Raw genomic sequence first — 56,975 nt, forward strand, 5'->3', positions numbered from 1 at the left:
ATCCTCGCCGCCGTGCAGGGCTTCATGCCCGAGCTCGGTCTGGCGAAGGAGAACATCGTCTTCGTCTCCGGCATCGGCTGCTCGTCCCGGTTCCCGTACTACATGAACACCTATGGGATGCACTCGATCCACGGCCGGGCGCCCGCGATCGCGACGGGTCTCGCCTCGTCACGGACCGATCTGTCCGTCTGGGTCGTCACCGGTGACGGGGACGCGCTGTCCATCGGCGGCAACCACCTCATCCACGCCCTGCGGCGCAACGTCAACCTGAAGATCCTGCTGTTCAACAACCGGATCTACGGCCTGACCAAGGGGCAGTACTCGCCGACGTCCGAGGTCGGCAAGGTCACCAAGTCGACGCCGATGGGTTCGCTCGACGCGCCGTTCAACCCGGTGTCCCTGGCCATCGGGGCGGAGGCGTCCTTCGTTGCGCGGACCGTCGACTCCGATCGCAAGCACCTCACCGAGGTCCTGCGGCAGGCGGCCGACCACCCCGGCACGGCGCTGGTGGAGATCTACCAGAACTGCAACATCTTCAACGACGGGGCCTTCGACGCGCTGAAGGACAAGGAGAAGGCCGAGGAGGCGGTGATCCGGCTCGAACACGGGCAGCCGGTCCGCTTCGGCCCCGGGGGCGCCAAGGGTGTTGTCCGGGACGCGGCGACCGGCGACCTGAAGGTCGTGGCGGTCACCCCGGAGAACGAGAGCCAGGTCATCGTGCACGACGCGCACGGCGCGAGCCCCACGACGGCGTTCGCCCTCTCGCGGCTCGCGGATCCGGACACGCTGCACCACACGCCCATCGGCGTGTTCCGGGCCGTCCGGCGCCCCGTCTACGACACGCAGATGGCCGACCAGCTCGATGCGGCCGTGGAGCAGAACGGCAAGGGCGATCTCGCGGCACTGCTCGCGGGCAACGACACCTGGACGGTCGTCGGCTGACGCCGACGGTCGACGCACCGGCCGGCATCGCGGCCGGTGTCCGCGCGGACGGCGGTGAGGGCCCGGGACTCCGTCAGGAGACCCGGGCCTCGTCGTAGGCGTCCCGCGCCCGCCGGACGTCGTCCACGTGCCGTTCGGTCCACCGGGCGAGGGCCCACACCTGTTCGGCCGCCTCGCGTCCGAGGGGCGTGAGCGTGTAGTCGACACGCGGCGGGATGACGGGCTTGGCGTCGCGGTGGACGAACCCGTCGCGCTCCAGGGTCTGGAGCGTCTGGGCGAGCATCTTCTCGCTCACGCCCCCGATGAAGCGGCGCAGCTCGCTGAACCGGTAGGAGCGGTCCAGGAGGGCGGCGAGCACCAGGACGCCCCAGCGGCTGGTGACGTGCTCCAGGATCATCCGGGAGGGGCACATGGCGTCCATGACGTTCGGCGGGAAGTTGGGCGGGGAGCCCTCCGCCACCTGATCACTTACGCTCATGCCAGTACCTTACTTCAAAGTGGGTACTTTCCTATAGTTAGTGCCCTCCGTACGTTGGTGATCCGGATCGTCCGACCGAACGGAGCACCACCCCATGAGCATCGTCATCACCGGAGCCACCGGCCACCTCGGCCGCCTCGTCATCGACGCCCTGCTGGCCGACGGCGTCCCGCCGGCCGGTGTCGCCGCCGTCGTGCGCGACAAGGACCGCGCCGCCGACCTTGCGGAGCGCGGCGTCGAGCTGCGCGTCGCGGACTACGACCGGCCGGAGACCCTGGCCGACGCCTTCGGGCCGGGCGACCGCGTGCTGCTGATCTCCGGCAACGCGGTGGGGCGGCGCGTACCGCAGCACGCCGCGGTGATCAGCGCGGCCAGGGCCGCGGGCGTCGGGCACCTCGCGTACACCAGCATCCTCGGCGGGCCGGACGCCGACTTCGACCTGGCAGCGGAGCACCAGGCCACCGAGCGGCTGATCCTCGACTCGGGCCTGCCGTACACGCTGCTGCGCAACGGCTGGTACACCGAGAACTACACCGACCAGCTGGCCCCGGTCCTGGCGCACGGCACGGTCGTCGCCAACGCGGGCGAGGGCCGCGTCGCCTCCGCCGCCCGCGCCGACTACGCCGCGGCGGCAGCCGCCGTACTGACCGGGGAGGGTCACCTGGGGAAGGCGTACGAGCTGAGCGGTGACACCGCCTGGTCGCTGGCCGAGTACGCGGCGGAGGTCTCCCGCCAGTCCGGCACGGCCGTCGCGTACGAGAACGTGCCCGCCGAGGCGCACCTGGCCGTCCTCACCGGCGCCGGGGTCCCCGAGCCGTTCGCCGCGACCCTGGTCGACGTCGACCGGGCGATCGAGCGCGGCCTGCTGGCCGGCACGAACGGCGAGCTGTCCCGCCTGATCGGCCGCCCGACGACCCCGCTCGCCGAGACGGTGGCCAGGGCGCTCGGCACGCTGTGATCCAGGCGTCATGACCGTATCGCGGTACGGACATGACAGGCCGCCTCGCGCGGCGTTACCTTCGTCCGCAGGGCCCGTACGGAGTACGGGGCAGGACAGGGGCGTGGAAGGGCGGCGGCCGGTGGCGGCGAAGAGCGGCGGCGAGCAGCGGGCGGGATTCCTCTACGGCGTGAGCGCCTACGGCATGTGGGGCCTCGTGCCCCTCTTCTGGCCGCTGCTGAAGCCGGCCGGGGCGATCGAGATCCTGGCCCACCGCATGGTCTGGTCCCTGGCCGTCGTCGGACTCGCGCTCCTCGCGCTGCGCCGCTGGGGCTGGATACGCGAGCTGCTCGGGCAGCCCCGCAAGCTCGGGCTGATCGCGCTCGCCGCGGCCGTGATCACCGTCAACTGGGGCCTGTACATATGGGCCGTGAACGCCGGCCAGGTGGTGGAGGCCTCCCTGGGGTACTTCATCAACCCGCTGGTCACCATCGCCATGGGCGTCCTGCTGCTGAAGGAGCGGCTGCGGCCGGCGCAGTGGGCGGCGGTCGGCACCGGCCTGGCCGCGGTGGTGGTCCTGGCGGTGGGGTACGGCCGGCCGCCGTGGATCTCACTGACGCTCGCCTTCTCCTTCGCCGTCTACGGCCTGGTGAAGAAGAAGGTCAACATCGGGGGCCTGGAGTCGCTGGCGGCGGAGACCGCCGTCCAGTTCCTGCCGGCGCTGGCGTACCTGATGTGGCTCGGTGCGCAGGGCTCGGCGCACTTCGGTGCGCACGGGGCGGGCCACGCCGCGCTGCTGGCCGCGACCGGCGTGGTGACCGCGGTGCCGCTGGTCTGCTTCGGCGCGGCGGCGATCCGGGTGCCGCTGTCGACGCTGGGACTGCTGCAGTACCTGGCGCCGGTGTTCCAGTTCCTGCTGGGCGTCGTCTACTTCCACGAGGCGATGCCGCCGGAGCGGTGGGCGGGCTTCTCGCTCGTCTGGCTGGCGCTGTCCGTCCTGACGTGGGACGCGCTGCGGACCTCGCGGCGTACGAGGGCGGAGGCGGCGGCGCTCCGCCGGGCGGCCGCCCGGGCCGCGGCCGCCGGCGCGGCCGCCGAGGCACCTGGCGCGGGCGGGACCGTCGAGGCCCCGGGCGGGGACGCGGTGACGACGGCCGCGCCCCCGGCCGGCCGGGGGCGCACGGAGGCTCCGCAGGTGTAGGGAGCGCCGGCAAAGTACCGGCACCCGCCCGGAGCGCGGCGCCGCGGGTCTGGCGGAACTCTGCCGACATGACCGAGGGCGTGTCCGGGAGCCGGCGCGTGTGCCGTGGGCCGGGCGGGTTCACCCGGCCGGCGGCCGCTCCGCCAGTTCCCGGACCACCCGGCGCATGACCTCCTGCCAGTGCGTCCGGCGCCGCTCGCGCTCCTCCGCGCTCCCGAGGCGCTCCTGATGGAAACGGAGCACCGCCTTCCCGGGGCCGGCCGCCGAGACGGCGACCTGCAGCGTCGTCCCGCCATGGGTGAGGCGCACCCGGTCGCCGGGCCGGTAGCCGCGGACCTCGCCGGTGACGCCGTCGGCCGTCTCGTACGCCGCGCCCCTCTCGGTGGGCAGACCGCCCGGCACGGCGCCGAGCCACAGCGCGATCCCTTCCGGCCCCGCGATGAAGTCCCAGACGGCGGCGGCCGGCAGCGGCAGGGTCTTCGACACGCCGATCTCCCAGCCCGCGTCGCGGGTCAGTCCTGTGGGCATTCCTCTTCTCCTTCGCTGCGGGTACGGACGCGGTGGGCCCGGACCTTGTGGCGGTTGCCGCACCGTTCCATGGCGCACCAGCGGCGCCGGCCGGGGCGGGAGGTGTCGACGAAGAGCAGGTAGCAGTCGGGGCCGCCGCACTCCCGGATGCGGCCCGCCGCCGCGTGCGGGCCCGTGAACAGCTCGACCGCGTCACGGGCGACCGTCGACAGCAGCCCGGCCACGCTCGCGCCGGGCGCCCACTCCCGTCCCGCGCTCTCCGTCATGCGCACGACCAGCGGTGGTACGGCCGCGGCGGCGTTCACCACCGCGAGGTCGGCGGCCGCGAGGGGGCGACCGTGCGCCCGGGCGGCGGCGAGCCCCAGCACGGCGTCACGCAGCCGGCGGGCCGCCGCGAGGTCGTCCTCGCCGACGGGCGGCAGCCGGAGACCGGGCGGGTCGAGGCGGCAGGCCGCCACCCAGTCCAGGAGGCCGGCGGGGGTGTCCAGCACCTCGTACCGGGCGAGCGGGCCGGGACCGCCGGTGAGCAGCAGCTCCAGGCACAGGGCCCCCGGGTCGAACCGGAAGATGCCGCCATCCGACGGACGCAGGGTGATTCCCGTTGCACGCGCACTCACATAACCACTATAAGTGGTTACATGACTGCGCTCCACTGGAAGCTCGTGATCGACGCGGCCGACCCGCACGCCCAGGCCGACTTCTGGGCCGAGGCGCTGGGGTATCTGGTCGAGGACAACAGCGCCCAGATCGACCGGCTGCTCTCCGCCGGGTACGTGACGGAGGACCTGACCGTCGAGGCACACGGTCGCCGGGCATGGCGGGATCTGGTCGCCGTCCGGCATCCGGACGACCCGTACCAGGAGGACAACGGCATCGGGCTCGGCAGGCGACTGCTCTTCCAGCGCGTACCGGAGCCCAAGTCCGGGAAGAACCGCCTCCACCTCGACCTGCACGCCCCGTCCGGCCGGCGCGACGCGGAGGTGGCCCGCCTGGAGGCGTGCGGCGCGTCGGTGCTGCGCCACGTCAAGGAGCCGGGCGGCGAGTGGACCGTGATGGCGGACCCGGAGGGCAACGAGTTCTGCGTGCAGTGACGTCGGCGTCCGGCTCCGCCGACGTCAGCAGGGACGCCCGCGCGCGGTGACGCGGCCCGCGCGCGGTGACGTCCGCCCATGCGCGTGACGCCCGCGCGGCGACGCCCGCCCATGGAGCCGGCGGCGGGCACCGCCTGCGCGCCCCGGCCCCCGAGCCCCGCGCCCGGCCCGAGCCCCGCCCCCACCTCGCCCGTACACCGCGCGGATCAGCGGCGCGCTCGGGCGCAGCGTCCGCGGCGACGCGGCGGACGCCCGCCAGCCGCAGACGCCCGCCAGCCGCAGACGCCCGCCAGCCCCGGACGCCCGCCAGCCGGGGGCCGCGCAGGCCCACCCGGGCTTCCTCCGGCACGGGCGTCCAGGCCGCAAGGCCCCCGTGCCACGGCTCGTGCAGCGCCGGTCCGGGCCGAACGGCCCCGTACCCGTGCCCGATTGGCGATCACTTCGCGCCGCGATGCTTCCGATATGCGAACACTCGTGACCGGTTTCCGCCCTTGACGCTGAGTCAAACTCTCGCTGAACATTCAGCACGCACGTCGCAGCAGTTGCTCCACCCGCTCGATCAGCTCCAACGCCCCACGCCCCGACGCCGCGGGGCGTCTCGCACGTTCCGTCCCATCCCCGTACGGAATCCGGAGCCCCCACATGAACCTCTCCGCCCACCACCGCATACCCAGACGCACCGCCGCCACCGCCGCGCTCGTCCTGGCCGGCCTCCTGGCCACCGCCGCACCGGGAGCCACGGCCGCCACCGCCGCACCGGCCGGTCCCGGCGCCGCCGCCCGCACCACGGCGGCCGCGCTCGCCGCGCCCGACATCCCGCTCGCCAACGTCAAGGCGCACCTGACCCAGTTCGCGTCCATAGCCTCCGCCAACGGCGGCAACCGCGCCCACGGGCGCCCCGGTTACAAGGCGTCGATCGACTACGTGAAGGCCAAGCTGGACGCGGCCGGGTTCACCACCACCGTGCAGCAGTTCACGTACAACGGCACCACCGGCTACAACCTGATCGCCGACTGGCCCGGCGGCGACACCAACCAGGTGGTCATGGCCGGCGCCCACCTCGACTCCGTCTCCTCCGGCGCGGGCATCAACGACAACGGCTCCGGCTCCGCCGCCGTGCTGGAGACCGCGCTCGCCGTCTCCCGCGCCCAGCTCAAGCCCACCAAGCACCTGCGCTTCGGGTGGTGGGGCGCCGAGGAGCTGGGTCTGGTCGGCTCCAAGTACTACGTCAACAACCTCCCGTCGACCGAGCGCGCCAAGCTCTCCGGGTACCTCAACTTCGACATGATCGGTTCGCCGAACCCCGGTTACTTCGTCTACGACGACGACCCGGCCATCGAGAAGACCTTCAAGGACTACTTCGCGGGCCTCGGCGTACCGACCGAGATCGAGACGGAGGGCGACGGCCGCTCCGACCACGCCTCGTTCAAGAACGTCGGCATCCCGGTCGGCGGCCTGTTCACCGGCGCGAGCCGTACGAAGACCAGCGCCCAGGCACAGAAGTGGGGCGGAACGGCCGGCCAGGCCTTCGACCGCTGCTACCACTCCTCCTGCGACGGCACGTCCAACATCAACGACACGGCGCTCGACCGGAACAGCGACGCGGTCGCGCACGCCATCTGGACGCTGTCGGCCGGTACGACCGAGCCGCCCACCGGTGACACGTACGAGAACACCGCCGACGTGGCCGTACCGGACAACGGCACGGCCGTGACGTCCACGGTCACCGTCTCCGGCCGCACCGGCAACGCGCCGGCCGCGCTGAAGGTGGGTGTCGACATCGTCCACACCTGGCGCGGCGACCTGGTCGTGGACCTGCTCGCGCCCGACGGCACGGCGTACCGCCTGAAGAACTCCAGCAGCAGCGACTCGGCCGACAACGTGCAGACCACCTACACGGTCGACGCGTCGAGCGAGGCGGCGAACGGCGCGTGGAAGCTGCGCGTCCAGGACGTGGCGGCCCAGGACACGGGCTACATCAACGCGTTCCGCCTCACGTTCTAGCGGCCGGCGCCCCCGGCCCCGGCCCGCCCCCGGGCCGCGGCCCCGCGCCACCACCCCCGACGCCGCGGCAGCGGCAGCGGGCACGGCCGTCGCCGCGGCGCCGGCGCACAGACGGACGCCCCGCCCGGAGACCGGTACAGCCTCTCCGGGCGGGGCGCCCCCCAACGTCCTGCCGCGCGCGGCTACTTGTCGCCGTTCGCCGCGGCGATCAGCGCCTCGGGAGTGACGGCGCCCACGTAGACCTTGCCGTCGTCGGTCATCAGGGCGTTGACCAGCCGGGTCTTGAAGACGGTGCCGGAACCGAACGCGCCGGTCGCCTTGTCGCCGAGCGCGTCGAGGAGCTGCTGTGCCTCCGCCGGGGCGTCCTCGGGCAGCTCGGACGGGACGCCGCCGGCCGGGCCGGCGATCCGGGCGATCGAGGTCCAGCCCTCGCCGATGACGTTCAGGTCCTCCCCGCCCGCGAACGCCTCCGCGTCGCCCTTGCCGGGCTTCATCGGGAGGGCGTGCTCCGGGAGGGCGTCCTTCGGCACGGCGTGCTCCGCACCGGCGGCCGGCTCCTCGATCACCTTGGCGCCCTTGGGCGGGACGAAGTCGAACGTCGACGCGGCCGGGCGGGCGAAGTCCACCTTCGTGAAGCCCGCGTCGATCGCGGCCTTGCCGCCGCCGCTCGGGGTGAGCGTGAACTTCAGCGGCACGCCGTTGCCCGCGTCCACCGCGACCTTGATCGAGCCGATCGTCGAACCGCTCTGCTTCGGCTTGATCACCAGCTGGTACGCGTCGCGCCCGGCGATCCTCGCCGTCCCGTCGACCGTCACCGACGTGGTGGCGTCGACGGCCTTCAGCGCCTCGTCCACGAGCGCCTTGGGGGTGGCCGGGCCGCTCGGCAGCCCGGGCGTGGTGTCGGAGCGGGCGCCGTCGTCCTCGGCCGGTGCCTCCTCGGTGGAGTGCACCGCTTCCTTGGACCCGCCGTCGTACGCCCAGACGTCCTTGCCGTTGCGCACCAGGCTGTACTCGGCGGAGGCGTCGTCCACGACGGTGAGCCGCTGCTTGTCCGGCCCGTCCGCCGCCACCCGCAGGGTGTGCGTGCCGGTGGCGAACTCCATCAGCTTGCCGAGGCCCGCCTCGCCGCCCGCGCCGCCGCCCCCGAGGTCGCCGCCGAGCCCGGCCAGCGACGGGAGCCCCAGGTCCGTCGTCACCTTCACCGTGCCGGACAGCTGCTGCACGTCCGACGCGGCGATCTTCTCGATCAGTTGCTGTGCCGTGATCTCCGGCAGTTCGGGGTCACCGGATGCCGCGAGCGCCGGGACGAGCCCGATCGTCGCCGCCGCCACCCCCGCCACCGCGACCGGGACCGCGTACCGAGCCGTCCTGCGGCGTCCGGCGCTGTCGTTCGGTGCCATGTGTGCCTACCTCCGTGGTCAGCGATCCATCGGTATCCATCTGACCAAGGCGGCACCCCCCGGGGCGTCAGCCCGGGGGCTCGACTTCCGTACTGCTCAGGGATGACCCGACCCCGAGACCGCTACCCCGCGCGGTGCACCACCAGGTCGCACAGCTCCTCCAGCGCGGCCTTGGCGTAGCAGTCGGGCAGCGGTCCGAGCGTGGCGCGCGCCTCCTGGGCGTAGCGGACGGTGTCCCGGCGCGCCTGCTCCAGCGCCGGGTGGACGCGCAGCCGCCGCAGGGCCTCCGCGTGCCGGGCGTCGTCCGTCAGGTCGCCGTCCAGCAGCGCGACCAGCTCCAGGTCCTCCGCCCGGCCGCCCGAGGCCGCCCGTGCCCGCAGGTGCAGCACCGGCAGCGTGGGGATGCCCTCCCGCAGGTCGGTGCCGGGGGTCTTGCCGGACTCGTGGGAGTCGGAGGCGATGTCCAGGACGTCGTCGGCGAGCTGGAAGGCGACGCCGAGCCGCTCGCCGTACTGCGTGAGGATGTCCACGACCCGCTCGTCGGCGCCCGACATCATCGCGCCGAAGCGCCCGGAGACGGCGATCAGGGAGCCGGTCTTGCCGGCGATGACGTCCAGGTAGTGCTCGACCGGGTCGCGCCCGTCGCGCGGGCCGGCGGTTTCGAGGATCTGCCCGGTGACCAGGCGTTCGAAGGCCTCGGCCTGGATGCGGACCGCCTCGGGGCCGAGGTCCGCCAGGATGTGTGAGGCGCGTGCGAAGAGAAAGTCACCCGTCAGGACGGCCACCGAGTTGCCCCAGCGGGCGTTGGCGCTGTCCACCCCGCGGCGCACGTCGGCCTCGTCCATGACGTCGTCGTGGTAGAGCGTCGCGAGGTGCGTCAGCTCGACGACCACGGCGGAGGGCACGACGCCCGGGGCGTGCGGGTCGCCGAACTGGGCGGCGAGCATCACCAGCAGCGGACGGAAGCGCTTCCCCCCGGCCCGTACCAGGTGCTGCGCGGCCTCGGTGATGAACGGCACGTCACTCTTGGTGGCATCGAGGAGCCCTGCCTCGACGGCCGCCAATCCGGTCTGGACATCGGCCTCAAGAGCCTGGTCCCGCACGCTCAGCCCGAACGGCCCGACTGCGGTCACGAGGGGATCTCCTGTCTGCTGACGATCACACGGATTGTCGATGTGTCGCTGGATTCACTCAAGTCAGCGTATCCGGTCCCCTTTCGATCACCGTGGGCGCCTTCCGCCCTCCCCCGGTATGTTCAAGAACAGCTGGTATGACCGGGAGCGCTCCCTTTACCCCATGCTGCCAAGGAAACCCACGGAACACCGACGAGACGGGTCCCGAGGCCCCCTATGAAGATCCGCACCGCCTTCCCGTACGAGACGGTCCACGAGGACGTCCGCATCCCCCTGCCGGACGGCACGCGGCTCTACGCCCGCGTCTGGCGCCCGCTCACCGTCGGGCCGGGCGCGCCCGTCCCGGCCCTCCTCGAGTACGACCCGTGCCGGCTGACCGACTGGACCGCGCCCCGCGACCGGCAGCGCCACCCCTGGTACGCGGGCCACGGCTACGCCTCGGTACGGGTGGACGCGCGCGGGCACGGCAACAGCGGGGGCCTGCCCGGCGACGAGCACTCGGGGACGGACGCCGCCGACGCCGCCGAGGTGGTCGCCTGGCTCGCCGCCCGGCCGTGGTGCGACGGCCGGGTCGGCATGTTCGGCATCGGGCGGGGCGGCGCCACGGCGCTGGGGGTCGCCGCGCTCAGCCCCGAGCCGCTGGGGGCGGTCGTCGCCGTCTGCTGTCCCGACGGGCGGTACGGCGGCGGGGACCCGGGGCCGGACCGGCCGGACTGGCCTTCCGGACCGGACTGGCCTTCCGGACCGGACGGACCGGACGGGCCGTGCTCCGCGGCCGGGCCGCCCGCCCGGGCGGCCGCGCTGCTCGCCCTCGCCGCCCGGCCGCCCGACCCCCTGTACGTCGGTGACGCGTGGCGCGAGATGTGGCTGGCCCGGCTGGAGGCGCTGGTGCCGCCGGTGCACGCCCGGCTCGCGCGCTCCTCCGGCGACGCCGCCGGGCCGCCCGGAGCCCCCGGCTCCGTGCGGGCGGCCGTCCTCGCGGTGGGCGGGTGGCACGACCCGTACCGCGACACCGTCCTGCGGCTGGTCGAGCAGCTGCCGGGCGACCGGGTGCGGGGCATCATCGGGCCGTGGACGCACCAGTACCCGGACCGGGAGCGGCCGCCCGGCCCGGCGATCGGCTTCCTCCAGGAGACGCTGCGCTGGTGGGACCACCACCTGAGGGACGAGCCCACCGGGGTGATGGCCGAGCCGCTGCTCCGGTCCTGGATCGGCGGCCCGGCCCTCCGCACCGGCGCCCACCCGCCGCCCGCGGCCCCCGCGGAGCCCGGCGCCCCCGCCGAACCGGCCGGCACCGTGCCCGAACCGCCCACCCCGGCCACCGCCGAACCGGTCACCTCCGGCCGCTGGGTCGGCGACCCGGGCTGGCCGTCCCCGCACATCACCCCGGTGACGTACGCCCTCCAGGGCGCGCCCGTCCTCGTCCGCTCCCCCCAGCACACCGGCCTGGACGCCGGGCCCCTCGTCCCGCCCGGAGAGCCCACCGGCGGCCCCGCCGGCGACCCCGCCCCCGGCACCGGGGACGGCGCCCGCGACGACCCGGACGACCCGTACGGCGGCACCGCCGACCTGCCGCCCGACCAGCGCGCCGAGGACGCCCACGCGGCCTGCTTCGACTTCCCCGTGCCCCCGGACGGCGCGCCCGTCGAGATCCTCGGGCGGCCCCTGGTCTCCCTCACCCTGCGCGGCGGGGGGCCCGGCGGGCAGGTCGTGGCACGGCTCTGCGACATCGCGCCGGACGGCTCGTCCACCCTCGTGACGCGGGGCGCGCTGCGCCTGCCCGCCGGGCCGGAGGGCCGCCGGGAACACGTCGTCGAACTGCACGGCGCCGGGCACGCCTTCCCGCCCGGCCACCGCGTCCGGCTCGCGGTCTCCTCCGCGTACTGGCCCTGGATCTGGCCCGGCCCTTGGGACACCGGGTTCACCCTCGACCCCGCCGCCTGCTCCCTGCGGCTCCCGGTCCGCCGGCCGGCTCCCGGCACCGTCGTCCTCGGGGAGCCGGAGCAGGCCGAGCCCCTCGGGGTCACCGTCCCGGCCGCGCTGGACGACAGCGAGACCCGGCGCCCCGCGCGGCTCGTCGTCCGGGACGTCGCCAGGGGCGAGTGGCGCCTGGAGGAAAGCCCCCGCCAGGACGGCGCCCGCGCCTACCCCGACGGCCTGGAGATCGACGAGGACACCCTGGACACCGCCGTCATCACCGAGCGCGATCCGCTCTCCGCCCGCACCCGCTCGCGGTGGCGGATCCGGCTGCACCGCCCGGACCTGCCCTGGAGCGTCACCGTCGACACCCGCTCCGAGATCAGCTGCGACGCCACCCACTTCCTCGCCACCGACGAGGTGATCTGCGCGGAAGGCACCGAGGTCCTCTTCCACCACACCTGGGAGAAGCGCGTCGCCCGCGCGCCGGGCTGATCTAACGTGTCCCCCACACACGTGGAAAGCGAGGCAAGCACCGATGCCCGAGCAGAGCCCGCTCGACCTGGCCGAAGGCGATCCCTTCGGTCCGCACAACCTGCCGTACGGCGTCTTCACCACCGCGGACGAACCGGGCCGCCGCCGGCTCGGCGTCCGCATCGGCGACCACGTCCTGGACGCGGGGGCCGCGGCGCACGCGCTGGGTTCGCCGTACGCGGCGCTGCTGGCCCGGCCCAGCCTGAACCCGCTGCTCGCCGCCGGCCGCACCGCCTGGCGCGACGTCCGCCGCGCCCTCACCGCCTGGGTGACCGTCCCGGCGCACCGCCCGGACATAGAGCCGCTGCTGCACCCGCTCGGCGAGGTCACCCTGCACCTGCCGTACGAGGTCGCGGACTACGTCGACTTCTACGCCTCCGAGCACCACGCCACCAACGTCGGCCGGATCTTCCGCCCGGACGGTGAGCCGCTCACCCCCAACTGGAAGCACCTGCCGATCGGCTACCACGGCCGCTCCGGCACGGTCGTCGTGTCCGGTACCGACATCACGCGCCCCGCCGGGCAGCGCAAGGCGCCCGCGGACCCCGCGCCCGTCTTCGGGCCGTCCGTCAAGCTGGACATCGAGGCGGAGGTCGGCTTCCTCGTCGGCACCCCCTCGGAGCTCGGCCGGTCCGTGCCGCTGGCCTCCTTCCGCGACCACGTCTTCGGCCTGACGCTGCTCAACGACTGGTCGGCGCGCGACGTCCAGGCGTGGGAGTACGTCCCCCTCGGCCCGTTCCTGGGCAAGTCCTTCGCGACCTCCGTGTCCGCCTGGGTGACCCCGCTGGAGGCCCTGGACGCCGCCCGGGTGGCGCCGCCCGCCCGTGACTTCCCCCTCCTGCCGTACCTGGACGACAGCTCCGACGAGGAGCCGGGCGGGTTCGACCTGCGCATCACGGTGCGCATCAACGGCGAGACGGTCTCCGAGCCGCCGTTCTCCTCCATGTACTGGACGGCCGCCCAGCAGCTGGCGCACATGACGGTCAACGGCGCCTCCCTGCGGACCGGCGACCTCTTCGGCTCCGGCACGGTCAGCGGCCCCGAGGTGCACCAGCGCGGTTCGCTGCTGGAGCTGACCTGGAACGGGCAGGAGCCGCTGGAGCTGTCCACCGGCAAGCGGACGTTCCTGGAAGACGGGGACGAGGTCACCCTCACGGCGTGGGCGCCCGGCCCGGACGGCACGAAGGTCGGCCTCGGCGAGGTCACCGGCCGGATCGTTCCGGCGCACTGATCCGGCACGGCCCGCCGCGCCCGGCCCCGACCGCCCGGCCCCGACCGCCGCCCGGAGCCGGGGCGGCGGGAGCCGGGGCGGCGGGAGCCGGGGCGGCGGGAGCCCCCGGAGTACCACGGGCCGGAGCACCCGGGTGCTCCGGCCCCGGCCGGCGAAGGCGCGTCAGCCGGCCCGCCACAGGGCCGGTGCGCGCGGCGGCTCCCAGCCCGGCTGCGCGGTGTGGCCCTGGAGGCAGGTGTACGCCGCTCCCCCGTACGTGACGCGGTCGCCCGGCCGGTACGCGGTGCCCACCGCCCACGTGGATCCGCCGGGCGGCGGGGTGGTGGGCCCGGGGCCCGGTGTCTGCGGCACGTCCAGCACGAAGTCGAACGCCGCCTCCCGCCCTCCGCCCGCGTCCCGCACGGTCATCAGCAGCCGCGGGTCGAACAGCGCGTCGGTGTTGTTGCGCGGCTCACCCGGGAAGTACAGCTGCGTCGTCAGCACCGGCCGGCCGGGCGCCTGGAGCTTGACGTGCAGGTGCCGGGTGCGGCCCGGGTACAGCCCCGGCACGATGGTGGTGAGCGTGAACGCCCCGCCCTCGCCGGTGAACTGGTGCCCCCGGAAGCGGAAGCCCACGTTGTCGTAGGCCCCGTTGACGTCGGCCTGCCAGAAGTCCAGCAGTACGCCGCTGAGCGGCCGGCAGGCGAGCCCGAAGACGTAGCCCGTGACGGTGAGCCGCACACCGGGGGTGTTGGACTCCAGCAGGGAGGTGCGGCGGGGCGAGTTCGGCTTGAAGTAGGGCCCTTCCATCTGCGGCGGTGTCGGATCGTCACCGTCGTCGCAGGAAGGGGTGAGCGGGGGTGCCGCGCCGTTCGTGGTGCCGTCCGCCGTGACCGTACGGGCGAGCGCCGGTACGCCCATCAGCGCGGCGGGCGTGGCGACGCCGGCGGCGAGCGCGGCGCGCAGCACGGTCTTTCGGCTCGGGTGTCCGTCCATGCCTGCTCCTTGGAAGGGGGCGTCGGGGATGGCTCCGAACCTACGCAGCCGGTTCCGGGCGGGCGATGGACGCGATCCGGTGGTCGTGGTGAATACCGCCGCCGTCCGCCTCGCCGCCGCGCCGGAACGCGCCGGGGCTCAGCCCGGTCTCCCGCCGGAAGAAGCGGCAGAAGTACGCCGGGTCGGCGAACCCGACGCGAGCCGCGACCTGGCGCACCGTCAGCCCGGTGTGCGTCAGCAGCCGCTTGGCCTCGTGGGTGCGGGCCTCCCGGACCAGTTGGCCCGGGGTCCGGCCGGTGGCGGTCTTGACGGCCTCGGTGAGGTAGCCGGCCGTGACGCCGATGCGGTCGGCGCACGCGCGGACCGACCACAGCCCGGGGTCGCTGCGGGCGAGGAGCCGGGCGAAGGCGTCCGCGACCGCTGCGGGACGGGTGGCGCCGGGGGCGGCGGGAGCGACGGCGGGGACGGGCAGCCGGGCGGCCCGGACGACGAGGACGTGCAGCAGGGCCCTCAGGACGCTCTGGAACCCCTCGGCCCCGCGCCGGTACTCGTCGTGGAGGTCGGCCGTCAGACGGGCGATCCGGTCGTGCTCGTGGTCGTCGAGCGTCAGCCAGGGGCGTTCGGCGAAGCCCCGCAGCACCTCCCGGTCGCCGGGGTGGTCGAGGAGGAAGTCCTCGGTGAAGAGGACCACCGTTCCGTCGAGCCCCACCGCGTCCTCCCAGTGGTGGACCTGCCCCGGTGCGATCACGCACAGGTGGGGCGGGGCGAGTTCCCAGCGGGCGAGGTCCAGCACGTGCGTGCCGGTTCCGGCGGTGACGTGGACGATCTCGTAGAAGGTGTGCCGGTGCGGGAAGTCGGCCCTCGACATGGGCCCGATGGTGTCGAAGCTGCCGATCGCGAACGGCAGGGCGTTGGGCATGGGCACTTCGAGGCGGTGCATGGGCAGGACGCCCTCCTCGGGTGCGGTGCAGGGCGTTCCGGGTAATACGGTGGTGCCGCGCATCGTTCGCTCCCCTTCATTTGGTCCAGACCAATTCGACGGTGCCACGATGGCACGCGTACGCAGGGCCCGGCACCCCCACTGGGGTACCGGGCCCTGCGCGACGGCCTGCCGGCCGGTTCTCAGCGGACGAAGACGCTCGCCTGTCCGGCGAGGTCCAGGAAGTACTGGGGCGCCACGCCCAGTGCCAGGGTGACGGCGACGCCCACGGCGATCGTCGTCATCGTCAGCGGCGACGGCACGGCGACCGTCGGCCCCTCCGGCTTCGGTTCGCTGAAGAACATCAGCACGATGACCCTGATGTAGAAGAACGCGGCGATCGCCGAGGAGATCACACCGATGACCACCAGAGCACCCGCGCCGCCCTCCGCCGCCGCCTTGAAGACGGCGAACTTGCCGGAGAACCCGGAGGTGAGCGGAATGCCGGCGAAGGCGAGCAGGAACACCGCGAAGACGGCCGCGACGAGCGGTGAACGCCTGCCGAGTCCGGCCCACTTGGACAGGTGGGTCGCCTCCCCGCCCGCGTCGCGCACCAGGGTGACGACGGCGAAGGCCCCCACCGTCACGAACGAGTACGCGCCGAGGTAGAACAGCACGGACGACACCCCGTCGGGAGTCGCGGCGATGACACCGGCGAGGATGAACCCGGCGTGGGCGATCGACGAGTAGGCCAGCAGCCGCTTGATGTCGGTCTGGGTGATGGCGACGATCGCGCCGGCCAGCATGGTGACGATGGCGACGCCCCACATGACGGGCCGCCAGTCCCAGCGCAGTCCGGGCAGCACCACGTACAGCAGCCGCAGCATCGCGCCGAACGCCGCGACCTTGGTGGCGGCCGCCATGAAGCCGGTGACCGGCGTGGGGGCGCCCTGGTAGACGTCCGGGGTCCACATGTGGAACGGCACCGCGCCGACCTTGAACAGCAGGCCCATCAGCACCATGGCGAACCCGATGAGCAGCAGCACGTCGTTGCCCATGGTCTGTGCGAGCGCCGGGGTGATGTCGGACACCGACCCGTCCACCACGTCGGCGATCCGGGCGTACGACACGGAGCCCGCGTACCCGTACATCAGCGCGACGCCGAACAGCAGGAACGCCGACGAGAAGGCGCCCAGCAGGAAGTACTTCACGGCGGCTTCCTGCGACATCAGCCGCTTGCGGCGGGCCACCGCGCACAGCAGGTACAGCGGCAGGGAGAAGACCTCCAGCGCGATGAAGAGCGTCAGCAGGTCGTTGGCGGCCGGGAAGACGAGCATGCCGCCGACGGCGAACAGCACCAGGGGGAAGACCTCGGTGGTGGTGAACCCGGCCTTGACGGCGGCCTTCTCCTGCTCGCTGCCCGGTACGGCGGCGGCCTCGGCGGCGAAGGAGTCGACCCGGTGCCCGTGGTGGGCGGGGTCGAGCCGCCGTTCGGCGAAGGTGAACACGGCGACCAGGGAGGTCAGCAGGATGGTGCCCTGGAGGAACAGGGCCGGACCGTCGACCGCGATCGCGCCCATCGCGACGATGCCGGCCTTGGTGGTGGCGTGGCCGCCGGCCGCCAGGGCGACGACGGCCGCGAAGGCGGCGGCCAGCGCCACGACGGTCAGGAACACCTGGGCGTGGTAGCGGGCCCGGCGCGGCACGAAGGCCTCCAGCAGCACGCCCACCACGGCGGCGCCCACCACGATCAGCGTGGGTGCCAGCTGGGCGTACTCGATGGCCGGTGCCCCGATCCTGTCGGCGGCGGCCGGTTCCGCCGCCGTCGTCCACAGGCTGTGGACAGCCACTGCGGCTGATGCGCTCACTTGGCCGCCTCCACTTCCGGTCGCGGGTCCTTCTGCTGTACGTCGGACATGGTGTGCCGCACGGCCGGGTCGACGATCTCGGTCAGCGGCTTGGGGTAGACGCCCAGGACGAGCAGCAGGGCGATCAGCGGGGCGACCACCACCAGCTCGCGCGCCTTGAGGTCGGGCATCGCCCGCACCTCCTCCTTCACCGGCCCGGTCATCGTCCGCTGGTAGAGCACCAGCGTGTAGAGCGCGGCCAGCACGATGCCGGAGGTCGCGACGATGCCGGCCACCGGGTACCGGGCGAACGTGCCCACCAGGACCAGGAATTCGGAGACGAACGGCGCGAGGCCGGGCAGCGACAGCGTGGCCAGACCGCCCACCAGGAACGTCCCGGCGAGCACGGGCGCCACCTTCTGCACACCGCCGTAGTCGGCGATGAGGCGCGACCCGCGGCGCGTGATCAGGAAGCCGGCCACCAGCATCAGCGCGGCCGTCGAGATCCCGTGGTTGACCATGTACAGGGTGGCGCCGGACTGGCCCTGGCTGGTCATCGCGAAGATGCCCATGATGATGAAGCCGAAGTGGGAGATCGACGCGTAGGCGACCAGCCGCTTGATGTCGCGCTGGCCCACCGCGAGGAGCGCCCCGTACACGATGCTGATCAGCGCCAGCACGATGATCGCGGGCGTGGCCCACTTCGACGCCTCCGGGAAGAGCTGGAGGCAGAAGCGGAGCATCGCGAAGGTGCCGACCTTGTCGACCACGGCCGTGATGAGCACCGCCACCGGCGCGGTGGCCTCGCCCATGGCGTTGGGCAGCCAGGTGTGCAGCGGCCACAGCGGGGCCTTCACCGCGAAGGCGAAGAAGAACCCGAGGAACAGCAGCCGCTCGGTGTCGGTCGCCATCTCCAGCTCGCCGCTCGCCCGCGCCGCGGCGATCTCGGTGAGGGAGAAGTTGCCGGCGACGACGTACAGCCCGATGACGGCGGCCAGCATGATGAGCCCGCCGACCAGGTTGTAGAGGAGGAACTTGACCGCGGCGTAGGACCGCTGGGCCGCCGCGTTCTCGTCGGTGCCCGTGTGCGCCCGGTCCCCGAAGCCGCCGATGAGGAAGTACATCGGGATGAGCATGGCTTCGAAGAGGATGTAGAAGAGGAAGACGTCGGTGGCGGCGAAGGAGAGGATCACCATCGCCTCGACCATCAGGATCAGGGCGAAGAAGCCCTGGGTCGGCCGCCACCGCTTGGTCTGGGTCTCATAGGGGTCGGCGTCGTGCCAGCCGGCCAGGACGATGAACGGGATCAGCAGCGCGGTGAGCGCGATGAGCGCCACCCCGATGCCGTCCACGCCCAGTTCGTACCGGACGCCGAAGTCGGCGATCCAGGCGTGGGACTCGGTGAGCTGGTAGCGCTCGCCGCCCGGTTCGAAGCGGACGGCCACGAGCGCGGCCAGGACGAGCGTGCCCAGGGAGACCAGCAGCGCGAGCCACTTGGCGGTCGTGCGGCGCGCGGCCGGGACGGCGGCGGTGAGGATCGCGCCGGCGGCCGGCAGGGCCGCCGTCACCGTCAGGAGGGGGAACGACATGGTGGTCACACCCCCCTCATCAGCAGGGTCGCGGCGATCAGCACCGCCGTACCTCCGAACATCGAGACCGCGTAGGAGCGGGCGAAGCCGTTCTGCAGCCTGCGCAGCCGGCCGGACAGTCCGCCGACCGAGGCGGCGGTGCCGTTGACCACCCCGTCGACCAGGGTGTGGTCCATGTACACCAGGGAGCGGGTGAGGTGCTCGCCGCCGCGGACCAGGACGATGTGGTTGAAGTCGTCCTGGAGCAGGTCGCGCCGGGCGGCGCGGGTGAGCAGCGAGCCGCGCGGGGCGACCACCGGGACGGGCCGGCGGCCGTACTGCGCGTACGCGATGCCGACGCCGATCAGCAGGACGACGACCGTGGACGCGGTCACCGCGCCCGCGCTGATGGGCGGGTGGCCGTGCTCGAACTCGGTCACCGGCTTCAGCCAGTTGACGAAGGCACTGTTGAGGGAGAAGAGCCCGCCCGCGAAGACCGAGCCGAAGGCCAGAAGGATCATCGGGATCGTCATGGACCTCGGCGACTCGTGGGGATGCGGCATCTCGCCGGGGTGGACCTCGACGCCGGGCTCCGCACTGGGCGCCTTGTCCGGGTCCGGGGCGGGCTGCCAGCGCTTCTCGCCGAAGAACGTCATGATCATCACGCGGGTCATGTAGTACGCGGTGATGCCCGCGCCCAGCAGGGTGACCGCGCCGAGGATCCAGCCCTCGGTGCCGCCCTTGGCGAAGGCCGCCTCGATGATCTTGTCCTTGGACCAGAAGCCGGACAGCCCCGGGAAGCCGATGATCGCCAGGTAGCCGAGCCCGAAGGTCACGAAGGTCACCGGCATGTACTTCCTGAGGCCGCCGTACTTCCTCATGTCGACCTCGTCGTTCATGCCGTGCATGACCGAACCGGCCCCGAGGAACAGCCCGGCCTTGAAGAAGCCGTGGGTCACCAGGTGCATGATCGCGAACGCGTACCCGATCGGGCCGAGGCCGGCCGCCAGGATCATGTAGCCGATCTGCGACATCGTCGAACCGGCCAGCGCCTTCTTGATGTCGTCCTTGGCGCAACCGACGATCGCACCGAACAGGAGCGTGACCGCGCCGACCACCACGACCGCCAGCTGGGCGTCCGGGGCGGCGTTGAAGATCGCACCCGACCTGGTGATCAGGTAGACGCCGGCGGTCACCATCGTGGCCGCGTGGATCAGGGCCGAGACCGGGGTCGGGCCCTCCATCGCGTCCCCGAGCCAGGACTGCAGGGGCACCTGCGCGGACTTGCCGCACGCGGCGAGCAGCAGCATCAGGCCGATGGCCGTCAGCATCCCCTCGGAGGTCTCCCCCGTGGCCGCGAGGACCGGGCCGAAGGTGAACGTCCCGAACGTGGTGAACATCAGCATGATGGCGATCGACAGGCCCATGTCGCCGACCCGGTTCACCAGGAAGGCCTTCTTCGCGGCGGTGGCCGCGCTGGGCTTGTGCTGCCAGAAGCCGATCAGGAGGTACGAGGCGAGACCGACGCCCTCCCAGCCGAAGTACAGCAGGAGGTAGTTGTCGGCGAGCACCAGCAGCAGCATCGCCGAGAGGAACAGGTTCAGGTAACCGAAGAAGCGGCGCCTGCGCTCGTCGTGCTCCATGTACCCGATCGAGTACACGTGGATGAGCGTGCCGACACCGGTGATGAGCAGGACGAACGTCATCGACAGCTGGTCGAGCTGGAAGGCGATGTCCGCCTGGAAGCCCTCCACCGGCACCCAGCTGAACAGGTGCTGGTGCAGCTCCCGCTCCTCGGCGCCCCGGCCCAGCATGTCGAAGAAGAGCACCGCCCCGATGACGAAGGAGGCGGCGGCGAGCAGGGTGCCGAGCCAGTGCCCGGCCCTGTCCAGCCGCCTCCCGCCGCAGAGCAGGACGGCCGCCCCCAGCAGCGGCGCCGCGACGAGCAGCGCGATCAGATTCTCCACGTTTCAGCCCCTCACAGCTTCATCAGGCTGGCGTCGTCGACCGAGGCCGAGTGGCGGGAACGGAACAGCGACACGATGATCGCGAGCCCGACCACGACCTCCGCGGCGGCGACGACCATCGTGAAGAAGGCGATGATCTGGCCGTCGAGATTGCCGTGCATCCGGGAGAAGGCGACGAGCGCCAGGTTGCAGGCGTTGAGCATCAGCTCCACGCACATGAAGACGACGATCGCGTTCCGCCGGATCAGCACCCCGGCCGCGCCGATGGTGAACAACAGGGCGGCCAGGTACAGGTAGTTGACCGGATTCACTGGGCGTTCTCCTCCTTACGGCCCTGGGGCCGGGACGCCTGCGGCTCCGACGGGCCGCGCCCCAGGCGCTCCTGCGCGCGCTGCTCCAGCGCCGCGAGGTCCGCCAGCGCCTGCCGCGACACGTCGCGGATCTGGCCGCGCGCCCGGAGCGTCCGGTTGACGGTGAGCTCCGACGGGGTGCCGTCGGGGAGCAGGCCGGCGATGTCCACGGCGTTGTGCCGGGCGTAGACGCCGGGCGCCGGCAGGGGCGGCAGGTGCTTCCCCTCCCGTACGCGCCGCTCGGACAGCTCGCGCTGGGTGAGAGCCCGCTCGGTGCGCTCCCGGTGCGTCAGCACCATCGCGCCGACGGCGGCGGTGATCAGCAGCGCGCCGGTGATCTCGAAGGCGAAGACGTACGTGGTGAAGATCAGGGCGGCGAGGCCCTCCACGTTCCCCCCGGCGTTCGCCGTGCCGAGGCCCTCGAAGGTGTCCAGCGACGCCCTGCCGAGTCCGGCGACCAGGAGGATGCCGAAGCCGAGGCCGCAGGCGAGGGCCAGCCAGCGCTGGCCCTTGATGGTCTCCTTCAGCGAGTCGGCGGCGGTGACGCCGACGAGCATCACGACGAAGAGGAAGAGCATCATGATCGCGCCGGTGTAGACGATGATCTGCACGACACCCAGGAAGTACGCCCCGTTGGCGAGGTAGAACACCGCAAGGATGATCATGGTGGCGGCGAGGCTCAGCGCACTGTGCACCGCCTTCTTCATCAGGATCGTGCCCAGCGCGCCGACGACGGCGATGGTGCCGAGCACCCAGAACTGCACGGCCTCACCCGTGGAGGCGGCGTTGGCGGCGGCGAGCGCGCTCATGCGCCGATCACCTTCCCCGACGCGGGCTCGTCCTGTCCGGAGTCCGACGCGCCCCGCTGCGGCTCCCCGCCGTCGGCCGCGGCCTGCGGGACCGTGCCGGGCGCGGCTTCCGTCACCAGCCCCCGGTAGTAGTCCTGTTCCGTCATGCCCGGGAAGATGGCGTGCGGCGAGGCGACCATGCCGTCCTCCAGGCCCGCGAGGAGCTGCTCCTTGGTGTAGATCAGGTTCTCGCGGGAGCTGTCGGCCAGCTCGAACTCGTTCGTCATCGTCAGCGCCCGGGTCGGGCAGGCCTCGATGCACAGCCCGCACAGGATGCAGCGGGCGTAGTTGATCTGGTAGACGCGGCCGTACCGCTCACCGGGCGAGTACCGCTCCTCGTCGGTGTTGTCCGCGCCCTCGACGTAGATGGCGTCGGCCGGGCAGGCCCAGGCGCACAGCTCGCAGCCGACGCACTTCTCCAGGCCGTCCGGATGGCGGTTGAGCTGGTGCCGGCCGTGGAAGCGCGGCGCCGTCGTCTTCTGCTGCTCCGGGTACTGCTCGGTGAGCCGCTTCTTGAACATGGCCTTGAAGGTCACGCCGAAGCCGGCGACCGGATTCTGGAAGTTGCCCTCAGACACCGTCAGCCTCCTTTCCGTCACTGTCAGTATTGACGCCACCACTGACAATCAACTCGCCGTCACGGCGCGGCCGTCGCCGGGGCACCGGCGGCAGGGTCTGACCGGGCAGCGGCGGCACGGGGAACCCGCCGGCCATCGGGTCGAACCCGGCGGGCGGCTCGGCGGCCTCCGCACCCTGCCGGCCCTTCCTGTCGCGGAAGATGTCGACCACGAAGGAGAGGAGGAGGACGGCGATGACCGCGCCCGCCACGTACAGCACGATCTCCTGGAAGTCGTAGTTCTCGTTGCGCAGCGCCCGCACGGTCGCCACCAGCATCAGCCAGACGACCGAGACGGGGATGAGGACCTTCCAGCCGAGCTTCATCAGCTGGTCGTAGCGGACGCGGGGGAGGGTGCCGCGCAGCCAGATGAAGAAGAACAGCAGCAGCTGCACCTTGACGACGAACCAGAGCATCGGCCACCAGCCGTGGTTCGCGCCCTCCCAGAAGGTGGAGACCGGGTACGGGGCACGCCAGCCGCCGAGGAACAGCGTCACCGACACCGCCGAGACCGTCACCATGTTCACGTACTCGGCGAGCATGAACATCGCGAACTTGATCGAGCTGTACTCGGTGTTGAACCCGCCGACCAGGTCGCCCTCGGACTCCGGCATGTCGAACGGGGCGCGGTTGGTCTCACCGACCATCGTGACGATGTAGATGATGAAGGAGACCGGCAGCAGGATGATGTACCAGCGGTCCGCCTGGGCCTCCACGATCGCCGAGGTCGACATCGACCCGGAGTAGAGGAAGACCGAGGCGAAGGCGGCGCCCATCGCGATCTCGTACGAGATCATCTGCGCGCACGAGCGCAGGCCGCCGAGGAGCGGATAGGTGGAGCCGGACGACCAGCCGGCGAGCACGATGCCGTAGATGCCGACGGAGGCGACCGCGAGGATGTAGAGCATCGCGATCGGCAGGTCGGTGAGCTGCATCGTGGTGCGCTGCCCGAAGATCGAGACCTCGTTGCCGGCCGGGCCGAAGGGGATCACCGCGATCGCCATGAACGCCGGGATGGCGGCGATGATCGGGGCGAGGATGTAGACGACCTTGTCGGCCCGCTTGACGACCACGTCCTCCTTCAGCATCAGCTTGACGCCGTCCGCGAGGGACTGGAGGAGGCCCCAGGGGCCGTGCCGGTTGGGGCCGATGCGCAGCTGCATCCAGGCGACGACCTTGCGCTCCCACACGATGGAGAAGAGCACGGTGATCATCAGGAAGGCGAAGCAGAAGACCGCCTTGATCGCCACGAGCCACCAGGGGTCGCGGCCGAACATGGACAGGTCCTCCGCTGCCAGGGTGTACGGGATCATGCCTCCACCTCCGTGGCGGCCGCGGAGTTCGGGGTCGTCGGGGCGAGGCGGACCAGGTGCCCGGGGGTGGTGCCCAGGGCGTGCGGGACGCCGCCGGGGGTCGAGTTGAGCGGCAGCCAGACCACCCGGTCCGGCATGTCGGTCACCCTCAGGGGCAGTTCCACCGAGCCCGCCGGGCCGGTCACCGACACCGGGTCGCCGTCCTTCACGCCCGTCTCCGCCGCCGTCGCCGCCGACAGGCGGGCCACCGCCGCGTGCCGGGTGCCCGCCAGGGCCTCGTCGCCCTCCTGGAGCACGCCCAGGTCGAGCAGCAGCCGGTGACCGGCCAGCACCGCCTCGCCGTCGCCCGCCCGGGGCAGCGGCACGGCGGACTCCGCGGGGTCGCCCGCCCGCGTCCCGTCCCAGGCACCGAGCCGGTCCAGCTCGCGCCGCACGGCCGCGACGTCCGGCAGCGCGAAGTGCGCGTCCATGGTGTCGGCCAGCATGTGCAGCACCCGCGTGTCCGTCGGGGCGAGCGCGCGGGTCATGTGCTCCGGCTTCAGCGCGGCCTCGAACATCCGCACCCGGCCCTCCCAGTTGAGGAAGGTGCCGGACTTCTCCGCCACCGCGGCGACCGGGAGGACCACGTCCGCCCGCTCGGTGACCTCGCCGGGCCGCAGCTCCAGCGACACGACGAACGCCGCGTCCAGGGCCGCACGCGCGCGTGCCGGGTCCGGCAGGTCCGCCACCTCGACGCCCGCCACCAGCAGGGCACCCAGCTCGCCGGTCGCCGCGGCCTCCACGATCTGACCCGTGTCCCGGCCGTAGCGGTGCGGCAGCTCCCGTACGCCCCAGGCGGCGGCGACCTCGTCACGCGCGCGTGGATCGGTCGCGGGCCGCCCGCCCGGCAGCAGCGAGGGGATCGCGCCGGCCCACAGCGCGCCGCGCTCACCGGCCCGGCGCGGGATCCACACCAGCTCCGCCCCGGTCGCCGCCGCGGCGCGCACGGCCGCGGTCAGCGCGCCCGGCACTCCCGCCAGCCGCTCACCGACCACGAGGACCGCGCCGGGCTGCCGCAGCGCCTCCGAGGCGGCGGCGCCGTCCGCGTCGAGCCCCGTCCCGGAGGCGAGCGCGTCCAGCCACTCCGGCTCGGTCCCGGGCGCGGCCGGCAGCAGCGTGCCGCCGGCCTTCTCCAGCCCCCGGGTGGCGTGGGAGGCGAGGGCGAAGGTCCGCTGCCCCTTCTTGCGCCACGCCTTGCGCAGCCGCAGGAAGACGCCCGGCGCCTCCTCCTCCGCCTCCAGCCCGGCGAGCAGCACCGCCGGGGCCTGCTCCAGGGAGGTGTACGTGATCCCCCGTCCGTCCAGGTCCCGGCCGCGCCCGGCGACCCGGGCGGCCAGGAAGTCGGCCTCCTCGCCGCTGTGCACGCGCGCGCGGAAGTCGATGTCGTTGGTGTCGAGGGCGACACGGGCGAACTTGGCGTACGCGTACGCGTCCTCGACGGTCAGCCGGCCGCCGGTCAGGACGCCCGTGCGGCCGCGGACCAGGCCGCGGGCCGCCGCCTCCAGCGCCTCCGGCCAGGAGGCCGGCTCCAGCGCGCCCGTCGAGGCGCTGCGCACCAGTGGCGTGGTGAGCCGGTCACGCGCTTGCGCGTACCGGAACGCGAAGCGCCCCTTGTCGCACACCCACTCCTCGTTGACCTCCGGGTCGTTGGCCGCGAGGCGCCGCATGACCTTGCCGCGCCGGTGGTCGGTGCGGGTGGCGCAGCCGCCGGCGCAGTGCTCGCAGACGCTCGGCGAGGAGACCAGGTCGAAGGGGCGGGAGCGGAACCGGTACGCCGCCGAAGTCAGCGCGCCGACGGGGCAGATCTGGATGGTGTTGCCGGAGAAGTACGACTCGAACGGGTCGCCCTCGCCGGTGCCGACCTGCTGGAGCGCGCCGCGCTCGAGCAGCTCGATCATCGGGTCGCCCGCGACCTGGTTCGAGAACCGGGTGCAGCGGGCGCACAGCACGCACCGCTCGCGGTCGAGGAGGACCTGGGTGGAGATCGGGACGGGCTTCTCGTAGGTCCGCTTGCGCCCCTCGAAGCGGGAGTCGGCCTGTCCGTGCGACATGGCCTGGTTCTGCAGCGGGCACTCGCCGCCCTTGTCGCAGACCGGGCAGTCCAGCGGGTGGTTGATGAGCAGCAGCTCCATCACCCCCACCTGGGCCTTCTCGGCGACGGGCGAGGTGAGCTGCGACTTGACGACCATGCCGTCGGTGCAGGTGATGGTGCAGGACGCCATCGGCTTGCGCTGGCCCTCCACCTCGACGATGCACTGGCGGCAGGCGCCGGCCGGGTCGAGGAGGGGGTGGTCGCAGAACCGGGGGATCTCGATGCCGAGCTGTTCGGCGGCACGGATGACGAGCGTCCCCTTGGGGACGGAGATCTCGATGCCGTCGATGGTCAGGGTGATCAGGTCCTCGGGCGGGACGGCCGCGCTGCCGCCCTGCGCGGGGCCGGATGCCATGACGGTCACGCCGTCACCTCCACGTGGTTGTCCGCCCAGGCGGTCGACTTGGCCGGGTCGAAGGGGCAGCCCTTGCCCGTGATGTGCTGCTCGTACTCACCGCGGAAGTACTTCAGCGAGGAGAAGATCGGCGAGGCGGCGCCGTCGCCGAGGGCGCAGAACGACTTGCCGTTGATGTTGTCGGCGATGTCGTTCAGCTTGTCGAGGTCGTCCAGGGAGCCCTTGCCGGCCTCGATGTCGCGCAGCAGCTGGACGAGCCAGTAGGTGCCCTCGCGGCACGGGGTGCACTTGCCGCAGGACTCGTGGGCGTAGAACTCGGTCCACCGGGTCACGGCCCGCACCACGCACGTCGTCTCGTCGAAGCACTGGAGCGCCTTGGTGCCGAGCATCGAGCCGGCCGCGCCGACGCCCTCGTAGTCGAGGGGGACGTCGAGGTGCTCGTCGGTGAACATCGGGGTGGACGAGCCGCCGGGGGTCCAGAACTTCAGCCGGTGGCCGGGCCGCATGCCGCCGCTCATGTCGAGCAGCTGGCGCAGGGTGATGCCGAGCGGGGCCTCGTACTGGCCGGGCGAGGCGACGTGGCCGCTGAGCGAGTAGAGCGTGAAGCCGGGGGACTTCTCGCTGCCCATCGACCGGAACCAGTCCTTGCCCCGGTTCAGGATCGCGGGAACCGAGGCGATCGACTCGACGTTGTTCACCACGGTGGGGCACGCGTACAGGCCGGCGACCGCGGGGAAGGGGGGACGCAGCCGGGGCTGGCCGCGGCGGCCTTCGAGCGAGTCGAGCAGCGCGGTCTCCTCGCCGCAGATGTACGCGCCGGCGCCCGCGTGCACGGTGAGTTCGAGGTCGAGTCCGCTGCCGAGGATGTCCCGGCCGAGGTAGCCCGCCTCGTACGCCTCGCGCACGGCCTCGTGCAGCCTGCGCAGTACGGGCACCACCTCGCCGCGCAGGTAGATGAAGGCGTGGCTGGACCGGATCGCGTAGCAGGCGATCACGATGCCCTCGATGAGGGAGTGCGGGTTGGCGAAGAGGAGCGGGATGTCCTTGCAGGTCCCGGGCTCCGACTCGTCGGCGTTGACGACGAGGTAGTGCGGCTTGCCGTCGCCCTGGGGGATGAACTGCCACTTCATCCCGGTGGGGAAGCCGGCGCCGCCGCGGCCGCGCAGGCCGGAGTCCTTGACGTAGGCGATGAGGTCGTCGGGCGTCATGGCGAGGGCCTTCTTGAGCCCCTCGTAGCCCTCGTGCCGCTTGTAGGTCTCCAGCGTCCAGGACCTGGGCTGGTCCCAGAACGCGGACAGGACCGGTGCGAGCAGCTTGTCGGGGCTGGTGGTCTCGGGTGCCAACGTCATCACTCCCCCTCCTCGGTGACCGGGCCGTCGTGGCGGGCCGGACCGACCGGTCCGGACGGGTGCTCGGGGTCGGAGGCCGAGGTCCGCTGCGGGGCGTCGTGCGAGCTCAGGTGCCCCGATCCGGGGGCGGGCTCGTCCCGGGGGGCCTCGCCGCGCGGGTGGACCACGCGCGCGCCGGGGGCGGCCTCGCCCTTGGCGAGCTTCAGCCCGATCAGCGAGGCGGGTCCCGCGCCGCCGGTCGCCTCCACCGCGCCGGGGCGCTCGTCGGGGAAGCCGGCCAGGATGCGGGCGGTCTCCTTGTACGTGCACAGGGGCGCGCCGCGGGTCGGTTCGACGGGGCGGCCTGCGCGCAGGTCGTCGACGAGCCGCTTGGCGGAGTCGGGCGTCTGGTTGTCGAAGAACTCCCAGTTGACCATCACCACGGGCGCGAAGTCGCAGGCCGCGTTGCACTCGATGTGTTCGAGGGTGACCTTGCCGTCGGGCGTCGTGCCGTTGTTGCCGACGCCGAGGTGCTGCTGGAGCTCCTCGAAGATCGCGTCGCCGCCCATGACGGCGCACAGGGTGTTGGTGCACACCCCGACCTGGTAGTCGCCGGAGGGCCGGCGCCGGTACATGGTGTAGAAGGTCGCGACGGCGGTGACCTCGGCGGTGGTGAGGTCCAGCATGTCCGCGCAGAACCGCATGCCGGTGCGGGTGACGTACCCCTCCTCCGACTGCACCAGGTGCAGCAGGGGCAGGAGCGCGGAGCGGCTGTCGGGGTAGCGGGCGATGACCTCCCGGGCGTCCGCTTCGAGCCGGGCGCGCACATCGGCCGGGTAATCGGGGGCGGGGAGCTGCGGCATCCCCAAGCTGACGTCTGTCATTACCGGTCGACGCCTCCCATCACGGGGTCGATGGACGCGACGGCGACGATGACGTCGGCGACCTGGCCGCCCTCGCACATCGCCGCCATGGCCTGAAGGTTGGTGAACGACGGGTCGCGGAAGTGGACCCGGTAGGGGCGGGTGCCGCCGTCGCTGACGACGTGGACGCCCAGCTCGCCCTTGGGCGACTCGACCGCCGTGTAGGTCTGTCCGGGCGGGACCCGGAAGCCCTCGGTGACCAGCTTGAAGTGGTGGATCAGGGCCTCCATGGAGGTGCCCATGATCTTCTTGATGTGGTCGAGGGAGTTGCCGAGTCCGTCGGGGCCCAGGGCCAGCTGGGCGGGCCAGGCGATCTTCTTGTCGTCCACCATCACCGGGCCGGGCTCCAGGCGGTCCAGGCACTGTTCGACGATCCGCAGCGACTGGCGCATCTCCTCCAGGCGGATGAGGAAGCGGCCGTAGGCGTCGCAGGTGTCGGCGGTCGGGACGTCGAAGTCGTACGTCTCGTAGCCGCAGTACGGGTCGGTCTTGCGCAGGTCGTGCGGGAGCCCGGCGGAGCGCAGGATCGGTCCGGTGGCGCCGAGGGCCATGCAGCCGGCCAGGTCGAGGTAGCCGATGTCCTGCATGCGGGCCTTGAAGATGGGGTTGCCGGTGGCGAGCTTGTCGTACTCCGGCATGTTCTTCTTCATCGTCTTCACGAACTCGCGGAGCTGGTCCATGGCCCCGGGGGGCAGGTCCTGGGCGAGGCCGCCGGGGCGGATGAACGCGTGGTTCATGCGCAGGCCGGTGATCAGTTCGTAGAGGTCCAGGATCATCTCGCGGTCCCGGAAGCCGTAGATCATGATCGTGGTGGCGCCCAGCTCCATGCCGCCGGTGGCGATGCACACCAGGTGCGAGGAGAGCCGGTTCAGCTCCATCAGCAGGACGCGGATGATCGTCGCCCGGTCGGGGATCCGGTCCTCGATGCCGAGCAGCTTCTCCACGCCCAGGCAGTACGCCGCCTCGTTGAAGAACGGCGTCAGGTAATCCATGCGCGTGACGAAGGTGGTGCCCTGCGTCCAGGTCCGGTACTCGAGGTTCTTCTCGATGCCGGTGTGGAGGTAGCCGATGCCGCAGCGGGCCTCGGTGACGGTCTCGCCGTCGATCTCCAGGATCAGCCGGAGCACGCCGTGCGTGGACGGGTGCTGCGGGCCCATGTTGACGACGATCCGCTCGTCGTCGGCCTTGGCCGCGGACTGGACGACCTCGTCCCAGTCGCCGCCGGTGACCGTGTAGACGGTGCCCTCGGTGGTCTCGCGGGCGCTGGCAGGTGGAGTGGTCACGAGTACGACCTCCGCTGGTCCGGAGCCGGGATCTGGGCGCCCTTGTACTCGACGGGGATGCCGCCGAGGGGGTAGTCCTTGCGCTGCGGGAAGCCCTGCCAGTCGTCCGGCATCATGATCCGGGTGAGGGCGGGGTGGCCGTCGAAGACCAGGCCGAAGAAGTCGTACGTCTCGCGCTCGTGCCAGTCGTTGGTGGGGTAGACCGCGACGAGCGAGGGGACGTGCGGATCGGTGTCCGGGGCGGAGACCTCCAGCCGGATCAGCCGGCCGTGGGTGAGCGAGCGCAGGTGGTACACCGCGTGCAGTTCGCGGCCCTTGTCCCCGAGGTAGTGGACGCCGCTCACGCCCGTGCAGAGCTCGAAGCGCAGGGCGGGGTCGTCGCGCAGGGTGCGGGCGACGCGCACCAGGTGCTCGCGGGCGATGTGGAAGGTCAGCTCGTCGCGGTCGACGACCGTCTTCTCGATGGCGCTCGAAGGCAGGAGGCCCTGTTCCTCCAGGGCGCCCTCCAGTTCGTCCGCCACCTCGTCGAACCAGCCGCCGTAGGGGCGGGCGGCCGGGCCGGGCAGGCGCACGGAGCGGACGAGGCCGCCGTAGCCGGAGGTGTCGCCGCCGTTGTTCGCGCCGAACATGCCGCGCTGGACGCGGATCTCCTCGCCGTGCGAGCCGCGCTGTCCGGGCAGGTTCTGCGCGCCGAGGTCCTTGTCGGGGTTGGGCTGGTCGGTCATCGCAGCAGCCCCTTCATCTCGATCGTGGGCAGCGCCTTGAGCGCGGCCTCCTCCGCCTCGCGGGCCGCCTCCCGGGCGTTGACGCCGAGCTTGGAGCCCTGGATCTTCTGGTGGAGCTTGAGGATCGCGTCCATCAGCATCTCCGGACGCGGCGGGCAGCCCGGCAGATAGATGTCGACCGGGACGATGTGGTCGACACCCTGAACAATCGCGTAATTGTTGAACATGCCGCCCGAGGAGGCGCAAACCCCCATGGAGATGACCCACTTGGGGTTCGGCATCTGGTCGTAGACCTGGCGCAGGACGGGCGCCATCTTCTGGCTCACCCGGCCGGCCACGATCATCAGGTCGGCCTGGCGCGGCGAGCCGCGGAAGACCTCCATGCCGAAGCGCGCCAGGTCGTACCGCCCGGCGCCGGTCGTCATCATCTCGATGGCGCAGCAGGCGAGGCCGAAGGTCGCGGGGAAGACGGACGCCTTGCGCACCCAGCCCGCGGCCTGTTCGACGGTCGTCAGCAGAAAACCGCTCGGCAGCTTCTCTTCGAGTCCCATTGGTGCCCCTCAGCCCCTCAGTCCCATTCCAGGCCGCCGCGCCGCCACACGTACGCGTAGGCGACGAAGACGGTGAGCACGAAGAGCAGCATCTCCACGAGCCCGAAAAGCCCCAGGGCGTCGAAGCTGACGGCCCAGGGGTAGAGGAAGACGATCTCGATGTCGAAGACGATGAAGAGCATCGCCGTCAGGTAGTACTTGATGGGGAAGCGGCCCCCTCCGGCCGGAGTGGGCGTCGGCTCGATGCCGCACTCGTATGCCTGAAGCTTCGCCCGGTTGTACCTCTTTGGGCCGATAAGCGTGGCCATGACCACGGAGAAGATCGCAAACCCTGCCCCGAGGGCGCCGAGCACGAGGATGGGCGCGTAGGCATTCACGCTCCTCGCTCCTTCCAGTCGTCCTTGACCGATGGACCGCACCGGGCACCGTCTCGCCGCCTCGCGAAGATCGCGCATATGTGAGGCAGTTCACAAGCCCGACTGCTTCGCATCCTATGCCCGTCGATCTGTGATCTGCGACACGGGGTACGGCAACGCCTTTGTGATCTCCACCACCCGACGAAGGATCATGAATCACCGGCAGAGGTGATCTTCGTACCGCGCGTGTCCAGACACTCACAAGACGTGACATTTTCGGGGTGAGCGGCAGGTCAGAGGCGCCTCGCCCTATCAAGGGTTGGCCCGTACAGGCAAATTCGCCCTGGACCCTCACGGGTGATAAAGAGCCTCGCTTCACTCACGCGAGGGGCCGGCGGGGACCGAAGTGGACACGTGCGCGCTTTCACGATCTTCCGGGCATCCGCGACGGTGACCTCATTGTGACCTGTGTCACGCCGGGAAGAGGGTAAGGAAAGCGGGCTTGGCCACCGGCGTGAAGGAGTGGTAAGCGGACGGCAATTCGGACGTTTCGCGGAAAACCCATGATCACGGCCCTGATCACCACAGTCCGCAATGTCCGTTACGGCGTCAATAAGGGGCACACGGAAGCGGATTCACCGAATCCACGCGCAACTGTGGCGCAACACACGTTTCTTGATGGGAACCGTGAAGCCCTGATAGCGGTTGTACTCATGTCCCACACCGCTCACATACCCAGCCACCGGAAGCCCCGCCGGAGCGCTTCGAAGCTCGCGCTGCGGGCCGGAGTTGCCGGTGGCGTCCTCAGCACCATCGCGGTGGCCGGTGCTGCCGGGCCGGCGAACGCCGAGCCGGTGACCGAGACCATCGAGATGCCCACCCTCAACGCGGACCTGTCCGCGGACCTGTCGAGCGCCGTGGCCGCCTCCGCCGAGGCGACCCAGCAGATCGCGCTCGACCAGGAGCTGCAGGCCCAGGAGGACGCCGCGGCCGCCAAGGCCGCGAAGGAGGCCAAGAAGGCCAAGGCCGAGGCCGAGCGCAAGGCGGAGGCCGCCGAGGCCGAGCGCAAGGCCGAGGCGAAGGCCCAGGCCGAGGCCGCCGAGCGCGCCTCCCGCTCCGCCGAGCGCACCACGCTCTCCGCGTCCGCCGACTCCTCCTCCGACGAGGACGGCGGCAGCTCCTCCTACGACGCGGGCCAGGCCACCGGCTCCGCCGCGGCGATCGTGGCCTTCGCGCGCGCCCAGGTCGGCGACGCCTACGTCATGGGCAGCACCGGCCCCAACTCGTGGGACTGCTCCGGGCTGGTCCAGGCCGCCTACCGCCAGGCCGGCATCGAGCTTCCGCGCGTCTCCGGCGACCAGTCGAGCCGCGGCACCTCGGTGTCGCTGGACAACCTGCAGCCGGGCGACATCCTGTACTGGGGCAGCAGGAGCAACTCGTACCACGTCGCCATCTACGTGGGCGGTGGCATGTTCGTCGGCGCGCAGAACCCCGGCACCGGCGTCGTCGAGCGGTCGCTCGACTACGACCCGCCGTCCGGCGCGGTCCGCGTGCTCTGAGGCGTACGCACAGGGCTTGAAGGGCCGTCGCTCCCCCGCTCGGGGAGGGAGCGACGGCCCTTCGGTGTGCCCGCGCGCAGCACGCAGTGGGCGGCGACCCCGGCGATCAGCCCCCAGAACGGCGAGCCGATCCCGGCGATCGTGACACCCGACGCGGTGGCCAGGAACGTGATGACGGAGGCCTCCCGGTCGCGTTCGTCGGCGACCGTACGGGCCAGGCTGCCCGCGATCGAGCCGAGCAGCGCCACCCCGGCGAGCGTGGCGACCAGGGCGTCCGGCAGCCCGGTGAACAGCGCCACCAGCGTGGAGCCGAAGCAGCCGACCACCAGGTACCCGGCCCCGCACGTCACCCCGGCGATCCAGCGCCTGGCCGGGTCCGGGTGCGCGTCCGGCCCGGTGCAGATCGCCGCCGTGATGGCGGCCGGGTTCACCGCGTGCGACCCGAACGGCGCGAGGAGCACCGACACCACGCCCGTCGTCCCGCACACCACCCGGCTGTCCGGCCGGTACCCGGCCGCCTCCAGCACGGCGATGCCCGGTGCGTACTGCCCCGCCAGCGTGGCCACCAGCAGCGGCACGCCGATCCCCACGAGCGCCCCGGCCGAGAACTGCGGCACCGTCAGGTGCGGCACCGCGAGGCCCAGCCCCGGCAGGTCCACCCGCAGGTCCCCGCCCGCGGCCGCCACCGCCAGCCCGGCCACCAGCGCGCACACCACCGCGTACGTCGGTGCCAGGCGCCGGGCCGCCAGGTACGCCGCCAGCATCGCGCCCGCGAGCAGCGGGGCCGCGCGCACCGAGGTGAAGACGGCCGTGCCGAAGGAGAACAGCGTCCCGGCGAGCATCGCCGCCACCACACCGGCCGGGATGCGGGCCATCACCCGGGCGAAGACCCCCGTCACCGTGAGCGCGGTCGCGGCCACCCCCGCCGCCAGGAACGCGCCGACCGCCTCGGCGTAGCCGTGCTGCGGCAGGGCGGTCACCAGGATCGCGGCGCCCGGCGTGGAGAACGCGGTGATGACCGGGGCGCGGCTCCACCAGCTCAGGCCCACGCACGTGACGCCCGCGCCGACGGAGACGGCCCACACCCACGACGAGGTCTCGGCCCGCGAGAGCCCCGCCGCCGACGCGGCCGCCAGGACGAGCGCCAGCGGTCCCGCGTAGGAGACCACCATGGCGACCGTCCCGGCGGTCACCGCCGACAGGGGCAGTGCCCCACCGGTGCGTATCGGCCCGCGCGGTCCACTGATCATGGGCTCATCGTGCCGTACCCCGGTCAGGGCCGGCGGAACGCGTCCACCAGACGGGCATAGCTGTCGCCGCCGTTGCCCTCCGCGACGGCCTTCGCCATCAGCTCCCGGTGGAACTCCGGCAGCCGCCCGTCGACGCCGCGCTCCCGGCCCGCGTGCAGCAGGTGCTCGACGGCGGCGAGCTGGACGTCGATGGTGGCGTCGTCGCCCGGGTAGTGACCGGCGTCGATCTGACCGGCGTACCGGTCCAGGAAGCCGCCCACGGTCGTCAGCCAGCGGAGCGCGACCGGGGTGAACGTGCCCGCCGCCACCCCGTCGGCGCCGACCAGGGCAGTGGCGTGCAGCCAGCCGCCGAACACCGACCACATCAGACCCAGCAGCCCCGCGTCGTACAGCGAGGCGAGACCGGCGTCGGCCCCCAGGTCGATCGGGTCGCCCAGGACCGCCAGGGTCCCGCGGTGCGCGGCCAGCGCCTCCGGCGAGCCGCTGTAGAGGATCATGCTCGTCGGCAGCCCCACGCCCTCCGGCGTCGTCATGATGCCGCCGTCCAGGTAGGCGATGCCGTGCCCGGCCGCCCAGGCGGCCGTCTCGCGGGCCTGCTCCGGGGACCCGGACGTCAGATTGACCAGGGTGCGGCCGGCGAGCTGCCCGGCGACCGGTTCGAGCAGCGCCGTCACGGCCGCGTGGTCCAGGACGCAGACCACCAGCAGGTCGCTCGCGGTGACCGCGTCGGCGACCGTGTCCGCGCGCAGCGCCCCCCGGGCGACCAGGGCGTCGGCCTTGCCGGGGGTGCGGTTCCAGACGGTGGTGGGGTGGCCCGCGGCGAGGAGGGCACCGGCAAGTGCCGAGCCCATCCGGCCCAGGCCGAGGACGGTGACGGGTGTTTCGGTGTGTTCCATCTTCATGATCGTCAGACTCGCAGCGGGCCGCCCGCGCCGACAGTGGCAGGACTGCCCACCTCCGCAAAATTCCTGCCGCCGCCCGTCGTAGGGTCGGATCCATGAGCCAGGGCCCCGGAACGGTCGCCGTCGCCGTCCTCCAGAACGACGGCATCTCCCCCTGGGAGATGTACGAACTCACCATCGCCTGCACCGTGTTCGGCATCCCCCAGCCCGACCTCACCGACCCCTGGTACGAGCTGCGCCTGTGCGGCACCGGCACCCCAGCGACCGGACCGGGGTTCTCGCTGCGCACCGAACACGGCCTGGACGCGCTCGTGGGCGCCGGCACCGTGATCGTGCCGTCGGTGCCCGACGCGGTCGTGGAGGAGGGCGAGGAGGTGCCGGCCGAGCTGGTCGAGGCGCTGCGCGCGGCCGCCGCCTCCGGAGCCCGGATGGTCTCCCTGTGCACCGGCGCCTTCGCGCTCGCCGCCGCCGGGCTCCTCGACGGCCGCCGCGCCACCGCCCACTGGCAGCACACCGCCGAACTGGCCGCCCGGCACCCGGCCGTGACCGTCGACGACTCGGTCCTCTACACCGACGAGGGCACGGTCCTCACCAGCGCCGGCGCCACCGCCGCGCTCGACCTGTGCCTGCACCTGGTACGCCGCGACCTGGGCGCCCGGATCGCGGGCCAGGTCGCCCGGCGCCTCGTCGTGCCCGCCCACCGCACCGGCGGCCAGGCCCAGTTCATCGACGCGCCGCTGCCGCCCGGCGACGACGACAGCCTGGGCCCCGTGCTCCAGTGGGCCACGGAGCACCTCGCCGAGCCGCTGACCGTGGAGGACCTGGCCCGCCGGGCCCGGATGAGTCCGCGCACCTTCCACCGCCGGCTGCACGAGTGCACCGGCACCACCCCGCTCCAGTGGCTGCTCCAGCAGCGCATCGCCCGCGCCCAGACGCTGCTGGAGTCCACCGACCTGCCCGTCGAGCGGATCGGCGCCGGCAGCGGCCTGGGCACGGCGGCGAACCTGCGCCGCCACTTCACGCGGACGGTCGGGGTCTCCCCCACCGACTACCGCAGGGCGTTCCGGGCCGTCAGGCCTTCGGGGCGACCTTCGACAGACCGTTGATGATGCGGTCCATCGCGTCACCGCCGGTCGGGTCGGTGAGGTTCGCCAGCATCTTCAGCGTGAACTTCATCAGCAGCGGGTGGGTCAGACCGCGCTGGGTGGCGATCTTCATGACCTTCGGGTTGCCGATCAGCTTCACGAAGGCGCGGCCCAGCGTGTAGTAGCCGCCGTAGGTGTCCTTGAGGATCTTCGGGTAGTTGTGCAGGGCCAGTTCGCGCTGCGCCGGGGTCGCGCGGGCGTGCGCCTGGACGATGACGTCCGCGGCGATCTGCCCGGATTCCATGGCGTAGGCGATGCCCTCGCCGTTGAACGGGTTGACCAGGCCGCCCGCGTCGCCGACCAGCAGCAGGCCGCGCGTGTAGTGCGGCTGCCGGTTGAACGCCATGGGCAGCGCGGCGCCACGGATCGGGCCGGTCATGTTCTCGGGGACGTACCCCCAGTCCTCCGGCATCGAGGCGCACCAGGCCTTCAGCACCTCGCGCCAGTCCAGCTCCTTGAACGAGTCGGAGGTGTTGAGGACGCCGAGACCGACGTTGGACGTGCCGTCGCCCATGCCGAAGATCCAGCCGTAGCCGGGCAGCAGCCGGTCCTCGCCGGGACCGCGCCGGTCCCACAGCTCCAGCCAGGACTCCAGGTAGTCGTCGTCGTGGCGGGGGCTGGTGAAGTACGTCCGGACGGCGACGCCCATCGGCCGGTCCTCGCGCCGGTGCAGGCCCATGGCGAGCGACAGGCGCGTGGAGTTGCCGTCGGCGGCGACGACGAGCGGCGCGTGGAAGGTCACCTCGCGCTTCTCCTCGCCCAGCCGGGCCTGCACACCGGTGATCCGGCCGGTGCGGTCGTCGACGATCGGCGCGCCCACGTTGCACCGCTCGTACAGCCGCGCGCCGGCCTTCTGGGCCTGGCGGGCCAGCTGCTCGTCGAAGTCGTCGCGCTTGCGGACCAGGCCGTAGTCCGGGTAGCTGGCCAGGTCCGGCCAGTCGAGCTGGAGCCGGACGCCGCCGCCGATGATGCGCAGCCCCTTGTTGCGGAGCCAGCCCGCCTCCTCGGAGATGTCGATGCCCATGGCGACCAGCTGCTTGGTGGCGCGGGGCGTCAGACCGTCGCCGCAGACCTTCTCGCGCGGGAACGCGGTCTTCTCCAGGAGCAGGACGTCCAGGCCGGCCTTGGCGAGGTAGTACGCGGTCGTCGAGCCGGCCGGACCGGCCCCGACGACGATCACATCCGCGGTGTGTTCGGAGAGGGGCTGCTGCTCGGTCACGGCGGGGTCTCCCGAATACTCGAAATTGCGTACCGGACGGCACAGGACGTGTGCAGTCTATGGGGACGTACCGATCACCGAGCCGAAGGGCCACCCCGATGACCGAGCTGCTGCCCGCCGCCGTCGAGCCCGTCGTCCGGCTGCGCGTACCGACGGACGAGGACGCGTACGCCTGGCACCGGGTCTTCGACGATCCGGAGGTCATGGCGTTCTTCCAGGGCGGTCCTGCCGAGCTGTCCGTCTACCACGAGTTCACCGCCCGTCAGCGCCGGCACGACGCCGAGTTGGGCTTCTGCCTGTGGACCCTGCTGGACGGGGACGGTGAGGTCATCGGCTTCACGGGCGCGCAGCCGTGGCCGCACGCCTGGGGCCCGGCCGGCGAGATCGAGATCGGCTGGCGGCTGGCGCGGTCCGCGTGGGGCAAGGGGTACGCGACGGCCGCCGCCCGCGTCACCCTGGAGCGGCTGCGGGCGGCGGGGGTGGAGCGGGTGGTCGCCATGGTGAACACCCGCAACGAGCGGTCGGTGGCGGTGACGCGGCGGCTCGGCATGACGCGGGCGGAGACGTACGCCATCCCCGGCAGCGGCGGCCAGGAGGGCCACTGCTTCCGCCTGGACCTCTCCGCCGGGCCGCTCACGCTCCCGGCCGGCCGGCCGGGAGCGGTCTAGGAGGTCGGCACGACCGGGGGCGTGCCTCAGTCGACGTCGTTGAGGGTCCAGGTCGAGAGGGCCACGTCGAACGTCTCGCGGGCGACGTCCCAGCTGTCGTCCTGCACGGTGAAGTAGATCGCGTACTCCGTGCCGTCCTCCGCGATGTACGACTGGTCGATGGCGTGGATCCTCCTGCCGGCCGGGTCCGTGTACGTGTACTCCCAGAGGGCCCCCGGCCGGCCCTGGAAGGTGTTGGCCTCCAGCCGGAGGCGCTGGTAGCCGGGGTTCTTCTTGCGGGAGTTGGCCTCCAGGGCGGTGAGGTTCTCCAGGGAGGTGTACGGGGCGTCGTGGACGACGCCCACGAGGATGTGGGACATCCCGGTGGAACCGGCGTAGGTCACCTGTCCCGCGGGCTCCTCCTTGACGCGGTCCCACACGGAGGGGACGGCGAAGGCGAACCCGGCCGTGTCGGCCACCATCTCGTACCCGTCCGGCACCTCGGGCACCGCCGGGGCGGGCGCGCCGGTGCCGCCGTCGGGCGCGGGGGTGTCCGAGGGCGAGGCCGTTCCGCCCGTGGAGGGGTCCTGGCCCGGCTCGGCGGTCGGCCGCGGGGCGGCTCCGGCGGGCGTCCGCGACGCCTCCGGAACGGCGACGGCCGGCCTGCCGTCCGTGGCGGGCGCGGGCTCGCCGCGGTCCTTCAGCAGCAGTACGCCGGCGGTGCCGCCGCCCCCGACGGCGGCCGCGGCCACCAGGACGACCCCCCAGAGCAGGACGCGCCGCTTCCCCGACGCGGGGGCGGACGGTCCGGCGTGCGGCACGGGGGCGGTCATGTCCACCGTGTCCGGCGCCGGGTGGGCGGGGTGCGCCGTCGCGGGGCCGGGATCGTGGGCCGGCGGGGCGGGGGGCGCGGCGGGGGCGGGGACGGGCTTCTCGGGGGAGCTTGCGGCGGGCGCCGCGCCGGGCTGCTGGGCGGGCCGGGCGGGGGCGGCCGGGGGGTACGACGGGGTGCCGGGGCCCGGCGGGGTCCCGTCCTGCCGGTGGCCGAGGGCGCGCAGCAGGTACGGGGCCGCGAAGGTCGCCGCACCCGTCCACAGCAGCCCGAACAGCAGGGCGTCCGGCACGCTCGGGGCCAGCTCGGCCCGCCCGTCGCCGCCGAAGTCCTCGAACGCGCCGGTCACTTGAGCCGACACGCCGCTCACCCCGGTCAGCAGCAGGTACAGCACCAGGAAGGCCCCGGCCGCCGCCACCCGGCCGGCCGTGTCGCCCGCCCGCCGGGCGGCCCACACGCCGGCCGTGAGGGCCGCGGCCACGCCCAGCGCGACCAGCCCGGTCACGGTCCAGCCGCCCAGTTCGTCACCGATCTCGGGCAGGCCGACGCTCCCGCGCTCCACGCCCGACCCGAAGAACCCGAGCCTGCCCTGCACCTGGTACTCCAGCGGCACGCCCCAGGCCAGCCCCAGCACCGCGACACCGATGTTCGGCAGCACGGGCAGGACCAGCAGCAGGGAGGTGCCGTCCACTTCCTCCTTGGCCGCGTACCAGACGAAGCCGATCACCGTGCACACCGCGATCAGCACGCCCAGCGCCCGCACCGCCGTGCCCAGGGCCCGCGCCGACCGGAGCGCCAGGGGCCACCGCGCCAGGTCGGCGCGTCCGAGCACCGCGGCCGTGACCGCGAGCGCCGCCACCAGCGCGCCGAGCGCGGCGAGCAGCGGGGACGACGACACCTCGACGCCGGCGACGTCCGGCTGGGCGAACAGGCCGAGGACCAGCACCGCCCCGGCCACCAGGATCGCGACCCGCACCGCCGCGTCCGCACCGGCGCCGCGGGCGCGCAGCATCCGGGCGCCGAGGTACAGCGCGCCGGCGAACAGGGCGGTGACCGTCAGCGGTACGAGGGACAGCTCGCCGCCGCCCTGCGCGTAGGCGTCGCCCGGCCCGAAGGAGCCCCAGCCCCGCGGCCCGTTCCCGCCTCCGCCCGCGTCCTCGCCGAAGGACGGCCCCGAGGCCGCCATCTCGAAGCCGCCCCCGATGCCCTGGAGCAGCAGTGCCAGCGCGATCCGCAGCCGGTCGCTCCAGCCGACGACGACCTCGTCCTCCTGGCCGTACGACGGGACGGCGAGGACCGCGGCGAGGACGAGGAGCAGCCCGGCCGGCCAGGCGGCCGCCCTGGCCGCCTGCGCCCAGTCGCCCCGGAAGGCCCGTCCGAGGAACTCCCCGGCCGCCGAGGGCCGCGCCGGCCCCGGCGCGTACGGCGGAGGCGGCGGGGACGACGGCGGGCCCGCGGGGGGCGGCGGCGTGGGCGGCACGGCGGGCGCCGCGACGGGCGGGGCCGCGGGTGCCGCGGCGGGCGGGGCCACGGGCGGCGCGGCGGGTGCCGGTCCGGCCGGCGGTGCCGCCGGGGGCGGCGGGCCGTCGGGAGGCGGCGGCGCCGCGCTCCTCTCCCGCCCGCAGGTCATGCAGAAGCGCGCCTCGTCGGGTGAGGGGGTTCCGCAGTGCGGGCAGTTCGACGCCATGGATGCTCCGGGTGACGGGACGTGAGGGACGGTCACATCCTGCCGTCTGGCCGTCGGCCGTCAACCCGCTTGGCGTTATGCCGCTTTGGTACCCCGGTGCAGTGCCACGATGCCCCCGGTCAGGTTCCGCCACGCCACCTTCGACCAGCCGGCGTCCTGCAACAGCCGGGCCAGCGACGGCTGGTCGGGCCAGCTCTGGATGGACTCGGCGAGGTACACGTACGCGTCCGGATTGGACGACACGGCGCGCGCGACCGGCGGCAGGGCGCGCATCAGGTACTCCTCGTACACGGTCCGGAACGGCGCCCAGGTGGGGTGCGAGAACTCGCAGATCACCACGCGCCCGCCGGGCCTGGTCACCCGGTACAGCTCGCGCAGCGCGGCCCCGGTGTCCTGGACGTTGCGCAGCCCGAAGGAGATGGTCACCGCGTCGAAGACCCCGTCCCGGAAGGGCAGCCGGGTGGCGTCGCCCGCCGTCAGCGGCAGCCAGGCGTGGCGCTTCTTGCCCTCGCGCAGCATGCCGAGGGAGAAGTCGCACGGCACGACGTACGCCCCGGCGCGCGCGAAGGGCAGCGAGGACGTGCCGGTGCCGGCCGCCAGGTCGAGGACCTTCTGGCCGGGGCGCGCGTCGACCGCCTTGGCGACCTCCTTGCGCCACCGCCGGTCCTGGCCGAGCGAGAGCACGTCGTTGGTGAGGTCGTAGTTCGCGGCGACGTCGTCGAACATCGAGGCGACTTCGTGCGGCTGCTTGTCCAGGGTTGCTCGCGTCACCCGCCCATTGTGGCAGGCGGCCCCGTTCCGGCTACGCCCGCCTGTGGACGAGGCGGCCGGCCACCACGGTGGCCACGCACGTGGAGGCGCCCAGGCGCACCAGCGCGGCCGGGTCGGGCACGTCGAACACGGCGAACCGCGCCGGTCCGCCGACGGTGAGCCCCGGCAGCAGCACGAGGGGCCGCGGCGAGAACGACGCCGGTCCCGGCAGGTTCGGCGGGCGCCCGCCGACGGCCAGTCCCGCCCGCCGCACGGCGTCCAGGGCGGCGCGGGAGCGCAGCTCGCCGGCGACGGCGACCGTGCCGTGGGCCAGCATGCGCTGGACCCCGCGCCGGGCGCTGGCGCCCTGCCGCGAGGGTTCGGCGCGGAAGAGGGCCCGCGCCCGCTCGCCGGTGACCGGCCGGGTGCCGAACTCGTCGGCCTCGCGCGGGTCGGGGTGGTAGGCCTGCTCCAGCAGTTCGGGCCCGTACGGGTTGAGCAGCCCGGGGGTGAGGATGCCCGGCCACCGCCGCACCCGCGCCCGCGGATGGGCCGCGGCCAGGTCCTCGTACGGGCCGAGGGCGGCGATGTGCGCGCCCTCGACCAGGACGGCGGTCCCGGGCGTGGCGTCGGCGACGTGGAGCGTCAGCACGGCGGGCTCAGGTGGTGGGGAGCAGCTTGAGCTCGGGGTGGGCGGTGCCGCCCGCGATGGCGGTGGAGGAGATGTGGGAGGCGACCCGCTCGTCGACCGGGTCGTTCGCCGGGTCGTCGTGGACGACGATGTGCTCGTACGTCGTGGTGCGCTGCGCCGGGACGCGGTCGGCGGTGCGGATCATGTCGATCATCTCGCGGAGGTTGGAGCGGTGCTTGGCGCCGGCCGACGAGACGACGTTCTCCTCCAGCATGATCGACCCGAGGTCGTCGGCACCGTAGTGCAGGGTCAGCTGCCCGATCTCCTTGCCCGTGGTGAGCCAGGAGCCCTGGATGTGGGCGACGTTGTCGAAGAACAGCCGCGCGATGGCGATCATCCGCAGGTACTCGAAGATCGTGGCCTGGGTGCGGCCCTTCAGGTGGTTGTTCTCCGGCTGGTACGTGTACGGGATGAAGGCGCGGAAGCCGCCCGTGCGGTCCTGGACGTCGCGGATCATGCGCATGTGCTCGATGCGCTCGGCGTTGGTCTCGCCGGTGCCCATGAGCATGGTGGAGGTCGACTCGACGCCCATCCGGTGCGCGGTCTCCATGATCTCCAGCCAGCGCTCGCCGGACTCCTTCAGCGGTGCGATGGCCTTGCGGGGCCGCTCGGGGAGCAGTTCCGCGCCGGCGCCGGCGAACGAGTCGAGACCGGCGGCGTGGATGCGGGAGATCGCCTCCTCGACGGAGACGCCGGAGATGCGGGCCATGTGCTCGACCTCGGAGGCGCCGAGGGAGTGGATGACCAGCTGGGGGAATTCCTTCTTGATGGCGGCGAAGTGCTTCTCGTAGTACTCCACGCCGTAGTCCGGGTGGTGCCCGCCCTGGAACATGATCTGCGTGCCGCCCAGTTCGACGGTCTCCGCGCAGCGGCGCAGGATGTCGTCGAGATCCCGGGTCCAGCCCTTGGCGGTGTCCTTGGGCGGCGCGTAGAAGGCGCAGAACTTGCACGCGGTGACGCACACGTTCGTGTAGTTGATGTTGCGCTCGATGATGTACGTCGCGATGTGCTCGGTACCGGCGTAGCGCCGCCGGCGCACCGCGTCCGCCGCCGCGCCCAGCGCGTGGAGGGGGGCCGACCGGTACAGGTCGAGCGCCTCCTCCGGCGTGATCCGTCCACCCTCGGCGGCACGGTCGAGCACGGACTGGAGGTCGGCCTTCTCGGTCACCGGGTGACACCTTTCGGCGGTTTGCAGGGCTTCTGCGCGGACCGAACCAGCCTACGCCAGCGGTCCGGCCGCCCTCGGCCGCGGGTCAGCCGGTCCTGCGGAGCGTGGCGCGCGGGTTGCCCGCCGCCGCCTCGCCGGACGCGTAGCGGAGGGTGCCGTCGGCGCCGAGGGTGTACGTGACGGCGGCCGTGCCCTTGGTGCAGAGCAGTTCGGTGGACGGGCGGGCGGGGTCGGTGCGCTCGGTGACGCGCAGTTCCCTCGCGGTCGCGGAGACCAGCCGGCTCACGCCGTTGCACCGGAACGAGCCGAGGGCGGTGGAGGTGCGCACCACGTCCTCGCCCCGGCGGCCCGCGGTGACGACCACGGTGATCCGCCCGCCCGTCAGGCCGCTGTCCTGGGTCAGCTCGCCCTCCCAGGTGCCGACGAACCCCTGCGGTACGGAGACGGCGGCCGACTCACCGGAGCCCGGGGCGCCGCCGTCCGTGGCGCTGCCGCTCGGGGCCGCGCCCGCCGGCGGCCCGTGCCCGGCCGTGTCGTCGTGCCCGCCGCGGTCGAAGAGACCGAGGAGGGAGCCCCCGCCCACCGTCACCGCGGCCAGCGCGCCCGCCACCGCGAGGGCGACCGTGCAGCTGAGGCGGCGGCCGGTGCCCGACGGCGTGGGCTCGGAGGCGGTCGACACCGAGAGGGACAGGGGCGTACGGGGCCGGGGCGCGGCGTCCGCGGCCGGTGCGGGGCCGGGGGGCGGGCCGAAGACCCCGGGGGACGGCGGGGGCCCGGGCGGGGGCGGCGGGGGCCCGGGCGGCGCCCCGACCGCCGGGCTGCTGAAGGGCACCGGCCCGGAACCGGACGGGTCCGCCGCCGCCGGCTCCAGGTCCAGCAGCCGCACCGCCTCGTGCCCGAGCCGCTGCACCAGGGGTCCCGGCAGCCACCCGCCCGCCACCAGCCCGGCCGCCCCGCCCGGCGCGAGCCGTCCGGCCACCTCACCGGGGGCGGGCCGGGCGGCGGGGTCCTTGGCCAGGCACCCGGCGACCAGGTCCCGCAGGTCACCGGTGAGGGTGCCGCCCAGCTCCGGCTCCTCGTGGACCACCTTGTAGAGGAGGGCCGCCGACGAGTCGCCGGGGAACGGCGCCGTGCCGGTCGCCGCGTACGCCAGGACCGCGCCCAGCGAGAAGACGTCGGCGGCGCCGGTCACGCCCTTGCCGAGGATCTGCTCGGGCGCCATGTAACCGGGCGAGCCGACCGAGACGCCGGTGGACGTCAGCGACGCGGTGCCGTCCGTCGCCCGGGCGATGCCGAAGTCGATGAGCCGGGGCCCGTCCAGGGCCAGCAGCACGTTCGAGGGCTTGACGTCCCGGTGGACGAGCCCGAGCCCGTGCACGGCCGCCAGCGCCTCCGCCAGTCCGGCGCCCAGCGCCCGGACCGTGTGGTGCGGCAGCGGCCCGTGGTCGGCGACGGCCCGGGCGAGGGGCGGTCCGGTGACGTACCCGGTGGCCACCCAGGGGACCGGCGCGTCCGGGTCGGCGTCGAGCACGGGGGCCGTCCAGCACCCCCCGACCCGCCGCGCCGCCCCGACCTCGCGACGGAACCGCGCCCGGAACTCCTCGTCCAGCGCGAAGTGCGGGTGCACCACCTTGACCGCCACGGTGCGGCCGCCCTCGCTGCGCGCCAGGTAGACCCGGCCCATGCCGCCCGCCCCGAGTCTGCCGAGGAGCCGGTACGGACCGATGGCGGCCGGATCGCCGACTTCCAGCGGCTGCATGCGCCTTCCCCCCGTACGTCGTCGCGCACAGCAGCGTAGAGGGACGGAACCGGTCCGCGCGTCCGGTCATCTAGTACGCCGTACCGGCCGTGAATGCCCGAAAGACCCGGAGTGCTCCATGAAACGTCCGACCAGGGCGCTCGTCGCCGCCGTCGCCCTCGGCTCCCTCACCGCGGTCACGGGCTGCTCCGGCGAGGGGGAGCCGATGACGTTCGACGGCCCGGGCGCGACGGCCGCCGCGCCCGGCGGGTCCGCCGCGCCCGTCCCTTCGAAGGGTCCTTCGAAGGGCACCGGGGGGACGGTTCCGAAGACGCTGATGCCGACCGGGCCGAAGGCGGAGTTCACCACCGCCAACACGCTTCCCGACGGCACCAGGATCGGCGTGACCACGCTGCACGGCGCCAAGTCCGGCTTCACCGGCAAGGTCTGGGTGTGGGCGCCGCAGCAGTACTTCGACCCGAAGTACGCGAAGAGCGGCTTCCCGGTGCTCATCGCCCTGCCCGGCGGGAACGGTTATCCGAACAATTACTGGATGGGCACCGACCTCAAGTTGCAGAGCAGCATCAGCGAGTGGTCGAAGGAGGGCAAGAGCCTGCCCTTCGTGGTGGTGATGCCCGTTCTCAACCCGGACGACAAGTACTACTACGACGGCAGCGATATACCCGGGCAGCCGAGAATGGGCACCTGGATGACGGAAGACGTTCCCGATTTCGTCAGGGCGAATTTCCGTACGTTCACCTCGCGGGACGGCTGGGCGTTCATGGGCTCCTCGTCCGGCGGGTTCGTCGGCCTGAAGTCCGTGCTGAAACACCCCGACAGGTTCAAGGCCGTCATCGCGTCCGGCCCGGACACGGTTCCGGACTCGCCGCTGTGGGCCGGACACGAGAAGGAGAGGCGGGCGAACGACCCGGAGAGGCTGGCCGCGCTCCTCGGTTCCCGGCCGGACTCGGAGGACCGCCGGGTGTACCTGGCGTTCCAGGTCGGCAGCCGGGAATCGGGCGTGCCCGCCCTCAGGACCTTCGTCCGGAAGTACACCAAGGGGCCGGTCAAGAGCCGCCTGCAGGTGATACCGGACGGCGGGCACAACGCCAGGACCTATGTGCGGGGGATGGGGGACGGCTCGATCCAGTGGATCAGCGAGCACCTCCAGGCCCCCGTCCCCGGCCCCTGAGCCGTACCCCTAGGGAGTGCGCCGGTCCGCGGGGACGTCCCGGCCCAGCAGCTCGACCGTCACGTCCGCCGGGAACCCGGTCGTGGGGCCGGTCCGGCGGGCGAACTCCCGTACGCCCGCGAGCTGGTCGGGCCCGAAGCGGAAGTCCAGGGTCGTGAAGTACTTCTCCAGCAGCACCGCGTCGAACGCCTCCCAGCGCGCGGCCTGCTCGGCGACCTTGGCGACCTCCTCCAGCGACACGTCGCGGGAGGCCAGGAACGCCTCGTGGACCTGGCGCACGACCCTCGGTTCGCGTGCCAGGTACTCCTTGCGGACGGCCCACACCGCGAAGACGAACGGCAGGCCCGTCCACTCCTTCCACATCTGCCCCAGGTCGTGGACCTGGAGGCCCAGCCGCGGGGCGTCGTGCAGGGAGGCGCGCAGCGCGGCGTCCCCGATCAGGACGGCCGCCTCGGCCTCCTGCATCATCACGCCGAGGTCGGGCGGGCAGGTGTAGTAGTCCGGGGCGACCCCGTACCGCTCGGCGAGCAGCAGCTGCGCCAGGCGTACGGAGGTGCGGGAGGTGGAGCCCAGCGCGACGCGCGCCCCGTCCAGGTCCTCCAGCGGGCGCTGGGAGACGATCACGCACGACATGACCGGGCCGTCGCAGCCGACCGCCAGGTCGGGGAAGGCGACGAGGTCGTCGGACGCGCGCAGGAACTCGACGAGGGTGACCGGCGCGATGTCGAGGTCGCCCCGGACGAGCCGGTCGCTGAGCTTCTCGGGGGTGTCCTTGGTGAGCTCGAGGTCGAGGAGCGTTCCGGTGCGGGCGAGGCCCCAGTAGAGCGGGAGGCAGTTCAGGAACTGGATGTGTCCGACGCGGGGCCGGCTCCGCAGCTGGTGGGGATCGTCGGTTGAATTGTCCACAACGCGAGGCTAGCCCCGTCTCGTACGACCGGCCTCGCCGGGTCCGGCGTCAGAGCCGGGGAACTCCGTCAAACATCCGAGTGACGTGATCTTTCCCTCTACCCATGCGCACACCGTGCGTGCTAGGCTCAACGCAAGTTGCAGTTTGGTTTCCCTTGCAGTACAGAGCCTGCGGAGCATGTGACCCGCAGGCTTTTGTAGTTTTCAGACTTGTTTGGCAGGTTCTGGAGCAGGGCAACCCTTTGGCCCATAGGAGGGCTTATGGCTACCGGAACCGTCAAGTGGTTCAACGCTGAAAAGGGCTTCGGCTTCATCGCCCAGGACGGCGGCGGCCCGGATGTCTTCGTCCACTACTCCGCGATCAACGCGTCTGGTTTCCGCTCCCTCGAGGAGAACCAGGTCGTGAACTTCGACGTCACCCAGGGCCCCAAGGGCCCGCAGGCGGAGAACGTCACCCCGGCCTAGTTGCCCGGGTCGGCGATCGCGCACGACTTTCAGTACCAGCTAGTGCAGTACCCAAGGAGCCCTTTCCGTCCGGCCGCACGGTCGCACGGAAGGGGCTCCTGCCTTGTTCCGCCGGGCCTCGTTCCGCCGGTCCTCGTTCCGCCGGGCCCGGGCGGGCGGCGGGCCGTTCCCCCGGGAAGCCCCCCGTCCGGCCGTCCGCGCGTCGTACGCTCGAAGGCATGACCGAGCGCAAGCCGCCAGGTGTCGACTTCGAGTCGTTCGTGGACAAGCAGATCCGCGAGGCGACCGAGCGCGGCGACTTCCGGAACCTCTCCGGCTTCGGCAAGCCCCTGCCGGACGACAGCGCCCCCTACGACGAGCTGTGGTGGGTCAGGGGCAAGATGCACCGCGAGGGCATCGCCCCGGTCCTGCCGCCCGCGCTCGCCCTGCGCAAGGAGGCGGAGGACGCGCTGGAGGCGGTGGAGCGGGCGGCGAGCGAGGCGGAGGTGCGCCGGATCGCCGCCGCGATCAACGAGAAGATCGCCGAAGCAGTGCGCCGCCCGCCGGCCGGCCCGCCGCTGCGGCTGACCCCGTTCGACGTCGAGGACCTGGTCCGCCGGTGGCGCGCCCGCCGCGCCTGACCCCCTCACCCTGATCCCGCCGGATGCCGCCGGGCCCATGACGCCCCGGTGCGTCGGGGGTGAACCGCCGGCGGCGGGAAAACTCATCGCGACGGGCGTAGCGTGAGTCGTGTCGGTCGTGCTCTCGGGGTGAACGTCGTCCGCCAGGGAGGCACACCATGGTCACCACCGCACCGGCCTCCGCCCTCGACATCCCCCGTACGCACCCGCTGCGCGCGCGGGCGGTGAACGCGGCGGAGGTCAAGGCCATGATCACCACGCTGGAGGGGCTGGGCTTCGACGACTGGTCGCTCGGCACCGCGTGCGAGGGCTGGACCGTCCGGGACGTCGCCACCCATGTGGTGGGTCAGTACGAGGAGCTCTCCCGGCCCTGGCTGCTGGTCGGCCGGGCGCTGCTGGGCCGACGGCGCCACCCGGGGCTTACCCCGCTGCACGCGCACAACCTGTGCCAGGTGGAGGCCCGGCGGTCGGTGCCGCCGCAGGCGGTGCCGGGGCTGCTGGCCCGGTTCGGCCCGCGGGGCCTGCGGGCGGTGGAGCGGCTGCCGGGCGCGGCCCGCCGGCGGATCCCGCTCAGCCCGCTGTTCCCGGAGTCCAAGGAGCTGCCCGAGGACTCCATGGACTACCTGGCCAGGGTGCTGGTCACCCGCGACACCTGGATGCACCGGGTGGACGTCTGCGACGCCACCGGACGCGAGCCGGTGCTGCACGAGCACGACAAGGAGGTCGTCGGCCAGGTGCTGCTGGACCTCGCCCTCGCCTGGAGCGGCCCCCCGGTGTTCCTCGACCTGTCCGGTCCGGCCGGCGGCCGCTGGACCCTGGGCCGCGGCACCCCCGCCGTGGTGGTCCAGGCGGACGCCCTGACGCTGATGCGCCACCTCTCCGGCCGGCCCTCGCGGGGCGTCGTCGAGTACGACGGCGACCCCGCGGCCACGGCGGCCGTGGAGGCGGCGCGGGTGATCTTCTAGACCGCCACGGCGCCGGTCGTGGGCGCACGGGTGCGGCGGGGGCGGTGGAGGCGGGCTCAGGACGAGCGGGGCCGGGCCTCCAGCAGGACGACGTCGAACTCCTCCACCGACCGGACGGTCGCCCGGGCCCGGCTCGTGGCCGCGCCGCGCAGTGCGGCGACGGGGCCGCGGGAGGCGGCCAGGCTGTCGCGGTCGGCGTAGACGGCGCCGACCATGCCGCGGCCGGCGGCGCGGTCGAGGAGCAGTGAGCCGCCCAGGAAGCCGTGCATCGCCCGGAGCGCGGGCAGTACGCCGCTCTCGTAGGCGTCGACCAGGGCGTCCGCGTCGGCGGGCGCGAACTCCACGCGGGTGAGGCGGAACCGCGCGTCCTCGCCGGCCGCCTCCGGACGGGTGGCGACCGCCGCCTCCCAGGTGTCGACCGTGGTGGTGGCCGCGAACCCGGACAGCATCCGGGCCCGTACCTCGCTCATCCGGTCGGCGCTCGCCCGCAGGGCCTCCTCGTCGTCCCACCACGTGCCGGTCATCAGCTTCCCGACCGCGCGGTCGACGAACATGCCCGCGCCGCGGAAGCCCGGTTCGGCCACGAGCTGTGCCCGGCCGTCCGTGGTCAGGGCGCGCACGGCCCCGTCGAGCGCGGCGGGGTCACCCGTCGCATAGGTGGTTCGGACGAACATGGCAGCCCCTCGCGCCGGTCCAGTGGTCCCTGTCCATGCGACGGCCCCGGCCGCCGGGCGGCAAGGCGGCCGGGGCGTTCGGGTGAGGGGGCCCGGTGGGCGCGGGTGGCGCGGATCCGCGCCCGGAACCGCGCCCGCCCGCCGGGTCAGCGCCCGGTCAGCGCCCCGCGCCGCCGTACAGCTCCTCGATCTCCGCCGCGAAGTCCCGTGCTATCGCCGCCCTCTTGAGCTTCAGCGACGGTGTCAGGTGGCCGTTCTCCTCCGTGAAGTCGGCCGTCAGGACGCGGAAGCGGCGGATGGACTCGGCGCGCGAGACCAGGCGGTTGGCCTCGTCGACGGCCCGCTGGAGGGCGGCCGTGAGGTCCTCGTCCGTGACGAGGTCGCGCAGCGGCACGCCCTCCTTCTTCCTCATCCGGCGCCAGTGCGCCAGGCCGTCGGGTTCGAGGGTGATCAGGGCGGTGACATAGGGGCGGTCGTCGCCGACCACCATGCACTGGGACACCAGGGGGTGGGCGCGCAGCCAGTCCTCCAGCGGGGCGGGCGTGACGTTCTTGCCGCCGGAGGTGATGATGACGTCCTTCTTGCGCCCCGTGATGGTGAGGTAGCCGTCCCCGTCCAGCGCGCCCAGGTCGCCCGTGGCGAACCACCCGTCGGTGACCGCCGGCACCGCCCTGCCCTGTTCGGCGTCCCAGTAGCCGGCGAAGACGTGGCCTCCGCGCAGCAGGACCTCGCCGTCCCCGGCGATCCGCACCGCCGTGCCCGGCAGCGGCCGGCCCACGGTGCCCGGCCTGGGCCTCAGCGGCGGGGTCACGGTGGACGCGCCGGTGGTCTCCGTCAGGCCGTACCCCTCGAACACGTCGATGCCGGCGCCCGCGTAGAACGAGGCCAGGCGCCGGCCCAGCGGGGAGCCGCCGCAGATGGCGTACCGCACCCGGCCGCCGAGGGCCGCCCGGATGCGGCGGTAGACCAGCGGGTCGTACAGGGCGCGGGCGGCCCGCAGGGCGAGGGACGGCCCGGGGCCGGTGCCGTGCCGCGCCGCCGCCACCGCCTCGCCGTACCGCCGGGCGACCGTCGCGGCCCGGTCGAAGGAGGCGGCGCGGCCCATCTTCTCGGCGGTGGCGCGGCCGGTGTTGTAGACCTTCTCCAGGACGTACGGGATCGCCAGCAGGAAGGTGGGGCGGAAGCCCGCCAGGTCCGCGAGGAGGTCCTCGGTCCGGATGGACGGCGCGTGGCCGAGGCGCACCCGGGCGCGCAGGCAGCCGATGGCGACCATCCGGCCGAACACGTGGGACAGCGGCAGGAAGAGCAGTGTGGAGGCCGGGTCCTTGCTGACGGACGTGAACACCGGGTGGAGCAGTTCGACCGCATTGTCCACCTCCGCGAAGAAGTTGGCGTGGGTCACGACGCAGCCCTTGGGGCGGCCGGTGGTGCCGGAGGTGTAGATCAGGGTGGCGATCGTGTCCGGGGACAGGCCGGCCCGCCGTGCCGTGATCACCTCGTCGGGTACGCGGTGGCCCGCCTGCCGCAGTGTGCCGATCGCGCCGTTGTCGAACACCCACAGGTGCTTCAGCCCCGGCATGCGCTGCCGTTCGGCGCTGATGAGCCGGGCCTGGTCCATGTTCTCGACGGCGCACGCCACCGCGCCGGAGTCCTGGAGTATCCAGCGGGCCTGGAAGGCGGAGGAGGTCGGGTAGACGGGGACGGTGATCAGGCCGGCCGCCCAGGCGGCGAAGTCGAGGAGCGTCCATTCGTACGTCGTACGGGCCATGACGGCCAGTCGGTCGCCCGGCCGCAGTCCCTCGGCGACCAGTCCCTTGGCCACCGCGAGGACTTCGGCGGCGAACCCGGCCGCGGAGACGTCGGACCACGCGCCCTCGGGGTCCTTGCGGCTGAGCACCGGATCGGCGGGCGCCTCACGGGCGTTGTCGAAGGGGATGTCGGCGAGGGATCCGCTCGTCACGGGCGGGACGAGGGGCGGGACGGAGACTTCGTGCGGCGGCTGGGCGGGGGCGACTGTCACGTGCGGCTCCTTCGTGGGGCCGGGGCCGGGAGTCGCTGCCGGGGGCACCGTCTCTCGACCGCGTCCTGACCTCTGAGTAACCTTACTCGGGAGTAAATCTAGGGCGAGCAGGGAGTCAGGACAATGGCCGACCGTCGTACGCGCCCCACCGCCGGATCCCCCGCGCGCCCGGCCCCGCCCGGTGCCCCGCCCGGCACGCCGTGCCGCGGTCCGGCGGCGGTGGCGAGGTCCGCGCGGGCCGGCACCCGGGCGCCGCTGGGGGCGTGGGGGTCGTGAACCTTCCGCTCGCCCTGGCCGCCGGAGCCCTCCGCTCACCGTTCAAGCGCCCCGCACCCGGCGCCGCTCCGGCCGGTGCCACCGCGCCCGGCCGGCGGCTCACCGAGGCCGGCGTACGGATCGACCCGGCCCGCCTCGCCGCGTACGCGCGCGCGTGCGGGTTCCCCGGGCGGGGGCCGGTGCCGCTGCCGTACCCGCACGTCCTGGCGTTCCCGGCGGCCCTGCGGCTGATGGCCGCGCGGGACTTCCCGCTGCCGCTGCTCGGGCTGGTCCACACCTGGATCGAGGTCACCCAGCACCGGCCGCTGCACCCCTGGGAGCCGCTGGGCCTCACCGTCCAGGTGGCCGGTTGCGCCCCGCACCGGCGGGGCACCGAGGCCACCGTCACCACCGAGGCGCACGTGGCGGGCGAGCCGGTCTGGGAGTCCCGCAGCGGCTACCTCGCCCGCCACCGGACGCCCGGCCCCGCCCCCCACCCCTCGGCATCACGCACCGCCGCCCCGGCGACGGCGCCCCCGCTCCCCGCCCGCGCCGAGTGGCACCTCCCGCCCGGCCTCGGACGGCACTACGCCCGCGTCTCCGGGGACCGCAACCCGATCCACCTGCACCCGCTGACCGCCCGCCCCTTCGGCCACCCCCGGCCCATCGCCCACGGCATGTGGACGTTCGCCCGCTGCCTGGCCGAACGGGACACGGACGCCCAAGGCGTGTACGTACGCGCCGCGTTCACGGCACCCGTGCCGCTCCCGGCCACCGTGACCTACGCCGCCTCCGGCCCCGCCTTCCAGCTGCGCAGCGGCGACCGGGTCCACGTCACCGGGACGGTGACCAGCGCCGGCCGTCCATGAGGCCGCCCAGGCCGGTCCAGGCGAAGTTCATCAGGGTCGCGGCCGCCTCCTTGGCGGACACCCCGGGCGTCTCGTTCGCCCACTGCGCCAGCGACTCGGCGGCGCCCACCAGCGCCTGGGCCAGCCCGGACACGTCCCGGTCGCCGAGGGCGGGGTCCCGGTGCGCCTCCCTGGCCGCCTCGCCGATCAGGCCGGTCACGAACGCCGCGATCTCGTCCCGCATGGCCGCCACCTCCGCCGCGAACGGCTCCCCGTGCGTACGGGCCTGCTGGTGGAGCACCGCCCAGCCGTCCGGGTTCTCGGCGGTATGCGTGAAGAACGCGGTGAGCCCCGCCCACAGCTGCCGGTCCGCCGGCAGCCCCGGCCCGGCGGCGTCCCGCTCCAACGCGTCGCGCACGGCGGCGACCAGCGCGGCCGCCTCGCGGCGTATGCAGGCGGTGAACAGCTCCTCCTTGGAGTTCAGGTAGAGGTAGACCAACGGCTTGGACACACCGGCGAGTTCGGCGATCTCGTCCATCGACGCCGCCCGGTAGCCCCGCTGCCCGAAGGTCCGCACGGCCGCGTCCAGCATCTGCTGCTCGCGCACGGCCCGCGGCATGCGCTTGGCCTTCGCCCCCGTGCTCTTCACGGCAACCGCCCTCCTACTCCTCGGTAGTCGGTAAGCCTACGGCCCGCGGGAAGGGCGCGTGCCGCGCACATGCGCCAGGGACACATGCGCCGCTCGCCACCGATAGCGTTCATGTCACTCCGTTGAGTGATGTTCCGGAGGGCCGCGCGGCTGCTTCCCTGCTGATGTCGCTCTTTGCCGGACACTCCCGATCGGAGTTCTGCATGAGGCTGTTCGCCCGCCGCGCCTGTGTCGCGATGCTCCTGCTGCTTCCCCTCGCCGCGACCCCAACGACCGCCCTCGCCGCCGACGACGACCCCGCACCGCTGCGGACCACCGCGGCGCCCGTGCCCGACCAGTACATCGTCACCCTGAAGCCCGGAACGGCCTCGGCGGTCCGGATCACCCAACAGCTCGGCGTCACCCCGCTGCACGAGTACTCCAGAGTGCTGCGCGGCTTCACCGCCCGGCTGACCGCCTCCCAGCTGGCGACCGTGCGCGGCCTGCCGGACGTGGCGGCCGTCGAGCAGGACGCGGTGGTCACCGCCGGCCCGCTGCGCGCGAACCGCGCCCCGGCGTACAGCTGGGGGCTGGACCGCATCGACCAGCCCTACCTCCCCCTCAACCAGCAGTTCAACGTCAACAGCTCCGGGTCCGGGGCCACGGCCTACGTCCTCGACACCGGCATCGACTACGCGCACCCGGAGTTCGGCGGCCGGGCCCGGCCCGGGTTCGACGCGATGGGCGACGGCAGGAACGGCCAGGACTGCAACGGCCACGGCACGCATGTCGCGGGCACCGTCGGCGGGGCGAACCTCGGCGTCGCCCGGCAGGCGGCCCTGGTCAGCGTGCGCGTCCTCGGCTGCGACGGCAAGGGCTCCTGGGGCGGCATGATCGCCGGGATGGACTGGGTGGCGAAGAACGCACAACAGCCCGCGGTCCTCAACGGCTCGCTCGGCGGCCCCCGGAGCGAGGCCGTCAACCAGGCGGCCACCGCCCTGTCCGACAGCGGCGTCCTGCCGGTGATCGCCGCCGGGAACGACTCCGTCGACGCGTGCAACGTCTCGCCGGCGAGCGCGGCCCGGGTCCTCACCGTCGGGGCCACCGACTACCAGGACCGGGAGACCGACTTCTCCAACTACGGGCCCTGCCTGGACATGTACGCCCCCGGGGCGGCCATCGTCTCGGCCCGGCTCGGCGGCGGGAGCGTGGCGCTGAACGGCACGTCCATGGCCAGTCCCCATGTGGCGGGCGTGGCCACCCTGCTCAAGGCGCGGTACCCCGCGGCCACCCCCGCGCAGGTGTACACCTGGCTCGTGGAGCAGTCGGTGAAGGGCGTCCTCACGGTGAGCAAGTCCTCCCCCAACCGGCTGGTCCAGACGGCCGGTCTGTGAACCACCACGAGAAGCGCCCCCGTCGGCCCGTCGGCCGGCGGGGGCGCCCCGTGTGTGTGGAGGGGGAGCGTCAGGCGGTGACCGGCACGGTCACCTTCTGCTCCGCCTCGCGCACGCCGTACCCGTCCTCGTCGTCCTCGTCGATGGGGGACGGGGACGCCGCGTTGTACGCGTCGAGGTCGAGGATCTTCTCGCGGGCCGCGACGACCACCGGGACGAGCGCCTGGCCGGCGACGTTCGTGGCGGTGCGCATCATGTCCAGGATCGGGTCGATCGCCATGAGCAGGCCGACACCCTCCAGCGGGAGGCCCAGCGTGGACAGGGTCAGCGTCAGCATCACCGTGGCGCCCGTCAGGCCGGCGGTGGCCGCCGAGCCGATGACCGAGACGAAGGCGATCAGCAGGTAGTCGCCGACGCCCAGCTGGACGCCGAAGATCTGGGCGATGAAGATCGCGGCGAGCGCGGGGTAGATCGCGGCGCAGCCGTCCATCTTCGTCGTGGCGCCGAACGGGACGGCGAAGGAGGTGTACTCCTTCGGCACGCCGAGACGCTCGGTGACCTTGACCGTGACCGGCATGGTGCCGACGGAGGAGCGGGAGACGAAGGCCAGCTGGATGGCGGGCCAGGCGCCCTTGAAGAAGTGGACCGGGTTGACCTTGGCCACGGTCGCCAGGAGCAGCGGGTAGACGCCGAACAGGACCAGGGCGCAGCCGATGTAGACGTCGGCGGTGAAGGTGGCGTACTTGCCGATGAGGTCCCAGCCGTAGTCGGCGATGGCGTAGCCGATGAGGCCGACGGTGCCGATCGGGGCGAGGCGGATGACCCACCACAGGGCCTTCTGGAGCAGCTCCAGGACCGACTCGCTGAGGGTGAGGATGGGCTGGGCCTTCTCCCCGAGCTTCAGGGCGGCGACGCCGGCGACGGCGGCCATGAAGACGATCTGGAGGACGTTCAGTTCGGTGAACGGCGTGATGACGTCGGTCGGGACGATGCCGGTGAGGAAGTCCAGCCAGGAGCCGGCGTTCTCGGGCTTCTCGCCGTCCTTCGGGGTGAGGCCGGTGCCGGCGCCGGGGTCGGTGAGCAGGCCGATCGCGAGGCCGATGGCGACGGCGATCAGCGACGTGATCATGAACCAGAGCAGGGTCCGGGTCGCCAGCCGGGCGGCGTTGTTGACCTTGCGCAGGTTGGTGATGGACACCAGGATCGCGAAGAAGACGAGCGGCGCGACGGCCAGCTTCAGCAGCTGGACGAAGATGTGGCCCACCTTGTCCAGGGTGGTGTACAGCCACTGCACGTCATAGGTGCGGGTGACCCAGCCGAGGACGACGCCGAGCACCAGACCGGCGACGATCTGGGCCCAGAAGGGCACCTTCGGTATGCGGGAGGTGCGCGGGGCGGGGGCTTCGGTGCTCGCGGACGCGGACACGGACACACTCCAGTGGTACGTATCGGGGGGAATACGGGACGAGGGGTGCGGCGCACGCGCCTTTCGGCGGCGCCGCTGCATGATGCCGGGTCAGACTGCGCGGCAACAGACCGCGGACATACAGCGGCAGAGGTCGACATGCAGGCGCGCCACGAGCGGGATGCTCATGGCGTCGGCACGGAGGCGCACTGCTGTCGTCACGCCGGATACGTTAACACTTGAACTTTGAGGAACCCAAAGCACTTCTTTGGGGTGCGCGGGCCCGGGAACGGCAACACCCCCGTGCCGGGCGGAGCTTCGGCACGGGGGTGTCGGCGGGGCGTGAGCCGTCTCACTGCACGGCGCGGTCCTCGCGGGCGCGGTTGGCCTCCAGGCGGGCCTTGGCGGTGTCGACCTTCTCGACGATCTGCGCGGACATCGCGTCACGCTGCTTGCGCAGCAGGACGAAGCTGAGGGGCGCCGAGATCACGATGGACAGGAGCAGCACCCACAGGAGGTTGGAGTTGCCCAGGCCGCGCGGCAGTGCGCCCACGTACACGAGAC

Annotated in this window: 51 protein-coding genes (2 of these 51 only partly in view); 16 read left to right on the plus strand and 35 right to left on the minus strand. The window is 72.9% G+C overall.

Annotation, left to right across the window (positions count from 1 at the left end):
• Nucleotides 1-942: the 3' portion of a 2-oxoacid:ferredoxin oxidoreductase subunit beta gene (locus tag A4V12_RS15945; protein ID WP_064069996.1), read on the plus strand. The gene continues 108 nt to the left of window position 1, outside the view; only the last 942 of its 1,050 coding nucleotides appear in the window; the start codon falls outside the window, past its left edge; it ends in the stop codon at nt 940-942.
• A gap of 73 nt (nt 943-1,015) precedes the next feature.
• On the opposite strand, the gene A4V12_RS15950 is transcribed toward A4V12_RS15945, so the two are convergent.
• Entirely contained in the window at nt 1,016-1,420 is a 405-nt protein-coding gene (locus tag A4V12_RS15950; RefSeq protein WP_423563565.1) for a winged helix-turn-helix transcriptional regulator, read from the minus strand.
• A gap of 94 nt (nt 1,421-1,514) precedes the next feature.
• On the opposite strand from A4V12_RS15950, the gene A4V12_RS15955 reads away from it, so the two are divergent.
• Both A4V12_RS15955 and rarD read left to right on the plus strand, forming a co-directional pair.
• Nucleotides 1,515-2,378: an SDR family oxidoreductase gene (locus A4V12_RS15955; RefSeq protein ID WP_064069997.1), complete on the plus strand. Its 864-nt coding sequence runs from the start codon at nt 1,515-1,517 to the stop codon at nt 2,376-2,378.
• Between the two features lie 184 nt (nt 2,379-2,562).
• On the plus strand, nt 2,563-3,558 hold the full coding sequence (gene rarD, locus A4V12_RS15960) for an EamA family transporter RarD (protein WP_234372197.1): 996 nt from the start codon (nt 2,563-2,565) through the stop codon (nt 3,556-3,558).
• Nucleotides 3,559-3,678: 120 nt separating this feature from the next.
• Here the strand turns inward: rarD and A4V12_RS15965 are convergent, their stop codons facing one another.
• Both A4V12_RS15965 and A4V12_RS15970 read right to left on the minus strand, forming a co-directional pair.
• Nucleotides 3,679-4,086 (minus strand): hypothetical protein, encoded by a 408-nt coding sequence (locus A4V12_RS15965; RefSeq protein WP_064069999.1) that lies wholly within the window; start codon nt 4,084-4,086, stop codon nt 3,679-3,681.
• Entirely contained in the window at nt 4,071-4,703 is a 633-nt protein-coding gene (locus tag A4V12_RS15970) for a CGNR zinc finger domain-containing protein (RefSeq protein WP_064070000.1), read from the minus strand. Before A4V12_RS15970 ends, A4V12_RS15965 begins: the two co-directional genes overlap by 16 nt.
• Nucleotides 4,704-4,724: 21 nt before the next feature.
• On the opposite strand from A4V12_RS15970, the gene A4V12_RS15975 reads away from it, so the two are divergent.
• Both A4V12_RS15975 and A4V12_RS15980 read left to right on the plus strand, forming a co-directional pair.
• Entirely contained in the window at nt 4,725-5,177 is a 453-nt protein-coding gene (locus tag A4V12_RS15975) for a VOC family protein (protein ID WP_064070001.1), read from the plus strand.
• A gap of 642 nt (nt 5,178-5,819) precedes the next feature.
• Nucleotides 5,820-7,181, plus strand: coding sequence for a M28 family peptidase (locus A4V12_RS15980; protein WP_064070002.1), 1,362 nt, complete (start codon nt 5,820-5,822; stop codon nt 7,179-7,181).
• Between the two features lie 182 nt (nt 7,182-7,363).
• Here A4V12_RS15980 and A4V12_RS15985 read toward each other — a convergent pair whose 3' ends face one another.
• Both A4V12_RS15985 and A4V12_RS15990 read right to left on the minus strand, forming a co-directional pair.
• On the minus strand, nt 7,364-8,581 hold the full coding sequence (locus A4V12_RS15985) for a LolA family protein (RefSeq protein WP_064070003.1): 1,218 nt from the start codon (nt 8,579-8,581) through the stop codon (nt 7,364-7,366).
• 122 nt (nt 8,582-8,703) lie between these two features.
• Nucleotides 8,704-9,714, minus strand: a complete 1,011-nt coding sequence (locus A4V12_RS15990) for a polyprenyl synthetase family protein (protein WP_064070004.1) — start codon at nt 9,712-9,714, stop codon at nt 8,704-8,706.
• Nucleotides 9,715-9,930: 216 nt separating this feature from the next.
• Here A4V12_RS15990 and A4V12_RS15995 point away from each other — a divergent pair, with 216 nt between their 5' ends.
• Nucleotides 9,931-12,126, plus strand: coding sequence for a CocE/NonD family hydrolase (locus A4V12_RS15995; RefSeq protein ID WP_064070005.1), 2,196 nt, complete (start codon nt 9,931-9,933; stop codon nt 12,124-12,126).
• A 43-nt stretch (nt 12,127-12,169) separates the two neighbouring features.
• A complete protein-coding gene (gene fahA, locus A4V12_RS16000) occupies nt 12,170-13,396 on the plus strand; it encodes a fumarylacetoacetase (RefSeq protein WP_064070006.1) in 1,227 nt (408 codons plus the stop codon).
• 162 nt (nt 13,397-13,558) lie between these two features.
• Here the strand turns inward: fahA and A4V12_RS16005 are convergent, their stop codons facing one another.
• The 16 genes from A4V12_RS16005 to A4V12_RS16080 form a co-directional block, all read right to left on the minus strand.
• Nucleotides 13,559-14,371 (minus strand): carbohydrate-binding protein, encoded by an 813-nt coding sequence (locus A4V12_RS16005; RefSeq protein WP_064070007.1) that lies wholly within the window; start codon nt 14,369-14,371, stop codon nt 13,559-13,561.
• A 40-nt stretch (nt 14,372-14,411) separates the two neighbouring features.
• Complete coding sequence (locus A4V12_RS16010; RefSeq protein ID WP_064070008.1) at nt 14,412-15,374, minus strand: helix-turn-helix transcriptional regulator; 963 nt, start codon at nt 15,372-15,374, stop codon at nt 14,412-14,414.
• A gap of 119 nt (nt 15,375-15,493) precedes the next feature.
• Complete coding sequence (gene nuoN, locus A4V12_RS16015; RefSeq protein WP_064070009.1) at nt 15,494-17,158, minus strand: NADH-quinone oxidoreductase subunit NuoN; 1,665 nt, start codon at nt 17,156-17,158, stop codon at nt 15,494-15,496.
• A complete protein-coding gene (locus A4V12_RS16020) occupies nt 17,155-18,726 on the minus strand; it encodes an NADH-quinone oxidoreductase subunit M (RefSeq protein ID WP_064070116.1) in 1,572 nt (523 codons plus the stop codon). The genes nuoN and A4V12_RS16020 overlap by 4 nt, the downstream gene beginning before the upstream one ends.
• Before the next feature lie 5 nt (nt 18,727-18,731).
• Nucleotides 18,732-20,672: an NADH-quinone oxidoreductase subunit L gene (gene nuoL / locus A4V12_RS16025; protein WP_064070010.1), complete on the minus strand. Its 1,941-nt coding sequence runs from the start codon at nt 20,670-20,672 to the stop codon at nt 18,732-18,734.
• 11 nt (nt 20,673-20,683) lie between these two features.
• Nucleotides 20,684-20,983 carry an NADH-quinone oxidoreductase subunit NuoK gene (gene nuoK / locus A4V12_RS16030; RefSeq protein ID WP_064070011.1) on the minus strand — a complete coding sequence of 100 codons (300 nt, stop codon included), beginning with the start codon at nt 20,981-20,983 and terminating at the stop codon, nt 20,684-20,686.
• Nucleotides 20,980-21,831: an NADH-quinone oxidoreductase subunit J gene (locus A4V12_RS16035; RefSeq protein ID WP_064070012.1), complete on the minus strand. Its 852-nt coding sequence runs from the start codon at nt 21,829-21,831 to the stop codon at nt 20,980-20,982. Before A4V12_RS16035 ends, nuoK begins: the two co-directional genes overlap by 4 nt.
• Nucleotides 21,828-22,448, minus strand: a complete 621-nt coding sequence (nuoI, locus tag A4V12_RS16040) for an NADH-quinone oxidoreductase subunit NuoI (RefSeq protein WP_234372194.1) — start codon at nt 22,446-22,448, stop codon at nt 21,828-21,830. Before nuoI ends, A4V12_RS16035 begins: the two co-directional genes overlap by 4 nt.
• The gene (gene nuoH / locus A4V12_RS16045) at nt 22,441-23,799 is read right to left on the minus strand and encodes an NADH-quinone oxidoreductase subunit NuoH (RefSeq protein WP_064070014.1); all 1,359 of its coding nucleotides are present in this window, start codon (nt 23,797-23,799) and stop codon (nt 22,441-22,443) included. Before nuoH ends, nuoI begins: the two co-directional genes overlap by 8 nt.
• Nucleotides 23,796-26,285, minus strand: a complete 2,490-nt coding sequence (locus tag A4V12_RS16050) for an NADH-quinone oxidoreductase subunit G (RefSeq protein WP_423563624.1) — start codon at nt 26,283-26,285, stop codon at nt 23,796-23,798. The genes nuoH and A4V12_RS16050 overlap by 4 nt, the downstream gene beginning before the upstream one ends.
• Nucleotides 26,286-26,290: 5 nt before the next feature.
• A complete protein-coding gene (nuoF, locus tag A4V12_RS16055; protein ID WP_064070016.1) occupies nt 26,291-27,634 on the minus strand; it encodes an NADH-quinone oxidoreductase subunit NuoF in 1,344 nt (447 codons plus the stop codon).
• Nucleotides 27,634-28,497, minus strand: a complete 864-nt coding sequence (nuoE, locus tag A4V12_RS16060; protein ID WP_064070017.1) for an NADH-quinone oxidoreductase subunit NuoE — start codon at nt 28,495-28,497, stop codon at nt 27,634-27,636. Before nuoE ends, nuoF begins: the two co-directional genes overlap by 1 nt.
• Nucleotides 28,497-29,819 (minus strand): NADH-quinone oxidoreductase subunit D, encoded by a 1,323-nt coding sequence (locus A4V12_RS16065; RefSeq protein WP_064070018.1) that lies wholly within the window; start codon nt 29,817-29,819, stop codon nt 28,497-28,499. Before A4V12_RS16065 ends, nuoE begins: the two co-directional genes overlap by 1 nt.
• Nucleotides 29,816-30,544, minus strand: a complete 729-nt coding sequence (locus tag A4V12_RS16070) for an NADH-quinone oxidoreductase subunit C (protein WP_064070019.1) — start codon at nt 30,542-30,544, stop codon at nt 29,816-29,818. Before A4V12_RS16070 ends, A4V12_RS16065 begins: the two co-directional genes overlap by 4 nt.
• Entirely contained in the window at nt 30,541-31,095 is a 555-nt protein-coding gene (locus A4V12_RS16075) for a NuoB/complex I 20 kDa subunit family protein (RefSeq protein WP_064070020.1), read from the minus strand. The genes A4V12_RS16070 and A4V12_RS16075 overlap by 4 nt, the downstream gene beginning before the upstream one ends.
• 17 nt (nt 31,096-31,112) lie before the next feature.
• Nucleotides 31,113-31,472 carry an NADH-quinone oxidoreductase subunit A gene (locus tag A4V12_RS16080; protein WP_064070021.1) on the minus strand — a complete coding sequence of 120 codons (360 nt, stop codon included), beginning with the start codon at nt 31,470-31,472 and terminating at the stop codon, nt 31,113-31,115.
• Between the two features lie 692 nt (nt 31,473-32,164).
• Here A4V12_RS16080 and A4V12_RS16085 point away from each other — a divergent pair.
• A complete protein-coding gene (locus tag A4V12_RS16085; RefSeq protein WP_064070022.1) occupies nt 32,165-33,010 on the plus strand; it encodes a C40 family peptidase in 846 nt (281 codons plus the stop codon).
• On the opposite strand, the gene A4V12_RS16090 is transcribed toward A4V12_RS16085, so the two are convergent.
• Nucleotides 32,974-34,260, minus strand: a complete 1,287-nt coding sequence (locus tag A4V12_RS16090; protein WP_064070023.1) for a benzoate/H(+) symporter BenE family transporter — start codon at nt 34,258-34,260, stop codon at nt 32,974-32,976. The two genes, A4V12_RS16085 and A4V12_RS16090, sit on opposite strands and share 37 nt — an antisense overlap.
• Nucleotides 34,261-34,283: 23 nt before the next feature.
• On the minus strand, nt 34,284-35,156 hold the full coding sequence (locus A4V12_RS16095; RefSeq protein WP_064070117.1) for an NAD(P)-dependent oxidoreductase: 873 nt from the start codon (nt 35,154-35,156) through the stop codon (nt 34,284-34,286).
• A 101-nt stretch (nt 35,157-35,257) separates the two neighbouring features.
• Here A4V12_RS16095 and A4V12_RS16100 point away from each other — a divergent pair, with 101 nt between their 5' ends.
• On the plus strand, nt 35,258-36,268 hold the full coding sequence (locus tag A4V12_RS16100) for a helix-turn-helix domain-containing protein (protein ID WP_064070024.1): 1,011 nt from the start codon (nt 35,258-35,260) through the stop codon (nt 36,266-36,268).
• On the opposite strand, the gene A4V12_RS16105 is transcribed toward A4V12_RS16100, so the two are convergent.
• The gene (locus tag A4V12_RS16105) at nt 36,234-37,526 is read right to left on the minus strand and encodes a geranylgeranyl reductase family protein (protein WP_064070025.1); all 1,293 of its coding nucleotides are present in this window, start codon (nt 37,524-37,526) and stop codon (nt 36,234-36,236) included. The genes A4V12_RS16100 and A4V12_RS16105 overlap by 35 nt on opposite strands.
• A gap of 98 nt (nt 37,527-37,624) precedes the next feature.
• Here A4V12_RS16105 and A4V12_RS16110 point away from each other — a divergent pair, with 98 nt between their 5' ends.
• Nucleotides 37,625-38,194, plus strand: a complete 570-nt coding sequence (locus A4V12_RS16110) for a GNAT family N-acetyltransferase (RefSeq protein ID WP_064070026.1) — start codon at nt 37,625-37,627, stop codon at nt 38,192-38,194.
• A 26-nt stretch (nt 38,195-38,220) separates the two neighbouring features.
• Here A4V12_RS16110 and A4V12_RS16115 read toward each other — a convergent pair whose 3' ends face one another.
• The 5 genes from A4V12_RS16115 to A4V12_RS16135 form a co-directional block, all read right to left on the minus strand.
• Nucleotides 38,221-40,692, minus strand: coding sequence for a zinc ribbon domain-containing protein (locus tag A4V12_RS16115; protein ID WP_234372195.1), 2,472 nt, complete (start codon nt 40,690-40,692; stop codon nt 38,221-38,223).
• A 75-nt stretch (nt 40,693-40,767) separates the two neighbouring features.
• Entirely contained in the window at nt 40,768-41,463 is a 696-nt protein-coding gene (locus A4V12_RS16120) for a demethylmenaquinone methyltransferase (protein ID WP_064070028.1), read from the minus strand.
• Nucleotides 41,464-41,494: 31 nt separating this feature from the next.
• A complete protein-coding gene (locus A4V12_RS16125; protein ID WP_064070029.1) occupies nt 41,495-42,094 on the minus strand; it encodes an imidazolonepropionase-like domain-containing protein in 600 nt (199 codons plus the stop codon).
• Between the two features lie 7 nt (nt 42,095-42,101).
• Nucleotides 42,102-43,301, minus strand: coding sequence for a cyclic dehypoxanthinyl futalosine synthase (gene mqnC / locus A4V12_RS16130; RefSeq protein WP_064070030.1), 1,200 nt, complete (start codon nt 43,299-43,301; stop codon nt 42,102-42,104).
• Nucleotides 43,302-43,386: 85 nt separating this feature from the next.
• On the minus strand, nt 43,387-45,060 hold the full coding sequence (locus A4V12_RS16135) for a serine/threonine-protein kinase (RefSeq protein ID WP_064070031.1): 1,674 nt from the start codon (nt 45,058-45,060) through the stop codon (nt 43,387-43,389).
• Between the two features lie 118 nt (nt 45,061-45,178).
• On the opposite strand from A4V12_RS16135, the gene A4V12_RS16140 reads away from it, so the two are divergent.
• Entirely contained in the window at nt 45,179-46,231 is a 1,053-nt protein-coding gene (locus A4V12_RS16140; RefSeq protein ID WP_064070032.1) for an alpha/beta hydrolase, read from the plus strand.
• 9 nt (nt 46,232-46,240) lie between these two features.
• Here the strand turns inward: A4V12_RS16140 and A4V12_RS16145 are convergent, their stop codons facing one another.
• Nucleotides 46,241-47,137, minus strand: a complete 897-nt coding sequence (locus A4V12_RS16145; protein ID WP_064070033.1) for a menaquinone biosynthetic enzyme MqnA/MqnD family protein — start codon at nt 47,135-47,137, stop codon at nt 46,241-46,243.
• Nucleotides 47,138-47,398: 261 nt separating this feature from the next.
• Here A4V12_RS16145 and A4V12_RS16150 point away from each other — a divergent pair, with 261 nt between their 5' ends.
• The 3 genes from A4V12_RS16150 to A4V12_RS16160 all read left to right on the plus strand — a co-directional run bounded on the left by A4V12_RS16150 (nt 47,399) and on the right by A4V12_RS16160 (nt 49,187).
• On the plus strand, nt 47,399-47,602 hold the full coding sequence (locus A4V12_RS16150) for a cold-shock protein (protein WP_003967102.1): 204 nt from the start codon (nt 47,399-47,401) through the stop codon (nt 47,600-47,602).
• Nucleotides 47,603-47,820: 218 nt separating this feature from the next.
• Nucleotides 47,821-48,222, plus strand: coding sequence for a DUF1992 domain-containing protein (locus A4V12_RS16155; protein WP_064070034.1), 402 nt, complete (start codon nt 47,821-47,823; stop codon nt 48,220-48,222).
• A 158-nt stretch (nt 48,223-48,380) separates the two neighbouring features.
• Entirely contained in the window at nt 48,381-49,187 is an 807-nt protein-coding gene (locus tag A4V12_RS16160; protein ID WP_064070035.1) for a maleylpyruvate isomerase family mycothiol-dependent enzyme, read from the plus strand.
• A gap of 56 nt (nt 49,188-49,243) precedes the next feature.
• Here A4V12_RS16160 and A4V12_RS16165 read toward each other — a convergent pair whose 3' ends face one another.
• Nucleotides 49,244-49,861: a hypothetical protein gene (locus A4V12_RS16165; RefSeq protein ID WP_064070036.1), complete on the minus strand. Its 618-nt coding sequence runs from the start codon at nt 49,859-49,861 to the stop codon at nt 49,244-49,246.
• Between the two features lie 157 nt (nt 49,862-50,018).
• Complete coding sequence (locus A4V12_RS16170; RefSeq protein WP_064070037.1) at nt 50,019-51,881, minus strand: AMP-dependent synthetase/ligase; 1,863 nt, start codon at nt 51,879-51,881, stop codon at nt 50,019-50,021.
• 272 nt (nt 51,882-52,153) lie between these two features.
• Between A4V12_RS16170 and A4V12_RS16175 the strand changes: the two genes are divergently transcribed.
• Nucleotides 52,154-53,005 (plus strand): MaoC/PaaZ C-terminal domain-containing protein, encoded by an 852-nt coding sequence (locus A4V12_RS16175; protein ID WP_064070119.1) that lies wholly within the window; start codon nt 52,154-52,156, stop codon nt 53,003-53,005.
• On the opposite strand, the gene A4V12_RS16180 is transcribed toward A4V12_RS16175, so the two are convergent.
• On the minus strand, nt 52,971-53,603 hold the full coding sequence (locus A4V12_RS16180; protein WP_064070118.1) for a TetR/AcrR family transcriptional regulator: 633 nt from the start codon (nt 53,601-53,603) through the stop codon (nt 52,971-52,973). The genes A4V12_RS16175 and A4V12_RS16180 overlap by 35 nt on opposite strands.
• A gap of 233 nt (nt 53,604-53,836) precedes the next feature.
• Between A4V12_RS16180 and A4V12_RS16185 the strand changes: the two genes are divergently transcribed.
• Nucleotides 53,837-55,006 (plus strand): S8 family peptidase, encoded by a 1,170-nt coding sequence (locus A4V12_RS16185; RefSeq protein WP_064070038.1) that lies wholly within the window; start codon nt 53,837-53,839, stop codon nt 55,004-55,006.
• A 70-nt stretch (nt 55,007-55,076) separates the two neighbouring features.
• Here A4V12_RS16185 and A4V12_RS16190 read toward each other — a convergent pair whose 3' ends face one another.
• A complete protein-coding gene (locus tag A4V12_RS16190) occupies nt 55,077-56,438 on the minus strand; it encodes a dicarboxylate/amino acid:cation symporter (protein ID WP_064070039.1) in 1,362 nt (453 codons plus the stop codon).
• A gap of 325 nt (nt 56,439-56,763) precedes the next feature.
• On the minus strand, nt 56,764-56,975 hold the 3' portion of the coding sequence (locus tag A4V12_RS16195) for a DUF4229 domain-containing protein (RefSeq protein WP_064070120.1). It continues 43 nt past the right edge of the window; only the last 212 of its 255 coding nucleotides appear in the window; the start codon falls outside the window, past its right edge; the stop codon is at nt 56,764-56,766.

It is taken from the genome of Streptomyces noursei (assembly GCF_001646665.1).
Classification (GTDB): domain Bacteria; phylum Actinomycetota; class Actinomycetes; order Streptomycetales; family Streptomycetaceae; genus Streptomyces; species Streptomyces lavendulocolor.

Coding starts and splice junctions, on each gene's coding strand:
- nuoH (WP_064070014.1), bottom strand. CDS start 23,799: ATGATCCCGTACACCCTGGCAGCGGAGGACCTGTCCATGTTCGGCCGC.
- nuoF (WP_064070016.1), bottom strand. CDS start 27,634: ATGACGTTGGCACCCGAGACCACCAGCCCCGACAAGCTGCTCGCACCG.
- A4V12_RS16035 (WP_064070012.1), bottom strand. CDS start 21,831: ATGAGCGCGCTCGCCGCCGCCAACGCCGCCTCCACGGGTGAGGCCGTG.
- A4V12_RS16150 (WP_003967102.1), top strand. CDS start 47,399: ATGGCTACCGGAACCGTCAAGTGGTTCAACGCTGAAAAGGGCTTCGGC.
- A4V12_RS16095 (WP_064070117.1), bottom strand. CDS start 35,156: ATGGAACACACCGAAACACCCGTCACCGTCCTCGGCCTGGGCCGGATG.
- A4V12_RS16160 (WP_064070035.1), top strand. CDS start 48,381: ATGGTCACCACCGCACCGGCCTCCGCCCTCGACATCCCCCGTACGCAC.
- A4V12_RS16020 (WP_064070116.1), bottom strand. CDS start 18,726: ATGTCGTTCCCCCTCCTGACGGTGACGGCGGCCCTGCCGGCCGCCGGC.
- A4V12_RS15975 (WP_064070001.1), top strand. CDS start 4,725: ATGACTGCGCTCCACTGGAAGCTCGTGATCGACGCGGCCGACCCGCAC.
- A4V12_RS16185 (WP_064070038.1), top strand. CDS start 53,837: ATGAGGCTGTTCGCCCGCCGCGCCTGTGTCGCGATGCTCCTGCTGCTT.
- A4V12_RS16085 (WP_064070022.1), top strand. CDS start 32,165: ATGTCCCACACCGCTCACATACCCAGCCACCGGAAGCCCCGCCGGAGC.
- A4V12_RS16110 (WP_064070026.1), top strand. CDS start 37,625: ATGACCGAGCTGCTGCCCGCCGCCGTCGAGCCCGTCGTCCGGCTGCGC.
- A4V12_RS16155 (WP_064070034.1), top strand. CDS start 47,821: ATGACCGAGCGCAAGCCGCCAGGTGTCGACTTCGAGTCGTTCGTGGAC.
- A4V12_RS15950 (WP_423563565.1), bottom strand. CDS start 1,420: ATGAGCGTAAGTGATCAGGTGGCGGAGGGCTCCCCGCCCAACTTCCCG.
- A4V12_RS16115 (WP_234372195.1), bottom strand. CDS start 40,692: ATGGCGTCGAACTGCCCGCACTGCGGAACCCCCTCACCCGACGAGGCG.
- fahA (WP_064070006.1), top strand. CDS start 12,170: ATGCCCGAGCAGAGCCCGCTCGACCTGGCCGAAGGCGATCCCTTCGGT.
- A4V12_RS16140 (WP_064070032.1), top strand. CDS start 45,179: ATGAAACGTCCGACCAGGGCGCTCGTCGCCGCCGTCGCCCTCGGCTCC.
- A4V12_RS16100 (WP_064070024.1), top strand. CDS start 35,258: ATGAGCCAGGGCCCCGGAACGGTCGCCGTCGCCGTCCTCCAGAACGAC.
- A4V12_RS15995 (WP_064070005.1), top strand. CDS start 9,931: ATGAAGATCCGCACCGCCTTCCCGTACGAGACGGTCCACGAGGACGTC.
- A4V12_RS16135 (WP_064070031.1), bottom strand. CDS start 45,060: ATGCAGCCGCTGGAAGTCGGCGATCCGGCCGCCATCGGTCCGTACCGG.
- A4V12_RS16005 (WP_064070007.1), bottom strand. CDS start 14,371: ATGGACGGACACCCGAGCCGAAAGACCGTGCTGCGCGCCGCGCTCGCC.
- A4V12_RS15955 (WP_064069997.1), top strand. CDS start 1,515: ATGAGCATCGTCATCACCGGAGCCACCGGCCACCTCGGCCGCCTCGTC.
- A4V12_RS15980 (WP_064070002.1), top strand. CDS start 5,820: ATGAACCTCTCCGCCCACCACCGCATACCCAGACGCACCGCCGCCACC.
- rarD (WP_234372197.1), top strand. CDS start 2,563: ATGTGGGGCCTCGTGCCCCTCTTCTGGCCGCTGCTGAAGCCGGCCGGG.
- A4V12_RS16180 (WP_064070118.1), bottom strand. CDS start 53,603: ATGCCGCGGGCCGTGCGCGAGCAGCAGATGCTGGACGCGGCCGTGCGG.
- A4V12_RS15965 (WP_064069999.1), bottom strand. CDS start 4,086: ATGCCCACAGGACTGACCCGCGACGCGGGCTGGGAGATCGGCGTGTCG.
- nuoE (WP_064070017.1), bottom strand. CDS start 28,497: ATGACAGACGTCAGCTTGGGGATGCCGCAGCTCCCCGCCCCCGATTAC.
- A4V12_RS16010 (WP_064070008.1), bottom strand. CDS start 15,374: ATGCGCGGCACCACCGTATTACCCGGAACGCCCTGCACCGCACCCGAG.
- A4V12_RS16070 (WP_064070019.1), bottom strand. CDS start 30,544: ATGACCGACCAGCCCAACCCCGACAAGGACCTCGGCGCGCAGAACCTG.
- A4V12_RS16050 (WP_423563624.1), bottom strand. CDS start 26,285: ATGGCATCCGGCCCCGCGCAGGGCGGCAGCGCGGCCGTCCCGCCCGAG.
- A4V12_RS16090 (WP_064070023.1), bottom strand. CDS start 34,260: ATGATCAGTGGACCGCGCGGGCCGATACGCACCGGTGGGGCACTGCCC.
- A4V12_RS16165 (WP_064070036.1), bottom strand. CDS start 49,861: ATGTTCGTCCGAACCACCTATGCGACGGGTGACCCCGCCGCGCTCGAC.
- A4V12_RS16075 (WP_064070020.1), bottom strand. CDS start 31,095: ATGGGACTCGAAGAGAAGCTGCCGAGCGGTTTTCTGCTGACGACCGTC.
- A4V12_RS15985 (WP_064070003.1), bottom strand. CDS start 8,581: ATGGCACCGAACGACAGCGCCGGACGCCGCAGGACGGCTCGGTACGCG.